Source organism: Streptomyces sp. NPDC004561 (assembly GCF_053602155.1).
This window is the reverse complement of the sequence record NZ_JBSGDB010000009.1, coordinates 1-48,451: the sequence shown is the minus strand read 5'-3', so window position 1 is coordinate 48,451 and position 48,451 is coordinate 1. Positions and strand designations below refer to the sequence as shown.

At 72.1% G+C, this 48,451-nt stretch carries 48 protein-coding genes, 1 tRNA gene and 1 pseudogene; 19 read left to right on the top strand and 31 right to left on the bottom strand.

All coding sequences use genetic code 11. From position 1 onward, the window contains the following. Positions 1-56: 56 nt before the first annotated feature. Genes ACWEN3_RS02495 through ACWEN3_RS02465 form a run of 7 tightly spaced genes read right to left on the bottom strand, consistent with a single transcriptional unit; the run spans position 57 to position 5,294 of the window. Positions 57-383, bottom strand: coding sequence for a TcmI family type II polyketide cyclase (locus tag ACWEN3_RS02495; protein WP_452964677.1), 327 nt, complete (start codon positions 381-383; stop codon positions 57-59). A gap of 44 nt (positions 384-427) precedes the next feature. Next, positions 428-907, bottom strand: coding sequence for an SRPBCC family protein (locus tag ACWEN3_RS02490; RefSeq protein ID WP_452964674.1), 480 nt, complete (start codon positions 905-907; stop codon positions 428-430). 1 nt (position 908) lies between these two features. Continuing rightward, positions 909-1,163: an acyl carrier protein gene (locus ACWEN3_RS02485; protein ID WP_452964671.1), complete on the bottom strand. Its 255-nt coding sequence runs from the start codon at positions 1,161-1,163 to the stop codon at positions 909-911. Between the two features lie 22 nt (positions 1,164-1,185). After that, positions 1,186-2,430: a ketosynthase chain-length factor gene (locus ACWEN3_RS02480; protein ID WP_452964668.1), complete on the bottom strand. Its 1,245-nt coding sequence runs from the start codon at positions 2,428-2,430 to the stop codon at positions 1,186-1,188. A gap of 7 nt (positions 2,431-2,437) precedes the next feature. Then, the gene (locus ACWEN3_RS02475; RefSeq protein WP_452964665.1) at positions 2,438-3,697 is read right to left on the bottom strand and encodes a beta-ketoacyl-[acyl-carrier-protein] synthase family protein; all 1,260 of its coding nucleotides are present in this window, start codon (positions 3,695-3,697) and stop codon (positions 2,438-2,440) included. Then, complete coding sequence (locus ACWEN3_RS02470; RefSeq protein ID WP_452964662.1) at positions 3,694-4,152, bottom strand: cupin domain-containing protein; 459 nt, start codon at positions 4,150-4,152, stop codon at positions 3,694-3,696. The genes ACWEN3_RS02475 and ACWEN3_RS02470 overlap by 4 nt, the downstream gene beginning before the upstream one ends. Positions 4,153-4,208: 56 nt before the next feature. Then, complete coding sequence (locus tag ACWEN3_RS02465; protein WP_452964659.1) at positions 4,209-5,294, bottom strand: SchA/CurD-like domain-containing protein; 1,086 nt, start codon at positions 5,292-5,294, stop codon at positions 4,209-4,211. A 210-nt stretch (positions 5,295-5,504) separates the two neighbouring features. Between ACWEN3_RS02465 and ACWEN3_RS02460 the strand changes: the two genes are divergently transcribed. Then, entirely contained in the window at positions 5,505-7,145 is a 1,641-nt protein-coding gene (locus ACWEN3_RS02460) for an FAD-dependent oxidoreductase (RefSeq protein WP_452964657.1), read from the top strand. Positions 7,146-7,198: 53 nt separating this feature from the next. On the opposite strand, the gene ACWEN3_RS02455 is transcribed toward ACWEN3_RS02460, so the two are convergent. Beyond that, positions 7,199-7,275 (bottom strand) — tRNA-Thr (locus tag ACWEN3_RS02455). A 218-nt stretch (positions 7,276-7,493) separates the two neighbouring features. On the opposite strand from ACWEN3_RS02455, the gene ACWEN3_RS02450 reads away from it, so the two are divergent. The 3 genes from ACWEN3_RS02450 to ACWEN3_RS02440 all read left to right on the top strand — a co-directional run bounded on the left by ACWEN3_RS02450 (position 7,494) and on the right by ACWEN3_RS02440 (position 10,094). Next, positions 7,494-8,630, top strand: coding sequence for an ABC transporter ATP-binding protein (locus ACWEN3_RS02450; protein ID WP_452964654.1), 1,137 nt, complete (start codon positions 7,494-7,496; stop codon positions 8,628-8,630). 194 nt (positions 8,631-8,824) lie between these two features. Continuing rightward, positions 8,825-9,283 (top strand): hypothetical protein, encoded by a 459-nt coding sequence (locus ACWEN3_RS02445; RefSeq protein WP_452964652.1) that lies wholly within the window; start codon positions 8,825-8,827, stop codon positions 9,281-9,283. A 79-nt stretch (positions 9,284-9,362) separates the two neighbouring features. Continuing rightward, on the top strand, positions 9,363-10,094 hold the full coding sequence (locus ACWEN3_RS02440; RefSeq protein ID WP_452964649.1) for a nucleotidyltransferase family protein: 732 nt from the start codon (positions 9,363-9,365) through the stop codon (positions 10,092-10,094). Between the two features lie 78 nt (positions 10,095-10,172). Here ACWEN3_RS02440 and ACWEN3_RS02435 read toward each other — a convergent pair whose 3' ends face one another. The 7 genes from ACWEN3_RS02435 to ACWEN3_RS02405 form a co-directional block, all read right to left on the bottom strand. Further along, positions 10,173-11,915, bottom strand: a complete 1,743-nt coding sequence (locus ACWEN3_RS02435; protein WP_452964647.1) for a DoxX family protein — start codon at positions 11,913-11,915, stop codon at positions 10,173-10,175. A 153-nt stretch (positions 11,916-12,068) separates the two neighbouring features. Continuing rightward, positions 12,069-13,010, bottom strand: coding sequence for a 23S rRNA (guanosine(2251)-2'-O)-methyltransferase RlmB (gene rlmB / locus ACWEN3_RS02430; RefSeq protein WP_452964644.1), 942 nt, complete (start codon positions 13,008-13,010; stop codon positions 12,069-12,071). A 90-nt stretch (positions 13,011-13,100) separates the two neighbouring features. Beyond that, the gene (gene cysS / locus ACWEN3_RS02425; protein WP_452964642.1) at positions 13,101-14,504 is read right to left on the bottom strand and encodes a cysteine--tRNA ligase; all 1,404 of its coding nucleotides are present in this window, start codon (positions 14,502-14,504) and stop codon (positions 13,101-13,103) included. A 60-nt stretch (positions 14,505-14,564) separates the two neighbouring features. Next, positions 14,565-14,969, bottom strand: a complete 405-nt coding sequence (locus ACWEN3_RS02420; RefSeq protein WP_452964639.1) for a PPOX class F420-dependent oxidoreductase — start codon at positions 14,967-14,969, stop codon at positions 14,565-14,567. Positions 14,970-15,019: 50 nt separating this feature from the next. Further along, entirely contained in the window at positions 15,020-15,517 is a 498-nt protein-coding gene (gene ispF / locus ACWEN3_RS02415; protein ID WP_452964636.1) for a 2-C-methyl-D-erythritol 2,4-cyclodiphosphate synthase, read from the bottom strand. After that, positions 15,507-16,259, bottom strand: a complete 753-nt coding sequence (gene ispD, locus ACWEN3_RS02410; RefSeq protein ID WP_452964633.1) for a 2-C-methyl-D-erythritol 4-phosphate cytidylyltransferase — start codon at positions 16,257-16,259, stop codon at positions 15,507-15,509. The genes ispF and ispD overlap by 11 nt, the downstream gene beginning before the upstream one ends. Before the next feature lie 279 nt (positions 16,260-16,538). Continuing rightward, positions 16,539-17,021, bottom strand: coding sequence for a CarD family transcriptional regulator (locus tag ACWEN3_RS02405; protein ID WP_003953493.1), 483 nt, complete (start codon positions 17,019-17,021; stop codon positions 16,539-16,541). A gap of 600 nt (positions 17,022-17,621) precedes the next feature. Between ACWEN3_RS02405 and ACWEN3_RS02400 the strand changes: the two genes are divergently transcribed. Next, complete coding sequence (locus tag ACWEN3_RS02400; RefSeq protein ID WP_452964631.1) at positions 17,622-18,320, top strand: DUF461 domain-containing protein; 699 nt, start codon at positions 17,622-17,624, stop codon at positions 18,318-18,320. Between the two features lie 105 nt (positions 18,321-18,425). Here ACWEN3_RS02400 and ACWEN3_RS02395 read toward each other — a convergent pair whose 3' ends face one another. Together ACWEN3_RS02395 and ACWEN3_RS02390 are read right to left on the bottom strand one after the other, a co-directional pair. Then, complete coding sequence (locus tag ACWEN3_RS02395) at positions 18,426-19,106, bottom strand: response regulator transcription factor (RefSeq protein WP_030342036.1); 681 nt, start codon at positions 19,104-19,106, stop codon at positions 18,426-18,428. Further along, the gene (locus ACWEN3_RS02390; RefSeq protein WP_452964628.1) at positions 19,103-20,362 is read right to left on the bottom strand and encodes a sensor histidine kinase; all 1,260 of its coding nucleotides are present in this window, start codon (positions 20,360-20,362) and stop codon (positions 19,103-19,105) included. The genes ACWEN3_RS02395 and ACWEN3_RS02390 overlap by 4 nt, the downstream gene beginning before the upstream one ends. 236 nt (positions 20,363-20,598) lie before the next feature. Here ACWEN3_RS02390 and phoU point away from each other — a divergent pair, with 236 nt between their 5' ends. Further along, positions 20,599-21,276 carry a phosphate signaling complex protein PhoU gene (gene phoU / locus ACWEN3_RS02385; protein ID WP_452964625.1) on the top strand — a complete coding sequence of 226 codons (678 nt, stop codon included), beginning with the start codon at positions 20,599-20,601 and terminating at the stop codon, positions 21,274-21,276. Positions 21,277-21,391: 115 nt separating this feature from the next. Next, on the top strand, positions 21,392-21,547 hold the full coding sequence (locus ACWEN3_RS02380) for a hypothetical protein (RefSeq protein ID WP_452964622.1): 156 nt from the start codon (positions 21,392-21,394) through the stop codon (positions 21,545-21,547). Positions 21,548-21,631: 84 nt separating this feature from the next. Here the strand turns inward: ACWEN3_RS02380 and ACWEN3_RS02375 are convergent, their stop codons facing one another. From ACWEN3_RS02375 to ACWEN3_RS02365, 3 genes are all read right to left on the bottom strand, one after another. Further along, positions 21,632-22,828 carry a GAF domain-containing protein gene (locus tag ACWEN3_RS02375; RefSeq protein ID WP_452964619.1) on the bottom strand — a complete coding sequence of 399 codons (1,197 nt, stop codon included), beginning with the start codon at positions 22,826-22,828 and terminating at the stop codon, positions 21,632-21,634. 162 nt (positions 22,829-22,990) lie between these two features. Continuing rightward, the gene (locus ACWEN3_RS02370; RefSeq protein ID WP_452964617.1) at positions 22,991-23,725 is read right to left on the bottom strand and encodes a GAF domain-containing protein; all 735 of its coding nucleotides are present in this window, start codon (positions 23,723-23,725) and stop codon (positions 22,991-22,993) included. Beyond that, the gene (locus tag ACWEN3_RS02365) at positions 23,725-24,636 is read right to left on the bottom strand and encodes a GAF domain-containing protein (RefSeq protein ID WP_452964614.1); all 912 of its coding nucleotides are present in this window, start codon (positions 24,634-24,636) and stop codon (positions 23,725-23,727) included. Before ACWEN3_RS02365 ends, ACWEN3_RS02370 begins: the two co-directional genes overlap by 1 nt. 296 nt (positions 24,637-24,932) lie before the next feature. Here ACWEN3_RS02365 and ACWEN3_RS02360 point away from each other — a divergent pair, with 296 nt between their 5' ends. Further along, positions 24,933-26,144 carry a globin domain-containing protein gene (locus ACWEN3_RS02360; protein ID WP_452964611.1) on the top strand — a complete coding sequence of 404 codons (1,212 nt, stop codon included), beginning with the start codon at positions 24,933-24,935 and terminating at the stop codon, positions 26,142-26,144. Between the two features lie 3 nt (positions 26,145-26,147). On the opposite strand, the gene ACWEN3_RS02355 is transcribed toward ACWEN3_RS02360, so the two are convergent. Next, a complete protein-coding gene (locus ACWEN3_RS02355; protein WP_452964609.1) occupies positions 26,148-26,669 on the bottom strand; it encodes a hypothetical protein in 522 nt (173 codons plus the stop codon). A gap of 246 nt (positions 26,670-26,915) precedes the next feature. Between ACWEN3_RS02355 and ACWEN3_RS02350 the strand changes: the two genes are divergently transcribed. Both ACWEN3_RS02350 and ACWEN3_RS02345 read left to right on the top strand, forming a co-directional pair. Further along, complete coding sequence (locus tag ACWEN3_RS02350) at positions 26,916-28,340, top strand: protein kinase domain-containing protein (RefSeq protein WP_452964606.1); 1,425 nt, start codon at positions 26,916-26,918, stop codon at positions 28,338-28,340. Between the two features lie 109 nt (positions 28,341-28,449). After that, a complete protein-coding gene (locus ACWEN3_RS02345) occupies positions 28,450-29,244 on the top strand; it encodes a maleylpyruvate isomerase family mycothiol-dependent enzyme (protein WP_452964603.1) in 795 nt (264 codons plus the stop codon). Positions 29,245-29,637: 393 nt separating this feature from the next. Here the strand turns inward: ACWEN3_RS02345 and ACWEN3_RS02340 are convergent, their stop codons facing one another. Beyond that, positions 29,638-29,859: a hypothetical protein gene (locus ACWEN3_RS02340; protein WP_067316111.1), complete on the bottom strand. Its 222-nt coding sequence runs from the start codon at positions 29,857-29,859 to the stop codon at positions 29,638-29,640. A gap of 295 nt (positions 29,860-30,154) precedes the next feature. Between ACWEN3_RS02340 and ACWEN3_RS02335 the strand changes: the two genes are divergently transcribed. Continuing rightward, the gene (locus ACWEN3_RS02335; protein ID WP_452964600.1) at positions 30,155-32,101 is read left to right on the top strand and encodes a hypothetical protein; all 1,947 of its coding nucleotides are present in this window, start codon (positions 30,155-30,157) and stop codon (positions 32,099-32,101) included. A gap of 213 nt (positions 32,102-32,314) precedes the next feature. After that, positions 32,315-32,530: a hypothetical protein gene (locus ACWEN3_RS02330; RefSeq protein ID WP_452964598.1), complete on the top strand. Its 216-nt coding sequence runs from the start codon at positions 32,315-32,317 to the stop codon at positions 32,528-32,530. A gap of 130 nt (positions 32,531-32,660) precedes the next feature. On the opposite strand, the gene ACWEN3_RS02325 is transcribed toward ACWEN3_RS02330, so the two are convergent. Further along, positions 32,661-33,422 (bottom strand): phosphoglyceromutase, encoded by a 762-nt coding sequence (locus ACWEN3_RS02325; RefSeq protein WP_452964595.1) that lies wholly within the window; start codon positions 33,420-33,422, stop codon positions 32,661-32,663. Positions 33,423-33,597: 175 nt separating this feature from the next. Between ACWEN3_RS02325 and ACWEN3_RS02320 the strand changes: the two genes are divergently transcribed. Further along, the gene (locus tag ACWEN3_RS02320) at positions 33,598-34,851 is read left to right on the top strand and encodes an MDR family MFS transporter (protein ID WP_452964592.1); all 1,254 of its coding nucleotides are present in this window, start codon (positions 33,598-33,600) and stop codon (positions 34,849-34,851) included. Positions 34,852-34,970: 119 nt separating this feature from the next. Then, on the top strand, positions 34,971-35,444 hold the full coding sequence (locus ACWEN3_RS02315; protein ID WP_452964589.1) for a carboxymuconolactone decarboxylase family protein: 474 nt from the start codon (positions 34,971-34,973) through the stop codon (positions 35,442-35,444). 27 nt (positions 35,445-35,471) lie between these two features. Here ACWEN3_RS02315 and ACWEN3_RS02310 read toward each other — a convergent pair whose 3' ends face one another. Then, entirely contained in the window at positions 35,472-35,963 is a 492-nt protein-coding gene (locus ACWEN3_RS02310) for a DUF2000 family protein (protein WP_452964587.1), read from the bottom strand. Here ACWEN3_RS02310 and ACWEN3_RS02305 point away from each other — a divergent pair. Beyond that, positions 35,962-36,759, top strand: coding sequence for an AraC family transcriptional regulator (locus ACWEN3_RS02305; protein ID WP_452964584.1), 798 nt, complete (start codon positions 35,962-35,964; stop codon positions 36,757-36,759). The genes ACWEN3_RS02310 and ACWEN3_RS02305 overlap by 2 nt on opposite strands. A 65-nt stretch (positions 36,760-36,824) precedes the next feature. Here ACWEN3_RS02305 and ACWEN3_RS02300 read toward each other — a convergent pair. From ACWEN3_RS02300 to mshA, 3 genes and pseudogenes are all read right to left on the bottom strand, one after another. Next, positions 36,825-37,889, bottom strand: a pseudogene (locus ACWEN3_RS02300) (glycosyl hydrolase family 28-related protein); the annotation flags it as partial. Positions 37,890-37,976: 87 nt separating this feature from the next. Continuing rightward, entirely contained in the window at positions 37,977-38,477 is a 501-nt protein-coding gene (locus tag ACWEN3_RS02295) for a YbjN domain-containing protein (RefSeq protein WP_452964582.1), read from the bottom strand. Continuing rightward, complete coding sequence (gene mshA / locus ACWEN3_RS02290; protein ID WP_452964579.1) at positions 38,470-39,807, bottom strand: D-inositol-3-phosphate glycosyltransferase; 1,338 nt, start codon at positions 39,805-39,807, stop codon at positions 38,470-38,472. Before mshA ends, ACWEN3_RS02295 begins: the two co-directional genes overlap by 8 nt. A gap of 250 nt (positions 39,808-40,057) precedes the next feature. Between mshA and ACWEN3_RS02285 the strand changes: the two genes are divergently transcribed. The 3 genes from ACWEN3_RS02285 to ACWEN3_RS02275 all read left to right on the top strand — a co-directional run bounded on the left by ACWEN3_RS02285 (position 40,058) and on the right by ACWEN3_RS02275 (position 43,692). Beyond that, a complete protein-coding gene (locus ACWEN3_RS02285; RefSeq protein ID WP_452964577.1) occupies positions 40,058-40,843 on the top strand; it encodes a class I SAM-dependent methyltransferase in 786 nt (261 codons plus the stop codon). 195 nt (positions 40,844-41,038) lie between these two features. Then, positions 41,039-42,118 (top strand): NlpC/P60 family protein, encoded by a 1,080-nt coding sequence (locus tag ACWEN3_RS02280; protein WP_452964574.1) that lies wholly within the window; start codon positions 41,039-41,041, stop codon positions 42,116-42,118. Positions 42,119-42,399: 281 nt separating this feature from the next. Then, entirely contained in the window at positions 42,400-43,692 is a 1,293-nt protein-coding gene (locus ACWEN3_RS02275; protein ID WP_452964571.1) for a PP2C family protein-serine/threonine phosphatase, read from the top strand. A 25-nt stretch (positions 43,693-43,717) separates the two neighbouring features. Here ACWEN3_RS02275 and ACWEN3_RS02270 read toward each other — a convergent pair whose 3' ends face one another. From ACWEN3_RS02270 to ACWEN3_RS02260, 3 genes are all read right to left on the bottom strand, one after another. Next, positions 43,718-44,068: a DUF2516 family protein gene (locus ACWEN3_RS02270; protein WP_452964568.1), complete on the bottom strand. Its 351-nt coding sequence runs from the start codon at positions 44,066-44,068 to the stop codon at positions 43,718-43,720. Between the two features lie 135 nt (positions 44,069-44,203). Beyond that, a complete protein-coding gene (locus ACWEN3_RS02265) occupies positions 44,204-44,791 on the bottom strand; it encodes a hypothetical protein (RefSeq protein WP_452964566.1) in 588 nt (195 codons plus the stop codon). Positions 44,792-44,867: 76 nt separating this feature from the next. Then, entirely contained in the window at positions 44,868-45,353 is a 486-nt protein-coding gene (locus ACWEN3_RS02260; RefSeq protein ID WP_452964563.1) for a helix-turn-helix domain-containing protein, read from the bottom strand. A gap of 150 nt (positions 45,354-45,503) precedes the next feature. Between ACWEN3_RS02260 and ACWEN3_RS02255 the strand changes: the two genes are divergently transcribed. Then, positions 45,504-47,873 (top strand): ATP-binding cassette domain-containing protein, encoded by a 2,370-nt coding sequence (locus ACWEN3_RS02255; protein WP_452964560.1) that lies wholly within the window; start codon positions 45,504-45,506, stop codon positions 47,871-47,873. 24 nt (positions 47,874-47,897) lie between these two features. Here ACWEN3_RS02255 and ACWEN3_RS02250 read toward each other — a convergent pair whose 3' ends face one another. After that, positions 47,898-48,377 (bottom strand): HAD domain-containing protein, encoded by a 480-nt coding sequence (locus ACWEN3_RS02250; protein ID WP_452964679.1) that lies wholly within the window; start codon positions 48,375-48,377, stop codon positions 47,898-47,900. Positions 48,378-48,451: the final 74 nt, after the last annotated feature.

Below are 48,451 nucleotides of genomic sequence, written 5' to 3'. Positions count from 1 at the left end.
CGGGCCCGCGACGCTGCGGGCCCGGCGACCGATGACCGTCTGGGGAGCCGGTCGGCTCAGGGGCGCTCCCAGACGTAGAAGCGCTGCGCCATCGCGTCCTTGGGAGAGCGCCAGGTCGCCGGGTCGTACGCGCTGACGTACGCCGTCAGCTTCTCGCTGACGTCCTTGAACTCGGGGTGGGCCGTGACCTTGGCGATGGCCGGGCCGGGGTCGCGCTCGGACTCGATGAGGTGCATGTACACATCGCCGAACTGGAACAGGCTGCGCCGTACGACGCCCACGAGGCGGGGCAGTTCACCGCGGTCGGACTCCTCGAAGACCTTGGCGATGTCGGGGGCGGAGCCCGGTGCCATCCGGGCGACGATCAGGGCCTGGTGCGTCACGTGTCGTCCTCTCGTCCCTCTTCTCGGTCCCTCTCGGGTCCCGCTCAGTCGGCGAGCGCCGGCGCGGGCCGGTGCCCGGCGGCGGCCTTCTCGATCTTGTCGCGGATCAGGGCCATCTGGATCTTGGAGTTCTTGTTGATGTTGTCGGTCATCCAGTCGTCGTCGACCGGGGCGTCCGGCTTCATCGCGAAGTCCTGCGTCCACACCATCCGGGTGCCGGCCGGGACCTCCTCGTAGCGCCAGTGGATGTTCATGTGGTCGAAGGGCCCGGTCTCCACCCGGCGTGCCCGGACGGTGAGGCTCTCGCGGTCCGGCTCGCGCTCGGAGACCCAGCTCCAGACGGTGCCGTTGTCGTCCGGGTGCATGGTCAGCCGGAACGTCGTCCTCCTGCCGTCCCGCTCGAGCACGTCCACGGAGGCGTACTCGCTGAACAGCTGCGGCCAGCGCTCCAGGTCGTTGGTCATCTCCCAGACCAGGTCCAGCGGGGCGGCGATGGTGATCTCGTTCTGGGTGTGTCCTGCCATGTCAGGCTCCTGCCATCAGAGTGCTGTTGACGAGGTTGAGGAACTGCTGGGGCGTCTTGCAGCGCTCCGCGTCGACCGGCATCGGAGTGCCGTGGGCGTTCTCCAGCTCGCCGACGATGCCGAGCAGGCCCAGCGAGTCGACACCGAGGACGTCGAAGCCGGTGTCCGGCCTCTCCTCGAGCTGCTGCGGGCTGACGGTGACCCCGGCGGCCTTCTTCATGAGCGTCGCGAGTTCCTCGACGGTGATCTTGGACATGTGCCTTCCTCCTTTGCTGTGCTCACTGCACGGCGCCGTGCCGCAGCACCAGCGCCGAGTTCGACCCCATGAGGCCGCGGCTCAGGACCAGTGCCGTCCGCAACTCGGCGGCCCGGGCGCGGCCGGTCACGAGGTCGAGGTCGTGGCAGACGTCGACGACGTTCGGCGTCGGTGGGATCAGGCCGTGCTCCATCGCGAGCACGGCCGCCGTGGTGTCCAGCACGGGGGCCGCGCAGTACCCCCGGCCGGTCCCGGTCTTCGGCGCGGTGACCGGGACCCGGGTGCCGTGCCCGCCGAGGGCGTCGGCGATCGCCAGCGCCTCGGCCCGGTCCGCCGCCGGCACCCCGAGGGCGTCGGCGAAGACGACGTCGACCTCCTCGGGGGCGCAGCCGGCGTCCGCGAGGGCCTGCCGGATCGCCTGGGCGAGGCCCTCGCGGGACTCCGCCCAGCGGGAGGCGCCGGTGAAGGTGGCCGCGTGCCCCGCGACGACGGCCCGGATGTCGGCGCCGCGCTCCTGGGCCGCGCCCGCCGCCTCCACGACGAGCATCGCGCCGCCCTCGGCGGGCACGAACCCGCACGCCTGGTCGGTGAACGGCCGGTACGCCCGGGCCGGGTCCTCCACCCGGCTCAGTTCCTCGTAACCGAGCTGGCAGACCACCGAGTACGGCGCGAGCGGCGCCTCGGTGGAGCCGGCCACGATCACGTCGGTGCCGCGCCGCACCGCCCGCGCCGCGTGCGCGAGGGCGTCCAGACCGCCGGCCTCGTCGGAGGCGACGACCGAGCAGGGGCCCTTGAAGCCGCGGCGGATGGAGACCTGGCCGGTGCTCGCGGCGTAGAACCAGGCGATGGACTGGTACGGCCCGACGAACCGGCTGCCCTTGCCCCACAGCCGCTGCAGCTCGCGCTGGCCGAACTCGCCGCCGCCGGAGCCCGCGGCGGTGACCACGCCGATGGAGTACGGCGAGTCGGCGGTGTCGCCCGGCCCGAGCCGGGCGTCCGTCAGCGCGAAGTCGGCCGCGGCCATGGCGTAGTGCGTGAACCGGTCGGTCTGGACGAGGAAGCGCTCCTCGATCGTGGCCGCCGGGTCGAAGGCGCGGACCTCACCGGCCACCTTCAGCGGAAGGTCCTCACAGCCCTCGCGGGTGACCCGGCCAAGGACGCTGAGGCCCTCCTGGGTCGCCTTCCAGAACGTGTCGGTGCTGGTGCCGTTGGGCGCGACCACACCGATGCCGGTGACGGCCGCACGCCGGTCCTTCGGTTCGCTCATCGTGTCCTCACTCCCTCGGCCGGGTCAGGATCACCGCGGACTGGAAGCCGCCGAACCCGCTGCCCACGGACAGCACGCTGGAAAGCCTTCGTTCGCGGGCGACACGGGGGACGTAGTCCAGGTCGCACTCGGGGTCGGGAATCTCGTAGTTCGCGGTCGGCGGTACGACCTGCTTGGCCAGGGCCAGCACGCAGGCGACCAGCTCGATGGCACCGATCGCCCCGAGGGAGTGCCCCACCATGGACTTGATGGAGCTCATCGGGGTGTCGTAGGCGTGCTCGCCGAGCGCCCGCTTCACGGCCGCGGTCTCGTGACGGTCGTTCTGCCGGGTGCCGGAGCCGTGGGCGTTGACGTAGTCGATCGCCGTCGGGTCCAGCCGGGCCTGGTCCAGGGCGGTGGATATGGCCCGTGCCATCTCCAGGCCCTCCTTGGTCAGGCCGGTCATGTGGTAGGCGTTGCCGAAGGTGGCGTAGCCGCCGAACTCGCAGTACACGTGCGCGCCGCGGGCCCGCGCGTGTTCCAGCTCCTCCAGGACGAGCACCGCGCCGCCCTCGCCCATGACGAATCCGTCACGGTTGTTGTCGAAGGGCCGGGAGGCGTGGGCGGGGTCGTCGTTGTTGGGCGACGTCGCCTTGATCGCGTCGAAGCAGGCCATGGTGATCGGGGAGATCGGCGAGTCCGACGCGCCGGCTATGCAGATGTCGGCCCGTCCCTCCTGGACGGTGTGGAAGGCGTACCCGACCGCGTCCAGTCCGGAGGTGCAGCCGGTGGACACGGTCTGCACCGGACCCTGGGCGCCGAAACGTTCCGCCACCGCGGAGGCCACGGTGCTCGGCGAGAACGCCCGGTGCAGCTGCGGCTCCGCCTCGGCGTGGTCCACGTCCCAGCGCTGCCCGCGATGGCTGACCAGGACGTAGTCGTGCTCCAGCCGGGTCGTGCCGCCTACCGCGGTGCCCACCGACACCGCGACCCGCCACGGATCCTCCCGGGCCATGTCCAGACCCGAGTCCCGGACCGCCTCCTGCCCGGCGGCCAGGGCGAACTGGATGTACCGGTCCGCGCGTTCGACCTGCTCCGGGTCCAGGCCGTGCGCCGCCGGATCGAAGTCGCACTCCGCCGCTATCCGTGACCGCAGCCCCGCGGGGTCGAAGAAGGTGATGCCCCGCGTCGCGGTCCGGCCTTGGGCAAGCAGGTCCCAGAACGCGGGTACGCCGATGCCACCCGGAGCCACGATGCCTATGCCAGTGACCGCCACGCGCCGGGTCATGACCGGACCTGTCCCCGGTCGGCACCCGCCCCGGCGGGTTCGGTGACCACGGCGGCCGCACCGATGACCGACGTCTCCTCGGTGTCGACGTGCCCGAGCTGCGGCCTCGGCGCCAGCGGGCCGAGGTGGAAGACGATGCGCGCCTCCACGTTGCCGACGTTGCGGAACCGGTGCCGCATGTCGATCGGGATCATCAGTCCCTGCTCCGGCCGCAGCACATGCGTCTCACCGTCCAGGTCGACCTCCAGCTGGCCGCAGACGACGTAGACGAACTCCTCGGAGTAGGGGTGGTAGTGCTCAGCGATGCGGTCGCCGGGCTGCACGATGGCCACACCCATGAAGCCGCTGGTCGAGCCGACCGTGGCCGGGGTGAGCATGGCGCGCAGATCGCCGCCGCGCCGCGTGTTGGGCTCGACCTCGCTGAGGTCCACGATTCTCGGACGGGGTTTGATCACGACATTCCTCCGATGGGTGTGATCGGGCTTCCAGAAGGGCTCGGGCGTCCGGGCGCTCAGGCCTCGGGCGAACGGCGGTCGGTGACCAGGTCCATACGGGCGGCCTCGCCCTGCATCAGCGCGCGCAGCTCGGCGGCCTGCCCGGCGTCCCGCGGCAGCGGCTCGGCCTCCCGCTCCTCGCGCAGGTCCACCAGCCGCACCACGACGTCCTCGCGCTCGAAGACGGTGCTGCGCAGCACCGGACCGTCCGGGTCGTCCGTGGCCGCCGAGTCCTGCCGGGCGAGCAGCTCGGCCAGCTTCATCCCGCACCCGGGCCGCGCCTGGTAGTACAGGGCCTGCCGGGACCGCTCCGGCCGGTCGTCCACCAGCACGTGGTGCACCGCCGGCAGCGCCGCCCGGGTGAAGAACAGCCGCGCCGACTCCTGGTCGTCGAGGTCCCGGTCCTGCTCCAGGTACGGGTTGATGGCCTCCTCCACGGCCAGCACCTCCGGCTGCCGCGACACATGGCGCAGGGCCGCCAGCAGGTCACCGCGCACCTCGATGGCCCGCACCACCCGGTTGCCGTGCATGAACAGCGTGGTCCGGCACAGCCGCGTGGTGTCGTCGACCCGGGCCTCGGGCGACTGGTAGTCCGCGAGCAGCTTGGCGACCTTCTTCTCCGTGCCCGGCTTGACCGTGAAGGTCAGCGCGTGCCGGATGACACCGTCGCCGATGCGCACCTCCGTCTGCAGCCGGCCCCGGGACGGCGCCGTGGTCTCGAAGGCGCTGCCCGTCTCACGGACGATGTGGAAGCGCAGCGACCGGGTGTTGCGCACGCAGGAGTGGAGCGGCTCCACCATCCGCACGTGCTCCTCGCTGTTCACCCAGGTGAGGAACGGCGGCGCGCTCTCCCACTCGCTGGTGATGAGCCATTGGGATGGATTCTCGATGGACTGGCAGAGTTGGTCGCTGACATGGCCGGGAACGGACGCAACCTGGTTGCACAGCTGCTCGTAGGCCTCCAGGAACTGCTGCTGCGCGCCGTCGAAGACGTCGACCAGCAGCACCACGCGGAGCCGGGAGCCGTCGAACACGGACTGGGAGACACGCTTCGACACCTCGCGGGCCGACGCTTCTGACAGGCGTTCAGAGATTGTGGTCATCCTGCGGACATCTCCTTGGCGGGGGATCTCGGGGTGCGCCGGTCACCGCCGTGACGCGACGTCAGCGCTCCTTGATCCTGTGCCGGTGGCCGAAAGCCCGCGACTCGTAGGAACCACGCGGGTGATCTGGCGCGCAAATGGGCCCAAATAAGCCGACACCGGGCATGAAACTCACAGGCGCCCCAACGCACCCTGCCTCTGGAGGCCTCGATGCATCACAATGCCGACCACCGGGTTCCCGTCCTCATCGTGGGCGGCTCTCTGGTGGGCCTGTCCACATCCCTGTTCCTGGGCCGCCTCGGCGTGCGCCACCTGCTCGTCGAGCGGCATTCCGGGACCTCGATCCACCCCCGCGGACGCGGCAACAACGTCCGGACGATGGAACTCTTCCGGGTGGCCGGCATCGAGCCGGACATCAAGGCGGCGGCCTCACTGCTCGCGGACAACCACGGCATCCTGCAGACCCCGACGCTCGTCGGCGACGCCGGGGAATGGCTGTTCAAGGAGATCGACCCCGGCGGCGGCCTCAAGAGGTTCAGCCCCACCTCCTGGTGCCTGTGCAGCCAGAACGACCTGGAGCCCGTACTCCTCGACAACGCCCGCGAACTCGGCGGCGACCTGCGCTACCACCACGAGATGGAGTCCTTCGAACAGGACGCCGAGGGAGTGACCGCCGTCGTCCGCGACCGCGGCACCGGCGAGCGCTACACGGTCCGCGCGGACTACCTCGTCGCCGCCGACGGCCCCCGCAGCCCCGTCCGCCGCGCCCTCGGCATCGGCCAGACCGGCCCCGGCGACCTCTTCGCCAACGTCAGCGTCACCTTCCGCTCCGCCCAGCTCGCCGAGGTCGTCGGCGACCGCCGCTTCATCTGCTGCTACCTCACCCACCCCGACGCCGACGGCGCCCTGCTGCCCGTCGATAACAAGGAGCGCTGGGTCTTCCACGCCCCCTGGCACCCCGAACAGGGCGAAGCCCTGGACGAGTTCACCGAGGAGCGCCTCCAGCGGCACATCGCGCTGGCCGTCGGCGTCCCGGACCTCGACGTGGAGGTCACCGGAATGGCCTCCTGGCGCGCGGCCGAACGGGTGGCGGACCGCTACGGCGCCGGCCGGGTCTTCCTCACCGGCGACTCCGCGCACGAGATGTCCCCCACCGGCGCCTTCGGCTCCAACACCGGTATCCAGGACGCCCACAACCTCGCCTGGAAACTCGCCGCCGTCCTGGACGGCTGGGCCGCCCCCGCCCTCCTGGAGACCTACGACGCCGAACGCCGCCCGGTCGCCCTCGCCACCAGCGCCCGCGCCTCCGCCCGCTCCGTCGAGCACAGCCACCCCGGCTTCGCCCCCGCCCCCGGCGTCGGCGGCGCCAAGCGCGGCGGCATCCTCAACGTCGTCCTCGGCTACCACTACGCCCACGGCGCGGTCCTCGACGGCGACCCCGAGGCACCGATCGTCCCCGACAGCCTCGCCCTCGGCGGCCGGCCCGGCACCCGCGCCCCCCATCTGTGGCTGCGCCAGGCCGGCCGCCGCCTGTCCACCCTCGACCTGTACGAGCGCTCCCTCGTCCTGCTCGCCGACGCCCCGGACGACGCGGGCTGGCACGCCGCCGCCCGGCGTGTCGCCGCCACGGAGCGCGTACGCCTCGACGCCTACCGGATCGGCCCCGGCGGCGACGCCGACCTGACGTACGACACCGAGGGCACCGACTGGGCCCAGGTGCACGGCGTCACCGCCGACGGCGCGGTGCTGGTACGCCCGGACGGCTTCGTCGCATGGCGCACCACCACCGCCGCACCCGACCCGGAAGGGGTGCTCAGGAAGGTGCTGAGGACCCTGCTCCGCAGAGGCTGACCTGCGAGAACGACAAAGGCCACCCACGCCTCGGCGCGGGTGGCCCTGTCCTGTGGAGCCCCCTGTCGGATTCGAACCGACGACCTTCGCTTTACAAGAGCGGCGCTCTGACCAGCTGAGCTAAGGAGGCCTGCACGCGCGTGGCGCGACCGTGCCTGTGCAGTGTACCCAGGTCCCGCCACGGCCCTCTCGAAAGTTTCCGCGAAGTTCACAGTGGTCCAGGTACTGACAGACCGAGTGGACGCCAGGTACGGTCCTGAGCCAGTTCACTCACGTGGACTACACCAACCACCTTCCTACAACGGATCGTCCGGCACGTTCCTGCCGGTAGAAGGGGGCCCATTCACCATGGCCACTGTCACGTTCGACAAGGCGACCCGGATCTACCCGGGTTCCACCAAGCCCGCCGTCGACGGTCTCGACATCGCGATCGAGGACGGCGAGTTCCTCGTTCTGGTCGGCCCGTCCGGCTGCGGAAAGTCCACCTCCCTGCGGATGCTCGCGGGCCTGGAGGACGTCAACGCCGGCGCCATCCGCATCGGCGACCGCGACGTCACCCACCTGCCGCCCAAGGACCGGGACATCGCCATGGTGTTCCAGAACTACGCCCTCTACCCGCACATGTCGGTCGCCGACAACATGGGCTTCGCGCTCAAGATCGCGGGTGTCAACAAGGCGGAGATCCGGCAGAAGGTCGAGGAGGCCGCGAAGATCCTCGACCTCACCGAGTACCTGGACCGCAAGCCGAAGGCGCTCTCCGGCGGTCAGCGCCAGCGTGTCGCCATGGGCCGCGCGATCGTCCGCGAGCCGCAGGTCTTCCTCATGGACGAGCCGCTGTCCAACCTGGACGCCAAGCTCCGCGTCTCCACCCGTACGCAGATCGCGTCGCTGCAGCGCCGTCTCGGCATCACCACCGTCTACGTCACCCACGACCAGGTCGAGGCCATGACGATGGGCGACCGCGTGGCGGTCCTCAAGGACGGTCTGCTCCAGCAGGTCGACTCGCCGCGGAACATGTACGACAAGCCCGCGAACCTCTTCGTCGCCGGCTTCATCGGCTCCCCGGCCATGAACCTGGTCGAGGTCCCGATCACCGACGGCGGGGTGAAGTTCGGCAACAGCGTCGTCCCCGTCAACCGCGAGGCCCTGAAGGCCGCCACCGACAAGGGTGACCGCACGGTGACCGTGGGCGTCCGCCCCGAGCACTTCGACGTGGTCGAGCTGGGCGGCGGCGCCGCCACCGCCCTGGCCAAGGACTCCAGCGACGCCCCGGCCGGTCTCGCGGTCTCCGTGAACGTCGTCGAGGAGCTGGGCGCCGACGGCTACGTCTACGGCAGCGCCGAGGTCGGCGGCGAGACGAAGGACCTGGTGGTCCGGGTCAACGGCCGCCAGGTGCCGGAGAAGGGCTCCACGCTGCACGTGGTGCCGCGCCCGGGCGAGACCCACGTGTTCTCCACGTCCACGGGTGAGCGGCTCTCCGACTGATCCGCCCGGCACGCTTCACGAAGAGGGCCCCGCGAGCCGTCGCGGGGCCCTCTTCGGTGTCCGCGGAAAACCCCGGCGGAGCGATCATTTCGAGCGAAAGGCGTCAACCCCCTACCCAGAAAGGGGCGCGTTCTCATCCCCCATAAGGGTGACTGAATGTCTCCAAATCATTACCGGGCGCTACCCTCACACGCGTGAAGCACTCCACCACCACTCAGACGCGACGCAGCCACCGGGGCCCTGCCCGCCGGATCGGCCGCACCCTCGCCCTCGTCCTGCCCGTCGTCCTGGTGCTCTCCGGGACCCTGGCGGTCACCCGGGTCAACTGGACGGGAAGCTCCTCCAGCTCGGTGCTCACCGCCTCGGACGTCTCCTCGGCGGAGGCCCCCACCAGGTCGGTCGCCCACGCCCCGCAGGACGTGCTGCGCGACCGGCTGATGGGCGAGCTGCAGGACAGGAACCCGGGCGTGGTCCTCACCCATCTCCAGCAGGCCGTCAACGGCCACCCGTCGCTGGCCCGGCACTGCTCCTCCATCGCCCGCGCCCTCGGCAGGGCCGCCGTGCGCATCTACGGCGCCTCACGCGCCCAGTCGTACGCCCGCCCGGTGTGCGACACCGCCTTCGCCTCCGGCGTGCTGGCCGCGCACAGCTGAACCCGGCACCCGGCGACGGCTCCGCACGGAGCCCGTCGCGGCCGGCGTGCCCGGACGGGGCGCCACGTACAGTGCGGTCATGACCGATCCGAACGCCGCGTCGCGCCCCACTCAAGCCGTGATCCTGGCCGGTGGCCAGGGTTCACGGCTGCGTCCGTACACCGACGACCGGCCCAAGCCGATGGTCGAGATCCCCGGCACGGGCACTCCGATCATCGGCCACCAGCTGACCTGGCTCGCCGAGGAGGGCGTGACGGACGTGGTGGTCTCGTGCGGCCACCTCGCCGAGGTCCTGCAGAAGTGGCTGGACTCGGCCGACCTGCCGGTCTCCGTCCGCACCGTCGTGGAGACCGAGCCCCTCGGCCGTGGCGGCGGCCTGAAGTTCGCCGCCGCGCACCTCCCCCGCCCGGACAGCCCCTGGTACGCCACCAACGGCGACATCTGGACCCGCTTCTCGCTGCGGGACATGGCCGACTTCCACACCGAGCGGGACGCCGCCGCGACCCTGGCGCTGGCCCGGCCGCGTATCCCCTGGGGTGCGGTGAAGACCGACGGGTTCGGGCACATCACCGACTTCATCGAGGCGCCGCCGTCCACCTTCGAGATCAACGCCGGTGTGTACGTCTTCTCGCCCGAGTTCGCCGGGATGCTTCCCGAGCGCGGGGACCACGAGCGGACCACCTTCCCCGGGCTGGCCCGGGAGCGCAGGCTCGCGGGCTTCCCCCTTCCGCAGGGGGCGTACTGGCGGGCCATCGACACCGCGAAGGACCTGACCGAGGCGGCCAAGGAGCTGGCGGCGCTCGGTCGCTGACGGCTCCGGCAGCCCCCACGCACACCGGAAGAGGGCCCTAAGGTCCGGTGCGGGGCCCTCTTCCGTTTGCCGGTTCGGCTAGCCGAGCAGGCCGCCCACCAGGCCCGGCTGGCCCGTGGACGAGCTGCCGCCGGAGCTGGTGGCGCCGCCGGTCGACGAACCGCCGCCGGCGCCGCTGCCGCCCGTGCTGGTCGGGCCGGCCGTCGTGCTGGGGACGCCGCCCGTCGGGGCGGACTGGCGGGTCGGGATCCGGCCCGTGGTGCCCTGGGTCTGGCTCGGGGTGGTGGTCGTACCGCCCGTGGTGCGGGCCGCGCCCGGGGTGGTGGCCGCGCCGGAGGGGCTCGCGCCGGCCGTGGCGCCGCCGGAGGGCGAGGTGGAGGCCGCCGGGGTCCTCTTGTGCCGGGTACCGGGCTGCTGCGGCAGCGGGGCGCCGGGGAGGTTGTTGCGGGGGGCGTCGCCGGGGCCGGGGACGACCACCCGGCTGGAGTCGCGGACCGCGCCGCCGAGCAGGGAGCCGACGAGCAGGGTGAGGCCGACGGTGACCGCGGTGATGAGGGCGCCCCGGCGCAGGACGTAGCGGCGCAGTTCCCAGATGTCGGAGCGGGGGCCGAGGCGCCGCCAGGCGCCGCCCGCGAGGCGGCCGTCGACGGAGTAGACGGGGGCGCCGGCGATGACCAGCGGGGACCAGGCGGCCATGTAGACGATGTCGGGGGCGTCGTACGCCGGGACCGTCTTCCAGCTGACGGTGACGATCAGCGCGGCGGACAGCAGGGCGCCGACGGCGGCGGCCACACGCTGCCAGCAGCCGAGGATCGTGAGGACGCCGACCACGACCTGCAGGAAGGCGATGACGAGGCCGGAGCCGACCGGGTGGTGCAGGGCGAACTGGCGCAGCGGTTCGGCGACGTCCCAGGGGTGCAGGGTGTCGAGCCACTTGACCATGGAGCCGCGCTTGCCGCCGTCGAAGTAGACGGGGTCGCACAGCTTGCCCATGCCGGCGTAGATGGAGATGAAGCCCAGGAAGACGCGCAGCGGGAGGAGGACGACGCCGAGGTTCATCCGGCGGCCCGGGTAGTACGCGTGCCGGGCCGGGTCGTCGCCGTGCCGCCTGCTCCGGCGCGGGGCGTCGGGGTCGGGGTACGCGGAGTCCGCGTAACCGTCGCGGTCGCCGTAGGTGTCGCGGTCGTCGTACGTGCCGCGGTCGTCGTACGTGTCGCGGTCGTCGTAGTCGTAGTGGTAGCCGTCGTGGGGCCCGAAGCCGGTGTCCGCGTAGGCCGGTTCGTCGTAGGCGCCGCCGACGGTGCGCATGTGCGGCAGGAGGCGGGTGCCCTCGGCGTCGGCGGCGGTGCGCTGGTGGCCGACGACGGGGGTCTCGACGGTCTGGTCGAATCCGTCGTGGGCGCCGCCGTAACCGGTGGTCCCGACGCGCGGGATGACCTGGGTGGCGCCGGCCTCGGTCTCGTCGACGTGGCGGACGCTGCTGCCCCGTACGGCCTGGAGGAGGCGGTGGGCGCCGGTGTCGTCGGGGGCGGACCTGCCGCTCCACACGAGGGGGCGGCGGCGCCCGGCGGCGCCCGCCCGGCCCGCCGTGCCCACGCCGGGCATCCGGGCGGTGTCCTGGGCGGCGCTCAGATGCCGTGCGATCCGCGGGGACTGGCTACGCCTCGCCGACATGCCCAACTGCACGCGGAAGCTGGCGTGATTGACGATGACCTGCGCCGGATCGCTCGGCACCTTCACCATGCTCAGCGCGGGAGCGTCGTCGAATCCCGACGAACGGTCCCCCGTGGGTGTGCGGGGTGTTCTGGTGTCCACACTCATCTAACCGAGTGACGTGGAGTTAGGACACTGCTTTGACCGGGCGGATGTGTCCGGACCGCGTCAAAGCAGCCCGGAACACCGCACGGACGCCAGAATTACCCCTTACGGGTGAGATTCCGGACGGGTGTTCAGTCCCGTCGGCGTGGCATCTCGTCAGCCGCGCCTGCGGGCCGCCTCGTACAGCACGATGCCCGCGGCCACGCCGGCGTTGAGGGACTCCGCGCCGCCCGGCATCGGGATGCGCACCCGGAAGTCGCAGGTCTCGCCGACCAGCCGGGACAGGCCCTTGCCCTCGCTGCCGACCACGATGGCGACCGGGCCGCCCAGCACCTCGAGGTCGCCGAGCTCGGCCTCGCCGTCCGCCGCCAGGCCGACGACCGTGACGCCGGCCTTCTTGTAGGCCTCCAGGGTCCGGGTGAGGTTGGTGGCGCGGGCGACCGGCGTGCGGGCCGCCGTACCGGCCGAGGTCTTCCAGGCGCCTGCCGTCATGCCCGCCGAGCGGCGCTCGGGCACGACGACCCCGTGGCCGCCGAAGGCCGAGACGGAGCGGACGACGGCGCCGAGGTTGCGCGGGTCGGTGACCCCGTCGAGGGCGACGATCAGCGGGTCCTCGCCCTCGTCGGCCGCGGCGTCGAGCAGGTCCTCGGGGTGCGCGTACTCGTACGGCGGGACCTGGAGGACCAGGCCCTGGTGGTTGAGGCCGTTCGTCATGCGGTCCAGCTCGGGACGCGGCGCCTCCATGAGGTTGATGCCGCCGCGCTCGCCCGCGAGCTGGAGGGCCTCGCGCACGCGCTCGTCGTTGTCGACGAACTGCTGGACGTAGAGCGTCGAGGCCGGGACGCCCTCACGGAGCGCCTCGACCACCGGGTTGCGGCCGACGACCAGCTCGGAGGTGGACCTGCCACCACCCCGGCGCTGCTGCGGGCGGCCCTGTGCGCGGCGGACCTTGGCCGCGGCGGCGCGCTGCTTGGCGTGACCCTTGCGCATCTCGGCGGGCGGCGTCGGGCCCTTGCCCTCCAGGCCCCGGCGCCGCTGGCCGCCGCTGCCGACCTGCGCGCCCTTCTTGCCGGACATGCGGCGGTTGTTCGCGGCCATGACCTACCTGTTCTCTACGGAAAAGTGTGCGTACGTCTATGCAGTGTGCCGCCCGGGGGCCCGGGCGGCACAATCGATCAAGGGCCGGGGCTACCGGGACCCGAGGATCCAGCGCGGACCCTGCGGGCTGTCCTCGATGACCAGACCCGACTGGCCCAGCTGGTCCCGGATGGCGTCGGCGGTGGCCCAGTCCTTGCGGGCTCGGGCGGACTCGCGCTGGTCGAGGACGAGCCGTACCAGGCTGTCGACGACGCCGTGCAGGTCCTCGCCGCGGCCGGCCTCCTCGCCGGCCCACCGCGCGTCGAGCGGGTCCAGGCCGAGGACGCCGAGCATGGCCCGCACCTCGGCGAGCCGGGCGACCGCGGCCTCCTTGTCGTCGGCGGCCAGCGCGCTGTTGCCCTGCCGGACGGTGGTGTGCACCACGGCCATGGCCTGCGGGACGCCCAGGTCGTCGTCCATCGCCTCGGCGAAGGCGGGCGGGACCTCGGCGGCTGGCTCGACCGCGCCCCCGGCCTTCTCCACCACGCGCTGCATGAAGCCCTCGATCCGGGCGAACGCGGACTCGGCCTCGCGCAGCGCGTCCTCGCTGTACTCGATGGTCGAGCGGTAGTGCGGGGTGCCCAGGTAGTAGCGCAGCACGATCGGGCGCCACTGCTTGACCATCTCCGACACCAGCACCGAGTTGCCGAGCGACTTCGACATCTTCTCGCCGCTCATGGTGACCCAGGCGTTGTGCACCCAGTACCGGGCGAAGTCGTCGCCGTAGGCCTTGGCCTGGGCGATCTCGTTCTCGTGGTGCGGGAAGATCAGGTCCAGGCCGCCGCCGTGGATGTCGAAGGCGGAGCCCAGGTACTTGTGGGCCATCGCGGAGCACTCCAGGTGCCAGCCGGGGCGGCCGCGTCCCCACGGCGTCTCCCAGTCGGGCTCACCCGGCTTGGCGGCCTTCCACATGGCGAAGTCGCGCGGGTCGCGCTTGCCGCTGATGCCCTCCTCGGCCGGCTGGCGCATCTCGTCCAGGTCCTGCCTGGACAGCTCCAGGTAGGACGGCCAGGAGCGCACGTCGAAGTAGACGCTGCCGTCGGCCTCGTAGGCGTGCCCGCGCTCGATCAGGACGCGCATCATCTCGACCATCTCGGTCACGTGGCCGGTGGCCCGCGGCTCGTAGGTCGGCGGGAGGCAGCCCAGCGCGTCGTAGCCGTCGTTGAACGCGCGCTCGTTCTCGTACCCGATCGACCACCAGGGGCGGCCCTGCTGGTCCGCCTTGGAGATGATCTTGTCGTCGATGTCGGTGACGTTGCGGATGAACGTCACGTCGTAGCCGCGGTAGGCGAACCAGCGGCGCATGATGTCGAAGTTCAGGTAGGAGCGGACGTGCCCGATGTGGGGTGCCGCCTGCACGGTGGCGCCACACAGGTAGATCGAGACACAACCCGGCTTGAGCGGGGTGAAGTCACGGATCTGCCGGGCGCTGGTGTCGTACAGGCGAATAGTCACCACTCCAGGGTAGTGGGCGCGGGGCAGTGCCTCATGCCCCTTCCCCACAATCCCGGCGCCTCAGAGCACCCCGACGACCTTCCGCGGGGTGATCCGCACGACCACCCGCTGGGCGTCCTGTCCCGAGGCCGGATTGAATTCCGCGTACTTCTTGCCGGTGTACTTGAGGCTCAGTTCGTCGATGAGTTCCGGGCCGCCCTCCGTGGTCATGCCGGCGGTGCCGCGGATCTCGGCGTACTCGTAGGGCTGTTCGGGATTCATGACGACGACCGTCACCCGCGGGTCGCGGTCCAGGTTCTTCTTCTTGCGGCGGTCGACCGTCGTGGAGAAGAGGAGGTCGTCGCCGTCGCGCTTCACCCAGACCGGGGACATCTGGGGACCGCCGTCGGGCTGGAGGGTGCCGACGACGATGAACACCTTGCCGTCGAGCAGGGACTTGAGCCGGTCGGACAGGGCGGCGGACATGGATACCTCCGGAAAGTCAGCGGTGACTCTCCGGGTACCCTCGCACGCTCTCAGCTCACCCGCACCACGAGTGCCGTCGCCACGGCCATCAGCCCCTCGTCGCGGCCCGGGAAGCCGAGCCCGTCGGTGGTGGCGCCGGAGACGGACACGGGCGCGCCGGCCGCCTCCGAGAGGATCTTCTGGGCCTCGTCGCGGCGCTTGCCGATCTTCGGGCGGGGGCCGATCACCTGGACGGCGACGTTGCCGACGGTGAAGCCCGCCGCGCGGACGATCCGGGCGGCCTCGGCGAGCAGGGTGGCGCCGGAGGCGCCGGACCACTCGGGCCGGCCGGTGCCGAAGTGCTGTCCCAGGTCACCGAGCCCGGCCGCGGAGAAGAGGGCGTTGCACGCGGCGTGCGCGACGACGTCGGCGTCGGAGTGGCCGGCCAGGCCCGGTCCCTCGCCCTCCCACCTCAGGCCGGCGCACCACAGCTCCCGGCCCTCCTCGAAGGCGTGGATGTCGGTGCCGATGCCGACCTGGGGCAGCGGCGGCCGCTGGTCAGAAGCCATCGTTGAGCCTCCTGCGGGCCAGGACCGCCTCGGCGAGCACCAGGTCGATGGGGCGGGTGACCTTGAAGGCCTCCTCGTGACCGGGGACGGTCACGACCCCGAGGCCGAGCTGCTCCACCATGCTCGCGTCGTCCGTGACGTCCTCGGTGACGCTCTCGTGGGCGCGCAGCAGGGTGGCGCGGTCGAAGCCCTGGGGCGTCTGGACGGCGCGCAGCCGGGCCCGCTCGGGGGTGGCGACGACCGGCTCGGGCGCGCCGGGTTCGGCCGCGGGCTCGACCTCCTTGACGGTGTCGGCCAGCGGCAGCGCGGGGACGACGGCGGGGGCGCCGTCGCGCACGGCCTCGATGACGGCGTCGACGGTGTCGACGGGGACGAGCGGGCGGGCCGCGTCATGGACGAGGACCACGCCGTACTCGGGGGGCAGGGCGTCCAGGCCGAGCCGGACCGATTCCTGGCGGCTGTCCCCGCCGGGGACGACCAGGAAGTCGGTGCGCTCGGGCAGCGCGTGGGCGTCGAGCAGGGACTTGACCTCGGCGGCGCCGTCCGGCGGGGCGACGACGATCACGAGGGTGACGTGGCGGGACGCGGCGAGGGCACGGACCGCGTGGATGAGCATGGGCGTGCCGTTCAGCGCGCGTAGCGCCTTGGGGGCGCCCGGACCGAGGCGTACGCCCCGGCCGGCGGCGGGAATCACGGCGGCGACGGGGGTCTGCGCGGGTGAGGGGCGCGATTCGTCAGACATCGGTTCCTGTCAGGTTTGTGTGCTCGACCTAGGTGGGTATGGCCTGAGGAGTGCCGCGCGCGACGCCTTGACCGGACCCTTTCCGTGACCCTGGTCGAGCCATCCGCCCGGGCCCGGCACATCAAGTATCGGGGGGTTTGCTCCACGGGCTTCCCGACGTACCGGCTTGCGGGGACGAACATGCCGCAGCGCCCGGCGACAGGGTCAGTGTCATCGGGCACCGCGGCATTGTTACTGTGCTGAGCGTGCTGGGAGCGAGGTATCGCTGCCCATGGCGTGTCAGGAGGCGAGCACCTCGTCGAGCAGGGCCTCGGCCTTGTCCTCGTTCGTGTTCTCCGCGAGAGCCAGCTCGCTCACCAGAATCTGGCGGGCCTTGGCGAGCATGCGCTTCTCACCGGCGGACAGTCCGCGCTCCCGCTCGCGACGCCACAGGTCACGCACGACTTCCGCGACCTTGATGACATCGCCGGAGGCGAGTTTCTCCAGGTTTGCCTTGTAGCGACGGGACCAGTTCGTGGGCTCCTCGGCGTACGGTGCGCGCAGCACCTCGAAGACCCGGTCCAGCCCGTCCTGACCGACCACATCACGCACGCCGACGAACTCCGCATTGTCCGCTGGCACACGTACCGTCAGGTCACCCTGGGCGACCTTCAGCACCAAGTAGGTCTTGTCCACGCCTTTGATCTGGCGAGTTTCGATGGCCTCGATCAGCGCGGCCCCGTGATGGGGATAGACCACGGTGTCGCCAACCTTGAACGTCATGTGACAGGTACCCCTTCCGTGGCTATCCAGGGTAACACGGAAACCGGCGGTTCTGAATGGCGTTTTCGCAGGTCAGGGCATATCTCGGGGCTTGACAACAGCAACCGGAACGTGCTGCGAGGGGCTACCGGAACCGGGTATTCGCAGGTCGGAGGGGCTCTCCGGGCGAGGTGAAACGCGTACGCTACAGGCCCCGAGCCCCCTCTCCAAGTGGGCGAACATCCCGATTTGTCCGGTTCCAAGGGTGCGACTTCCGCTACTCCGTTCGGTGGCCGGAGGCCGATGTGAGCCGAATCCGGAATTGATCAACGGCTGCCGAAGGGGTGGCCGGCGATCAATATCGGGGCGGTCGCGCATTCCTTCACGGAAATTTTGCGCACGGTTATGTGAATGACGTACGAGCCCCCGGGCAATGTGACTGAAGGGTCACTTGTGACTGGAGCGACCAGTGGGTCGGTACCCCCACCCGGTGGGAAGCCGGGGCTCGGAGGAGGGTCGGGTGCGGACGCTCGGGAACGGCTCGGTAGCCTAAGGCCGCTGACAGACACTTAGGGCGGCTTTATCAGGAGCCGCCCCTGCGTTCAAGGAGTTGCCGCCGCCGTGAGCAGCAGCCTTCGACGCGGCGCCCTCGCCGCTTCCGCCATCGTCTTCTCGATCGCCTCGCTCGCCGCGTGCGCGGCCGGAAACAGCTCCCAGACCCTGGAGGTCAAGCCGGACACCGCGGCGACCAGCGTCGGCGACATCAAGGTCCAGAACGCCACGATCATCACCCAGCCCGACCTGAAGTCGACGGGCCCGGCCGTGGTCTCCGCGACCCTGTTCAACATGGGCAGCACCGACCAGACCCTGCAGTCGATCAGCATCGCGGGCTCCAGCGAGGCCGTGAAGCTGAGCCCGGCCAAGGGCCAGAGCAGCCTGACCGTCCCGGCGCACGGCTCGCTGGCCCTCGGCGGCCAGGGCAACGCCTCCGCCGAGATCCCGAGCGGCCGCAGCGCGGTCCAGGACGGCAACGCCCAGCAGGTCACCTTCACCCTCGACAAGACCGGTGCGGTGAGCCTGAGCGCCCTCGTGGTCCCGGCCACCGGCTACTTCGACAAGTGGGGCCCGAGCCAGATCCCGTCCGGCCCGGCCACCGCCTCCCCGGCGCCGGGCGCCACCGCCTCCGGCAGCGCCAAGCCGCGGAAGCACGGCAAGGCCACCGCGTCGCCGTCCGCGGGCGGCACCGCGACCACGGGCACGGGTACGGGCATGGCCGCGACCCCGAGCGACTCCGCCTCGCAGTCGGCCGCCGGCCACTGAGGCGGCCGTAGGCGCCGAGCCGCCGTACACACTGAGCGGCCGTACGCACGAAGGGCGGCACCCCGGCCGGGGTGCCGCCCTTCGTCGTGTTCCGAACGGGCCGGTCTACGGCTCGAACTTGTAGCCGAGGCCGCGCACGGTCACCAGGTAGCGCGGCGCCCCCGGGTCCGGCTCGATCTTGGCGCGCAGGCGCTTGACGTGGACGTCGAGGGTCTTGGTGTCGCCCACGTAGTCGGCGCCCCAGACCCGGTCGATCAGCTGCATGCGGGTCAGCACCCGGCCCGCGTTGCGCAGGAGCATCTCCAGCAGGTCGAACTCCTTCAGCGGGAGGTCGACCTTGGAGCCCGCGACCGTCACCACGTGCCGGTCGACGTCCATGCGGACCGGGCCGGCCTCCAGCGCGGCCGGGGTGACCTCCTCCGGCTCGCCGCGGCGGCGCAGCACCGCGCGGATGCGGGCGACCAGCTCGCGCGAGGAGAACGGCTTGGTGACGTAGTCGTCGGCTCCTATCTCGAGACCGACGACCTTGTCGATCTCGCTGTCCTTCGCGGTCACCATGATCACGGGGACGTTGGAGCGGCCGCGCAGCTGGCGGCACACCTCGGTGCCGGGCAACCCCGGCAGCATGAGGTCGAGGAGGACGAGGTCGGCGCCGTTGCGCTCGAACTCGTCGAGGCCGTCGGGGCCGGTCGCCGCCACGGCGACCTCGAAGCCCTCCTTGCGGAGCATGTACGACAGGGCGTCGGAGAAGGACTCCTCGTCCTCGACGACGAGCACACGGGTCACGGAAGGACCTCCGGGGCGGGAAGCGGTTCGTACGGGGATGACTCGGTGGGGCCGCCGGCCTCGTCGTCGAGGTCGGGGTCGGGGTGCTGCTGTGCGCGGTCGCGGGCCGATCCCGCCTCCGGCAGCCTCAGGGTGAAGGTGGAGCCCTGGCCTTCGGCGCTCCAGACCGTGACCTCCCCGCCGTGCGAGGCGACCACGTGCTTGACGATCGCGAGACCCAGGCCGGTGCCGCCGGTGGCCCGGGAGCGGGCCGGGTCGACGCGGTAGAAGCGCTCGAAGATGCGCTCCTTGTCCTTGTCGGAGATGCCGATGCCCTGGTCCGTGACGGCGAGCTCGATCATCTCGCCGCCGGGGGCGTTGACCCGGCGCGCGGCTATGCCCACGCGGGTGCGGGCCGGGGAGTAGTTGACGGCGTTCTCGACCAGGTTGCCGAGGGCGGCGGCGAGCTGGCCGCGGTTGCCCCAGACGTGCAGGTCGGCCGTGCCGCCGGCGGCCATGGTGATCTGCTTGGTCCCCGCCTGGTGCCGGCAGCGGTCGACGGCCTCGGCGACCAGTTCGTCCACCCGGATGGGCTCGGCGTCCTCGAGCGGGTCGTCGTTCTGCACCCGCGAGAGGTCGATCAGCTCCTGGACCAGGTTGGTCAGCCGGGTCGCCTCGATCTGCATGCGGCCCGCGAAGCGCTGGACGGCCTCGGGGTCGTCCGACGCGTCCATGACGGCCTCGGAGAGCAGGGAGAGCGCGCCGACCGGAGTCTTCAGCTCGTGGCTCACGTTCGCGACGAAGTCGCGTCGCACCGCCTCGATCCGGCGGGCCTCGGTCAGGTCCTCGACCAGCAGCAGGACCAGCCGGGAGCCGAGCGGGGCCACACGCGCGGAGACGGCGAGGGCCTCGCCGCGTCCGGTGCCGCGCCGGGGCAGGTCCAGCTCGACCTGGCGTATCTCGCCGTCGCGTCTGGTGTCCCGGGCCATCTGGAGCATCGGTTCGACGGCGAGCTTGCCGCCGCGGACCAGTCCGAGGGCGTAGGCGGCGGAGCTGGCCTTGACCACGGCGTCGCCCTCGTCGAGGACCACGGCCGAGGAGCGCAGCACCGAGAGCACGGTGTCCACGCCGGGCGGGAGTACGGGATCGGTGTGCAAGGAAGTCCTGGTCGGTCGCTTCTGGTCGCGTTCGCTCCAGCGGAACGCCAGCATGGCGATGACACCGGTGAGCACCCCGGCGATCGCTGCCGCTGCGGCGACCGCCGCGTTCACGTCCATGCGTCAAGGTTAGGCATGGCGTACGACATGGCCACAGCCGTGAGAGTGCGACCTCGAACACTCGTCGCCCAGAGTTCACCTGGGAGCCAGTATTGGTTCATTTGGGGTGGCGGAAACGGACGCGTACGGCGCAGAACGTGGGAGCGTGGGGTTCGCACCGCCGGTTTCGCCAGGGGCGCGCGCGTGATGTGACGGCCCCCGGAACCCCCGAAACACACGTATGAGAGGGAACCCTGATGCGGGACGCGTACCACGAGGAACTGGACTCGATCGGCGACGGTCTGGTGGAGATGGCCCGGCTGGTCGGCTCCGCGATCGGACGCGCCACGACCGCCATCCTCGACGCCGATCTCAAGCTGGCCGAGAGCGTGATCGAGGCGGACCAGAAGGTCGACGAGCTCCAGCACGACCTGGAGGCCCGGGCGATAGCCCTGCTGGCCCGGCAGCAGCCGGTGGCGACCGACCTCCGTATCGTCGTCACCAGCCTGCGCATGTCGGCCGACCTGGAGCGCTCCGGCGACCTCGCCCAGCACGTGGCGAAGCTGGCGCGGCTGCGCTTCCCCGAGCGGGCGGTCCCGCAGGACCTGCACGCGACCATCCTGGAGATGGGCCAGCTCGCCCAGCGCCTGATGGCGAAGGCCGCCGAGGTCATCGTCACCAAGGACGTCGACCTCGCCCTCCAGCTGGAGCAGGACGACGACGAGATGGACCTGCTGCACCGCACCCTCTTCCAGCACCTGATCGACGAGCGCTGGAAGCACGGCATCGAGACGGCCGTGGACGTCACCCTGCTCGGCCGCTACTACGAGCGGTACGCCGACCACGCCGTGGCCGTCGCCAAGCGCGTCGTCTTCCTGGTCACGGGCGAGCACGCCAGCGACCTCCAGTCGGCGACCGGGGTCGAGGGCGCGTAAACCCGCGGGGCCGGGCCGCCCGGGCGCGGGGGCGCCTCCGTGCGCCGTTGATGCGCCGGGCGGAACGGGCATGAAATGGACGAGGGCACCCTGCCCCAGCGTCTAGGAGGGACCCATGGCCGATTCCCCCAGCACCACGCCCGACCCCACGCAGGAACACGAGACCGAGCAGCCCGCCGAGATCAGGAGCCTGCCGCTGGTCGCCGCCTGCGGCTGCGGCTCCGGGTGCGGCTGCGGCTGCCAGTCGGGCGGCCCCTGCCAGTGCGGCTGACGGACGGTACGACGTCTCGGGGCCGGTGTGAACCTGTTCACACCGGCCCTTCCCGTGCACCCGGGTCCTGCCCCCGTCGGCCGGTCACGGCCCCTGGGCGCGCCGGTGCAACTCCTCCAGCGCGTCCTGGAGCGTGGTCGTCCGGTACCAGTCCAGCCACACCCCCGCCTCCCGGGCGACGGTGTCCAGCGCGCCCAGTTCGGCCCCGGTGTAGGCGTGCCCCGGCCGCTCGTGATGGGTGGAGAGCATGCCCTGCGGCCGTCCGGCCGACCCCGGGATGGGGGTGCTCTGCACGGAACGGCTGTGCGCGGCGAGCATCATGGCCCGGGAGGGCTCGTCGAAGAACGGGGTCGTGACGACGTCGTCGACGACGACCCGCTCGCTCTTGCGGGCGGCCTCCCCGCAGCAGGTGCAGGTGTCGTCGATGACCGCGAAGAAGCGCACGAACTCGGCGGGCAGACCGCAGGTGGACTCCAGCCACAACGTGTTGTCGCTGGGGTCGATGAGCTGGACGCTGGCCATGTGCGAGTGGGTGATCGTGCAGACGGTGTCCCGCAGCGCGTCGAGGAACACCGGCAGCGGCAGCGGCCCGTCGGGCGACGCGGGGAGGAAGGCGACCGCGGGCGGGGCGGCCCGCCCCCGAAGGGGGAACCACGGGTCGCCGTTCCGCGGCGGCGGGGTCTGCGCGAGGGCCGCCGCCAGCCGCACGGGTTCGATGCCGTGCTCCCGGCCGACGGCGCGGAGCAGCGTGTCGGCGGCCTCGGCGCCCGGCAGGCCGTAGCGCTCCATGAGCATGCCGTGCGCGCGGGCGACGAGGGCCCGGCCGAGCAGCGCGTGACGCAGTTCCACGGCGTGCCGGCGCAGTTCCACGGCCTGCGGGCGCAGCAGCGGGCCGACCGGTACCGAGCCGGTGGCGGCCGAGGCGAGGACGGCGCCGAAGGCTTCGGACACTGTCGGGAACAGCTCGGGCCCCTCGGCGTCCGGCGGCCGTACCCGCGCGAGGACGGCCTCGACGCAGGCGGGGCAGGCGGCCAGGAACAGCCTGCGGCCGTGCGTGGCGGCGACGCCGGTGAACCGGTACAGAGTCGCGGCGGCGGCCGGGGACAGCCGGCGCAGACCACCGAGGTCGAGGACGAGTTGGGCGGGTCCCGGCGCGCAGAGCGCGGTGTCCAGAGCGACGCTCGTGTCGGCGTCGCCGTACAGCGCCAGGACCGTCAGCCGGCCCGTCACCAGCCCGGGTACGGCCAGATCCGCCACGGTCCGGCAGGTGAAGTGCTCCATCGCGGGCCCCCTGCATGCGCGCGCCACGGGATCCCACGGGTCCCCTGGCTTGGCCCTGCTCCCAGCGTAGTCGCGCCGGGGTGCCCCGTCAGCCTCGTACGACGTCGTATACGGGAGCGGGTCCGCCACGCCGCCCGGCGCCGGGAGTCATGGGCTTCGGGGTCACGTCCGTCCGGCGGCGAGCACGTCCTGCGGGCGCAGGGCGCGGCCGACCACGGCGTGCGCGGTGTCGACCAGGCGCCGGTGGTGGCGCAGCGCGTACGCGCGCAGGGCGGCGCGGGCCGCGGGCAGGTCGAGATCGCCGGACTCGGCGAGCATCCCGGTGGCCATGTCGACGGCCGCCTTCGCGGAGAGGGCGGCCTGGACCCGGCTGATGACGTCGGTCGGCCGCAGTGGCTCGGGGCTCCAGTTGACCAGGGCGACGGCCGTGACGTCGGCGAGCGCCTGGGCCAGCTCCACGTCCAGCGGGGGCAGGCCGCCCGGCCGGCGCAGCAGGAGGTTCACGGCGCCGACGGTCTGCCGGTGCACCCGCAGCGGCAGCGCGTGCAGGGAGCGGTAGCCGCGCCCCAGCGCGAACGGCGCCACCGCGGGCCAGTGGTCCGTGCCGCCCGACAGATCGGGCACGTCGATCCGGCGGCCCTCCCGGAAGCTGTCCAGGCAGGGGCCCTCGTCGGCCTGGAGCTGGAAGAACTCCACGAGCGCGGCGTCGTCCTCGGTGACGGCCAGCGGGCGCAGGTCGCCGCGGGCGGAAACCACGAGGACGCCGACCCCGTCGGCGCCGGTGATGCGGACACAGTGCTGGGCCAGGCGCTCGACGAGCACCACCGGGTCGATGTCGTCGGCGAGGGAGTCGGCCAGGCCGACGAGCGCCTCCGCGAGCTGCTGTTCACGGCCCATCACCGTTCACCGTCCCTTCCCTCGTCATCGCGGTCATGTCCGTCCTCGCCCACGTCGGCCCCGCCCTGCCCCGGGGGACGTCCCCGCCGACCGCCGTCGCCACCGCCGCCACCGGCGTCCGGCCGTGGCTCCGGCTCGAAGCGGAGCTTGCGGGCCAGGACGTCCCGGGCCACCTGGCTGACCGTGCGGCCGTCGGCGTACGCGCGGGCCCGCAACCGGTCCAGGGCCTGCTCGGGGTCCGCCTCAAGCTGCACCATCACCATGCCGACCGCCTGGTAGACCTCGGTGTGGTCGGACTCCGAGGCCGCCATCCAGGACGCTACATCGTCGTCGTCCCTGTCATCCGTGGCATCGGCGTGCTCGGCGGTCTGGAGGCTCATCAGCGCGTAGGTGACCGCGTCCCGCACCCACAGCGCGGTCCGCAGATCCGGCTCCGCGAGCCCTCCGGCGCCGTCGCTGTACAGGTCGAGGGTGCCGATCGCGGCGCCGTTGACGCCGAGGGGCAGGGAGAAGACCGCGCGGACGCCGAGTCCCACCGCCTCGGTCGCGAAGATCGGCCAGCGGCGGGCGTCGCGGCCCTGGGTGAGGTCGGCCGCGATGACGGGGGCGCCCTGGTCGAGGGCGGTCTGGCAGGGCCCGTCCCCCACCGTGTACTGCAGCTCCGCGAGCCGGGCGGCGACCCGGTCGCTGGCGCACCAGGTGATGCGCACGCCCTTCCCGCCGGAGATCGACACCGAGGCTCCATCGACCGGCAGCAGCCGTACGCACGCCTCGCACAGCGCGGTCGGGACCCGCTGCGGGTCCTCGGCGCCCCGCGCGGCCGCGGCCAGCGTCTCACTCACCCGCAGACGCGCCTGCCCGTCGGACGGCACGCCACCGCCGTCCGGCGGCCGGGGCTCCTCCGGCGGCATGGTCATCACCCCCGTCGAGCCGCGCGATCAACAGACATGATCCACCAAGTATCCCGTCCGGCCCCGTCCGCTTTCGGAAGAACCGATCCGTGCGTCGAGTTCCCCGCCGGGGAAAAGCAATCGCGCGCGATTGCGCGGAGCGAACCCGCGTCCCGCCCGGAGGACGAGTCCGCACGCGGGAACCGTGGGAGCGCTCTCCCGCCGGCCACCGGAGCCGCCTGTGTCGTGCGGCCCGCGAGGGGTACCGAAAAGGGACGAACGGGGGTCGCTGCCGCTCCCATCCGGAGGGAAGACTCGTGCTCTCGGACAAGTCGCGTCCCGTCATCACAGCGACGCTGCCGACCGTCGGCGAACACATCGGCGAGATCGCCCAGCGCTTCTACCGGCGCCTGTTCTCCGAGCATCCCGAGCTCATGGACGGCGTCTTCAACCGGGGCAACCAGGTGCACGGCCACCAGCAGCAGGCGCTGGCCGGCTCGGTGGCCGCCTTCGCCACGACCCTGGTGGAGACACCGGCGCGGGTGCCGGAACAGCTGCTCCGGCGGATCGCGCACAAGCACGCCTCGCTCGGCATACGCCCCGACCAGTACCAGGTCGTCCACGACGACCTGATGTGGGCGATCGTCGACGTCCTGGGCGACGCGGTCACCCCGGAGGTCACCGCGGCCTGGGACGAGGTCTACTGGCTGATGGCCAACGCACTGATCAACCAGGAGCGCGGCCTGTACAGCGCCCGAGGGGTCCGGCCGGAGACGGTCTGGCGGGACTGGCAGGTGGTGCGGAAGATCCAGGAGACCGACGACGTGGTGACCTTCGTGGTCCGGCGCATCGACGACCGCCTGGTGAAGACCTCGCTGCCCGGCCAGTACGTCACCGTGCGGATGCGGATGTCCGACGGCACGCTCCAGCCCCGCCAGTACAGCCTGACCCGGGCCGACGACGGCGAGCACCGCCAGTTCTCGGTCAAGCGGGTGCGCGGCGAGGGCGGCGACCCCGACGGCGAGATGTCGGCGCTGCTGCACGACTCGGTGGGCCTGGGCGACGTGCTGACGCTGTCCCTGCCGTACGGCGACGTCGTGCTCGACGACTCGGGGCGCCCGGTGGTGTTCGCCAGCGCGGGCATCGGCGTCTCCCCCATGGCCGGGATGATCTCCCACCTGGCGGCGGCCGAGTCCGGGCTGTCGATCACCGTGCTGCACGCCGATCTCGACGAGGCGTCCTTCCCGCTGCGCCGGCAGGTGGTCAACGACGTGCTGGCGCTGGAGAACGCCCGGATGTACCTCTGGTACGAGAAGGGCGCGCAGAGCCTGGAGCCGGTGGACGGGGTCTTCGAGGGGCTGATGGACCCCACCGCCGCCGGCCTGGCCGACGACGCCCTGTACTACCTGTGCGGCCCGCTGCCGTTCATGCAGGCGGTGCGCAGCCGGCTGATCGACCACGGCGTGGCCCCGCACGACATCCAGTACGAGGTCTTCGGCCCGGACCTGTGGCAGGCCGACCTGGACTGACCGTCATCGGTAGTCCTCCGGGTGCCCCTGCATCCAGCGGTTGATCCCGTCCCGTGTCCCGGTGAGCAGGGCCTGGTGCTTCTTCAGGTTCCCGAAGGAGCGGTCACCGCCCAGTTCGGTCCGCAGGCCCGCGATCCGGGCGAGGGGCTCCCTGAAGTGCGCCGGGCCCCGCGGGTCCGCCTTCATCGCCCGGTCGAGGCTGTTCAGCTCGTCGAGCACCCGTCCCAGGAAGTACCGGCAGTTCCCCGTGGTCGTACAGCCGTCGTTGTAGGTGGCCTGCAGCCGGGCGAACACGTCGCGGACCCTCTCGGCTCCCGGCGCCGGTTCCGTCGTGCCCGCGGCGGACGGCTCCCCGGCTGCGGACGCCGACGCCGATGCCGGTGCCGCCGTGCGGACCTCGCGGGCGGGTGACGTCCCGTCGCCCGAAGTCGTGCCCGTGCCGCCGGAGCAGGAGAGCGACAGGGACGCCAGGACCACGACGAGCGTGGAGCCGCCGAGAGACCGCCGTGCACGCGTTTTGATCATGCCGCGTACGACTCTCCGGGGGGCCCACTGGTTGTGCTCGCCCGGGACCGAGTTGACGGCTTCTCACCCGGCCCGCGCGGACTCGGTCGTGGGCCTTGCCCAGCGGGGCGTCGAGGGGGCTCGGAGTGACCGCGCCGGGCGCCCCGTGGGCCCGGATGTCATCAAGGCGCCGAGTTCGTCCGGGTACCTGACACTGCCTCGGGGTACCCGCTTCGCAGCACGGTCCATGACCGAGTCCGGTACGCGGTGACAGCAACGGAGAACCAGATGAAGGTCCGCCGATCAGCAGCCCTGCCGACCGCGCCGATCCCGGCGGATCCGCAGTCCGCCCAAGTCCTGTCGGGCCGCTACCGGTTGGGAGCGAGGATCGGATCGGGAGGCATGGCCGACGTCTACGAGGGCGTCGACACGCGCCTTCGGCGCCCCGTGGCCGTCAAGGTCTTCCGGCCGGGCCACGACCCGCAGAGCGAGGACCGTCTCACCTCGGAGGCCGTCCTCCTCGCCCGCCTGCACCACCCCGGACTGGTCACCGTCTACGACGCCGGCCGTCACGACGACCGCACCTACCTGGTCATGGAACTGGTCAACGGCCCGACCCTGCGCGGCCTCCTGGCCTGCGGAGCGCTGCCTCAGCGGCGCGCGGCGGAGATGGGCGCCGGCCTCGCGCGAGCGCTCGCCCACGTCCACCGGGCCGGCATCGTGCACCGGGACGTCAAACCGTCGAACGTCCTGCTCGACACGGCCGGCGACCCCCACCTCGCCGATTTCGGCATCGCGCTCCTGGCGAACGCCACCCGCCACACGGCGCCGGACGTGCTGACGGGCACCGCTGCCTATCTGGCGCCCGAGCAGGTCGAGGGCAGGCGCGTCGGACCGGCCACGGACGTCTACGCGCTCGGCCTGGTCCTGCTGGAGTGCCTGAAGGGCGAACTGGAGTACCAGGGGTCCCCGTTGGAGGCGGCGATAGCCCGCCTCCACCGCCCGCCCTCGGTCCCCACCTGGTTCTCCTCGGACCTGGCGGCCCTGCTGCGGGCCATGACCGCGCAGGACCCCGAGGCGCGCCCGGACGCCCACCAGTGCGAGAAGGCCCTCGCCACCCTGACCATTGGCAACCGCCCGTACCCGCTGCCGCTCTCGGGACCTCCCGTGAACGGCCTCCCGGCGCCTCGTGCCGCCCGCCCGGACGCGGACGAGCCCGTCCGGACCGAAAGGGTGGCGGCCGCCCGGGGCGGCCTTCCGGACGGCGCCCGGCACAACCGCCGCCTGACGGTGGGCACCGCCCTGGCCGCGCTCTCCGTGGCCCTGGGGACGGCCCTCGCCGTCGCCCCGGGCATCGGCGGAAACAGCGACGACCACACCGAGGCGGCCTCGACCGCCTCGACCCCCGCGCACCCGCCCTCCAGCACGCCCGCGCCCGAAAGCAGTCCGAGTGCCGCCCCGTCGACCGGATCTCGCACCGAGCCCGTCTCCAGGCTGCTCGGCGCCTCCGACCGGACGGCCCCGACGGACAAGGGGCCGGCCCGACGTCATGGCACCGGAGCCCACAAATCGGGTCCGCACCACTCCGGAGGCGCGGACCACCACGGGCGCCACGCACCGCACGGCACCCCGGACTCCCCCGGAAAGGCCCACAAGCCCACGCCCGGCCCGACGGGGCAGGAAGACGGCTGAGGGAACCGAGGGAGCAGGACACCCGAGGGCCCGCAGCCCTCGCCGTGACCGCCGCGGCGGCCGTGAAAATCGCGCGCCGGCCGGCGGAGCACGGTGATGGACAACCCGCGTGGAGAAGACTCCGGAGTTCCCCGTTCTGCTGCGGATGATCGACGAACGGGCCGGCGCGTTCCGGGCCACGGTCATCTCCGCGCCCGACCTCGACGTGCGGGTGCCGACCTGCCCCGAGTGGACGCTGCTGGATCTGGTGCGGCACCTGGGTGGGGTGCACCGCTTCTGGGCCGCGGCCGTCGGCGCCGGCCCGGCTGCCGCGCCACCGGCCGAGTCCGCGTCCGCGCACGCCGAGGCCGCGCCTCGGGAACGCGAGGCCCTGCTGGCGTGGTCGGCCGCGTCGACGCGGCGGCTGCTGGACGCGCTGCGCGAGGCCGGCCCGGATCGCGGTTGCTGGACGTGGTGGGGTCGGTCGGAGTCGCCCCGGACCTCCGGCGCCGTCGCCCGGCACCAGCTCCAGGAGGTCGCGGTGCACACCTACGACGCCCGGATCGCCCTGGGCGCCCCGCAGCCGCTGCCGCAGGAGGCGGCACTCGACGGCGTCGAGGAGTTCCTGTCCACCTGCTGCGCGTGGGCGAGCCCCTGGCCGCACAAGCCCGCGGCCGTCGACTTCCACGCCACCGAGGGCCGCTCCTGGCGCCTCTCGCTCTCCGCCGACGGCGCACGGACCACGCGTCTCTCCGCGCCCGGCACCGCTGCCGGCGAGGCCCCGGACGCGGCCGGCGCCTCCGCCCGGGGCACGGCCGGTGAACTGGTCCTCGCCCTGTACGGCCGTATTCCGGTCGACTCACTGGACCTCGACGGCGACCGGCACCTTTTCGACCTGCTCCAGGCCTGGGAGCCGGAGGGGTAGGCAAGCCGGTCGTTCCCGCGGCCGGCACACGGTCTCGTCCGAACGACGGTGAACGGGGCCGAGCCGGAGGAAAACCGAGTCGGCCGCACTTCTCACCGCGGCACGGGGGACGGGCCGCGGCCGGTCGCCGTCGTTCGTGGAGCTAGGCCGCCTCGGGCCGCGCCGCGCGTATGTCCGGGACGGGCTCCTGCGCGTCCTCGAGCGGGAAGGTCTCGTCTTCCCCGAAGTCGGGGGCCTGGAAGGGGTTGGTCGCCGGGGGCGGCGATACCGCCGTGGAGCGGCGGGGTTGCCCTTCCAGGGCGGAGAACAGCGACGTCGTGTCGATGGGAGGCTCTCTTTCGTGGCAGGTCCCCGAAGGGGGGCCTGGATGTGCCGTGACCCGGCACAACGGTCCTACAGCTTGGTCATCTTGGCGTACGGGCTCAAGATCCGCATCTGCGCCGAGCCGAAATCCACGAGGGCCGCGATTCCGTCCTCGATGCCGATCACCCGGCCGAGGCCGTACACGTCGTGGGTGACCTGGTCGCCCACGGCGAAGTGCTTGGGAGCCGGTGTGACCGGGGCCTTGAAGGGGCTGGTGGGGAGGTGACGCTTCGGCGCAGCAGGCTTTGTCATGGTTCAGTATGCGCCCCCGCGCATCCCGTTCGCTGTGGCCGTCGGCACAGATCACATCGGCTGCCCCCGCCTCATGCCACTGACCTGGGGCTTCGTGGGTGCCTGGGATTTCCGGATTCCTCGGCCGGGCAACCCTGATCAAGGATTTACCCGTTCCGCGTTGTTCGTGGTAGGCGGTGTGGCTAGCGTTCCTGAGCCCCCCATGCGCGGATCTCGCATCGGCATCGATCGGCAGCATCCGACTGTCATGCGCAGACCACTCGGTCCCCATCGCCACCACAAGAAGGGCCTTTCCTTGCTCTCAAGGAGACGTCGGGCGGCGTCCACCGCCGCCCTGCTGTCCACCACGGCACTCATATCGACCGGATGGCTCACGGCCACCGCGTCCGCCGCACCGTCGGCCACCGGGGCGCCCCACGTCAGACACCTGTGCTCCCACGCCGTCACGCCGGGCCACGTGGCGTGCCTCGCCGAGGCACGCACCGACGTCGTCCAGCACCTGACCGTCAGCCCGGACACCACACCGTCCGGCTACGGCCCCTCGGACCTGCAGAGCGCCTACAACCTGCCGTCCACCACCGCCGGTTCGGGCCGCACCGTCGCGATCGTCGACGCCATGGACGACCCCGCCGCGGAGTCCGACCTCGCCGCCTACCGGTCCCAGTACAACCTTCCCGCCTGCACCACGGCGAACGGCTGTTTCCGCAAGGTCAACCAGAGCGGCGGCACCACCTACCCGACCGCGGACCCCGGCTGGGCCGGCGAGATCTCTCTCGACCTCGACATGGTCAGCGCCGCCTGCCCGCAGTGCCACATCATGCTCGTCGAGGCCTCCTCCGCGAACACGGCCGACATCGGCACGGCCGAGAACGAGGCGGTCGCCCTCGGGGCGAAGTACGTCTCCAACTCCTTCGGCGGCACCGAGGACCCGACCGAGACCACCGCCGACGTCCAGTACTTCAACCACCCCGGCGTCGCCATCACCGTCAGCGCGGGGGACAGCGGCTACGGCGTCCAGTACCCGGCCTCCTCGCCCTACGTCACCGCGGTCGGCGGCACCTCCCTCAGCCGCGCGGGCAACACCCGTGGCTGGAGCGAGTCGGTCTGGTCCAGTGACAGCACCGACGGCACCGGATCCGGCTGCTCCGCCGACGAGGCGAAGCCCACCTGGCAGTCCGACACCGGCTGCGCCAAGCGCACCGTCGCCGACGTCTCCGCGGTCGCCGACCCGGCCACCGGCGTCGCCGTCTACGACACCTACGGCGCCTCCGGCTGGGACGTCTACGGCGGCACCAGCGCCTCCGCGCCCCTCATCGCGGCCACCTACGCGCTCGCCGGCACCCCGACCGCGAGCAGCTACCCGTCCTCGTACCCCTACGGCCACGCGTCGGCGCTGAACGACGTCACCTCGGGCAGCGACGGCACCTGCCCGACGAGCTACCTGTGCACCGCCGGCACCGGCTACGACGGCCCGACCGGCCTCGGCACCCCCAACGGCACCACCGCCTTCGCCGACGGCGCCAACACCGTCAACTCGCTGCAGCCCGGCCGGAAGCTCACCTCCGGCCACCGTCTGAGCAGCGCGAACATCACGCTCACGATGGGCAGCGACGGCAACCTGGTCGCCTACCTCAAGACGAACGGCACGAGCAGCGGCGGCCCGGCGATCTGGTCCAGCCACACCTCCGGCCACGCCGGTGCCTACGCCTCCATGCAGACCGACGGCAACCTCGTCGTCTACTCGAGCACCGGCAGCGCGCTCTGGTCCACCCACACCAACGGCCACTCCGGTGCCTACTTCATGGTGCAGGACGACGGCAACATGGTCGTCTACGCCCCCGGCACCGGGGGCGCGCTGTGGTCGGACGGCACCTATGCGCGCTCGACGAAGATCGGCTCGGGCCAGAAGCTCCAGGGCGGCTGGTGGGCCCAGACGCAGTACACGCGCCTTGTGATGCAGCCGGACGGCAACTTCGTGATCTACCGCAAGCACGACGGCAAGGCGATCTGGTCCGCCGGCACCTCCGGCCACGCCGGCGCCTACGCCTTCATGCAGACCGACGGCAACCTCGTCGTCTACCCGAGCACCGGCAGCGCGCTCTGGTCCACCCACACCAGCGGCCACAGCGGCGCGTACGCCCTGCTGCAGAGCGACGGCAACTTCGTCGTCTACACAAGCACCGGCGGCCCCGGCAAGGGCGGCGCACTGTGGGCCGCCAACACACGGTCGTACGTCCCCTGAGCCGTCCGTTCTCCTGAAATGGACGATGCCCCGGGGCGACCCCGGTGCATCGACAAGCCCCCTGCCGGCGGAGAAACCGCAGGCAGGGGGCTTGATCGACACCCGTACCCGACAGCGCCTTCACCCGAATGGCGCAACATGACGTGCCACCCACATGGGCGAAGATCAAGCTGACTAGTGCCCCACCGAGGCAATCCGTGAAAGGGGAACCAAATGCGCATTCGACGAATCCTCGCCGCCGTCATCGCCACGACAGCCCTCGCCGGACTCGGCCTCACAGGCGCCGCCACCGCCACCGCCGCCACCGCACAGGGTGCCCCGTCCTACGTCACCCCTTCTCAGTGCAGGGCGGGAGGCGGAGTGCCCGCGATCAATGAGCCGGGCAACCTCTGCAAGGGCGGTACGCACGACGGGGAGAAGGTCGACTGAACGCCACGAGGCGCCCCGCCGCCACGCGCCGCGGGGCGCTCCCGCGCGAGCGTGGCCGGGAGCGGGCCCGGGCCATGAAAATGCCCCCGAGTCGCGCCGTCTGCGCAGCTCAGGGGCATGATCGCAATACCTACTTCTTCTTGCCCTGGTTCTTGACCGCCTCGATCGCCGCCGCGGCCGCCTCCGGGTCGAGGTAGCGGCCGCCGGGGGTGGTCGGCTTGAAGTCGGCGTCCAGCTCGTAGTAGAGCGGGATGCCCGTCGGGATGTTCAGGCCCGCGATGTCGGCGTCGGAGATGCCGTCGAGGTGCTTGACGAGGGCGCGGAGCGAGTTGCCGTGGGCCGCGATCAGGACCGTGCGGCCGGTCAGCAGGTCGGGGACGATGGCGTCGTACCAGTACGGCAGCATGCGCAGGACGACGTCCTTCAGGCACTCCGTCCTCGGGCGCAGCTCCGGCGGCAGCGTGGCGTAGCGCGCGTCGTCGAACTGGGAGAACTCGGAGTCGTCCGCGAGCGGGGGCGGCGGGGTGTCGTAGGAGCGGCGCCAGAGCATGAACTGCTCCTCGCCGAACTCGGCGAGCGTGGCCGCCTTGTCCTTGCCCTGGAGGGCGCCGTAGTGGCGCTCGTTCAGGCGCCAGCTGCGGTGGACCGGGATCCAGTGGCGGTCGGCGGCCTCGAGGGCCAGCTGCGCGGTGCGGATCGCGCGCTTCTGGAGGGACGTGTGGACCACGTCGGGCAGCAGGCCGGCGTCCTCGAGCAGCTCACCGCCGCGGACCGCCTCCTTCTCGCCCTTCTCGTTGAGGTTGACGTCCACCCAGCCGGTGAACAGGTTCTTCGCGTTCCACTCGCTCTCGCCGTGGCGGAGGAGGATCAGCTTGTACGGTGCGTCGGCCATGCCTCAGAGCGTAATCCACGCGTTCGGGGCATCGCCCGGGCCGACCGGTGGGTGGACCGCTGACGGCGTCTGTTAATCCAGTGGCCGCTGTCAGACCCCCTCTGTAAGTTGTGCTTACCGCTTGAGCTGCTTACAGCGCCTGTATCGAGGCGCCCGTCACCGTGGGGGTCCTGTCATGTCCGCCGCTCGTCTCCGACGTGCTGCCCGGGAAACCGTCTCCGGGCTCCCCCGCGAGTTCTGGTGGCTGTGGACCAGCACCCTCGTCAACCGGCTCGGCGCGTTCGTGGCCACCTTCATGGCCCTCTACCTCACGCTCGACCGCGGCTACTCGGCCTCGTACGCCGGTCTCGTCGCCTCGCTGCACGGGCTCGGCGGGGTCGTCTCCTCGCTGGGCGGCGGGGTGATGGCCGACCGGCTGGGGCGGCGGCCGACCCTGCTCGTCGCCCAGTCGGCCACCGCCGCCGCCGTGGCGCTGCTCGGGTTCATGACCGATCCGGTCGCCATCGCCGGTGTCGCCTTCCTCGTCGGCATGGCCTCCAACGCCTCCCGGCCCGCGGTGCAGGCGATGATGGCGGACATCGTCCGGCCCGAGGACCGGGTGCGGGCCTTCTCGCTCAACTACTGGGCCATCAACCTCGGGTTCGCGGTGTCCTCCGCGGCCGCCGGGTTCATCGCCGAGAACAGCTATCTCGCCGGGTTCCTGATCGAGGCCGGGATGACGGCCGTGTGCGCGGTCGTCGTGTTCCTCAAGCTGCCCGAGTCGCGGCCCACGGCCTCGGCCAGGCAGGCGGACGGCGACGTCGGCCTCGGCACGGTGCTGCGCGACGGGCGGTACATGGCCGTCGTCGGGCTCTCCTTCCTCGTCGCCCTGGTCTTCCAGCAGGGCTCGGTGGGGCTGCCGGTGGCCATGGGGCGGGCCGGGTTCTCGCCCGCCGACTACGGCATGGCCGTCGCCGTCAACGGCGTCCTGATCGTCGCCCTGCAGATCCCCGTCACCCGGTTCATCGAGCACCGCGACCCGCGCACCCTGCTGGTCGTCTCCTCGGTCCTCGCGGGGTACGGCTTCGGGCTCACCGCCTTCGCCGGGTCGGTCGGCGTCTTCATGCTCACCGTGTGCGTGTGGACCCTCGCCGAGATCGTCAACGCGCCGACCCAGACCGGGCTGGTCGTGCGGCTCTCGCCGGTGCACGGGCGCGGGCGCTACCAGGGCGTGTACACCCTGTCGTGGTCCGTCGCCGCGCTGGTCGCGCCCCTGATGTCGGGCGCGGTCATCGACCGGTTCGGCGCCGGGTGGCTGTGGGCGCTGTGCGCGGTGGTGGGGACGGTCGCGGGGCTCGGGTACGCGGTGCTCATGCGCCGCCTCCCGCAGGAGGGCATGGTGCCGGCCGCGGTGCGGGCGGAGGCCGGTGCGGAGGTCGGTACGGCCTGACACCAGCCCGTACGGCCCGGCCCGGAAGGCGTGGCGCACGTCACATCCGGCCGTGTCACAGTCCTCGGGAGCGTCCCGTCGTAGAGGTGTAAGCAGCGGCAACCACACAGGAGCAGACCATGGACGCTCGGCTGAACCTCCACACCAACCCCGTCGTCGGCAAGATGCTCAAGCACTTCAACGCGGCGGGCAAGGTGATCGCGGACTCCACGCTGCCCGCCGCCACGCAGGAGCTGGTGAAGATCCGTGCCAGCCAGATCAACGGGTGCGCGTTCTGCACCGACATGCACACCAAGGACGCCACGGCCGCCGGTGAGACGGCCACCCGGCTGAACCTGGTCGCCACCTGGAGGGAGGCCACGGTGTTCACGGACGCCGAGCGGGCCGCCCTGGAGCTGGCCGAGCAGGGCACCCGGATCGCGGACGCGGCGGGCGGGGTGACGGACGAGGCGTGGGCGAACGCCGCCAAGCACTACGACGAGGACCAGCTCGCCGCCCTGGTGGCCATCATCGCCCTGATCAACGCCTACAACCGGGCGAACGTGATCGTCCAGCAGCCCGCCGGCGACTACGTGGCCGGCATGTTCGGCTGACGCGCGGCGAGACCCGGGGGGCGGCGGTCACGGGTGCATCCGCGCGCCCTTCAGCACCTTGTCCACCGCGTTCCGCGGGCCGTACACCGCCAGCCCGACCAGGTCCAGCTCCGCCGTGGACACGGCGCGGACGGCCGCGCGGTTGTCGCGGTCGTTGCCCGTGGCGAACAGGTCGGCGGTGAAGACGGCGCGGGGCAGGGACCGGCCCAGGGCCCTGCCGTGCGCCGTCTTCAGGACCTCCTTCGTGCCCTCGAAGACCAGCACCGGCTGCCGGAACATCGGCAGGTACGCCACCTCGTCGGCGTCCTCGTACGGCTCCCCGATCACCTCGGGCACCGTCACGCCCAGGCCGCTGACCAGGAACGCGGTGACGTTCAGCCGCTGCCAGGGCTCCAGGTCCCCGCGGAGCAGCACGGCGATCCTGGTGTCGAAGCGGACGGGTTCACGGCGGATGGGTTCAGTGCTCATGGAGCGAGACTGCCGTCCGCCGTACGGGGCCGTCTTGTACGTTCTTTGCATGGCCGCCCGGCAGGAAGTCAGCGCGTGGCGTCCGCGGGTTCCGGGCGTCACCGAGGTGTTCCACGCCCACTTCACCGAGTACGCCTACCCGATGCACGTCCACGACGCCTGGACGCTGCTCATCGTGGACGACGGGGCCGTGCGCTACGACCTGGAGCGGCACGAGCACGGCACCCCGCTCGACACGGTCACCCTGCTCCCGCCGCACGTGCCGCACAACGGCTCCCCGGCCGGCCCGGACGGCTTCCGCAAGCGGGTGGTGTACCTCGACAGCAGCCGGCTCGGCGAGGAGCTGATCGGGGCCGCCGTGGACGGGCCGGATCTGCGCGATCCGGTGCTGCGGCGGCGCGTCGGGCAGCTTCACTCCGCCCTGGCCCGGCCCGGCGACGAGCTGGAGGCGGAGAGCAGGCTGACCCTGGTCGGGGAGCGACTGCGGGACCATCTGCGGCACAGGGGCGAGGCGCCGCGGGCGCTCCGGGATCCGCGGCTCGCCCGCGAGCTGCGGGAGTTGCTCGACGCCCGGGTCGTGGCGGGGGTCCCGCTGGAGGAGGCCGCGCGGCTGCTGCACGCCCATCCCGCCCATCTGGTGCGGGCGTTCAGCGCCGCGTACGGCATCGCCCCGCACCGGTACCTGATGTCGCGCCGGGTCGGCCGGGCCCGCCGGCTGCTGCTGGACGGGCTGCCGCCGGGCGAGGTGGCGCCGGTGGCCGGGTTCTACGACCAGGCCCATCTCACCCGGCACTTCAGGAAGCTGGTCGGGGTGACACCGGGGCGCTATCGGGGCAGTGCGCGCTGAGCCTCGTACAGGTTCCGCGGGCGCACGGCGTCCGTGGTGCCGTACAGCTCCAGGCGGGAGTGCAGGTCGCCGGCGAAGTCGGGGACGTCGGTGTTGTAGCCCTTGTCGAGGAGGTGGGGCGACTGCGGGGTCGGCACGGCCTGAAGGGTCAGGCCCTCGACTCCCGAGCCGGTCAGTTCGGGCACGTGCGTGGTCAGCCGGGGGTCCCATTCGGGCCGTACGTCGAGCGGGAGCGGGCGTTCGAGGGTGACGCGGCGGCCGTGGACGCCGATGACGCGGACCGGCCACTCGTAGGGGACGTACGACAGCAGCTTGGTCTTGTCGTCCCAGGAGTACGCGGCCGGGCCCGGGCCGCCGCCCGCCATGTGCTGCAGGAGCGTGTGGGCGCCGTCGTCGGCGAGGCGCAGCAGGACGAGCCAGCCGGGGCGCAGTCCCGTGGGGTCGGTGACGGCCAGTGTGCGGTCGCCGCGGCGGGCGGGTTCGACGGTGGTGAGGGTCGTCCACTCGTCGCGCCGGTTGCCGGTCCAGCCCTCGAAGGGCCAGTCGCGGGACCGGACGGCGGCCACCAGGGAGTCCCAACGGGCCCGTGGGGCGAGCCAGATGAGGCCGCCCGCCCAGGACCAGGCGGACTTGTCGCCGCCGTAGCGGGAGCCGTAGGGGCCGACCAGTTCGGTGAGGTTCCGCGTCGCGTACAGGGTCGTACGGCCGCTGCCGGCGCCGCGCAGGACGACGTTCGGGTCGCCGATGCGGATCAGGCCGTCGATGCGGTAGGTGCCGGGCGGGATGGTGACCGTGCCGCCGCCGGCCCTTCCGGCGGCGGCGACGGCACGGTTGATCGCGGGGGCGCAGTCGGTGCCGCCGCCGGGGACGGCGCCGTGGTCGGTGACGTCGTTGACGACGCGGGGGCGGGGTAAGCGGGCGGCTCCGCCCCGGAATCCCGCCCGGCCGATGTACGGGATCTGCGGGTGGGTGAAGGGGCTCTGCCGGAACTCCCGCCAGAGCGAGGGGACTTCGGCGGCCTGGGCCCGGCCGGTCGCGGCGGTGAGCGCCACTGCCGTGGCGCCGGCGAGGAGAGTCCGTCGCGTGAGGGGTGCGCTGCTCTTGTCCACTCGCCCTCCAGATTCATACATATGAATTGAGTTCAGAAGTGCGTCGAGCGTGAGCATGCCAGTGCGCCCCGCGTGCGGGGAAGGGGTCGTACGACAGGAAAGTGGCCGTCAGTCCGCCGGGCGGTCGATCAGATGCATGAACGCCTCCAGGTTCCGCACGGACTCCCCCCGGGACACGCGCCAGGCGTACTCCTTGCGGATCGAGGAGGCGAAGCCCAGCTCCAGCAGGGTGTTGAAGGCGCCGTCGGCGGCTTCCAGGACCTGGCCGAGGAGGCGGTCGATCTCGTCCGGGGTGACGGCCGCCAGCGGCAGGCGCGCGGTGACGTAGACGTCGCCGAGGCGGTCGACGGCGTAACTCACCCCGTACAGCTTGAGGTTGCGCTCCAGCAGCCAGCGGTGGACGCCCGCCTCGTTCTCGTCGGGGTGGCGGACGACGAAGGCGTTGAGGGAGAGGGAGTGGCGGCCGACGAGGAAGGAGACCGTCGTGGAGAGCTTGCGGGTCCCGGGGAGCCCGACCACGTACTTCCCCGGCTCCGGGCTCTCCCACTCCAGCTCGGCGTCCCTGAAGACGTCCTCCAGGACCTGCCCGGCCTTCTCGACATCAGCCATGGTGGGAGCGTACGCGACGGCGGTGCGACTGGGTCGCGGCCGCGTAGGCGTCGGCGGTCGCCGCGGCCGCAGCGTCCCAGCCGAAGGACCGGGCGTGCCGGGCGGCGGCGTCGCCCATGCGCGTGGCCAGGGACGGCTCGTCGGCGAACCGGCGCAGCACGCGCGCGTAGTCGGCGGGGTCGTGGCCGTCGACGAGGAAGCCGGTGCCGCCGTCGCGCACGGCCACCGGCAGACCGCCGACGGAGGCGGCGAGCACCGGCGTCCCGGCCGCCTGCGCCTCTATCGCGACCAGCCCGAAGGACTCGCTGTACGACGGCATGACGAGCACGGAGGCGGCCCGGAACCAGTCCGCCAACTGCTCCTGGCCGACGGGCGGGCGGAACCGTACGACGTCCGCGATGCCCAGCCGGGCGGCGAGCTTCTGCAGGCCCTCGGGCTTGGCGAGGCCGCTGCCGCTGGGGCCGCCGACGACGGGGACGAGGATCCGGGAGCGCAGTTCGGGGCGTTCGTCGAGCAGGACGGCCACCGCCCGCAGGAGCACGTCCGGGGCCTTCAGGGGCTGTATGCGGCCCGCGAAGAGGGGGATCAGGGCGTCCTGCGGGAGGTCGAGGCGGGCGCGGGCGGCGGCCCGGCCGTCGGCGGGGCGGAAGCGGTCCAGGTTCACACCGGGGTGCACGACGGCGACCTTGGCGTGGTCGGCCGCGTAGTGCCGGACGAGTTCGCCGGCCTCCTCGGCGGTGTTGGCGATCAGGCGGTCGGCGGCGGCGACGATCTGGGTCTCGCCGATGACGCGGGCGGCGGGCTCCGGGGTGTCGCCGTCGGCCAGGCTGGCGTTCTTGACCTTGGCCATGGTGTGCATCGCGTGCACCAGGGGGACGCCCCAGCGCTGGGCGGCGAGCCAGCCGACATGGCCGGAGAGCCAGTAGTGCGAGTGGACGAGGTCGTAGTAGCCGGGGCGGTGACCGGCCCACGCCTGCATCACGCCGTGCGTGAAGGCGCAGAGCTGGGCCGGGAGTTCCTCCTTGGCCAGGCCCTCGTAGGGGCCGGCGTCGACGTGCCGGACGAGGACGCCGGGCGCGAACTGGACCGTCGGCGGCAGATCGCCTGCCGTCGCCCGGGTGAAGATCTCCACCTCGATGTTGATCGCGGCGAGCCGCTGGGCCAGCTCCACGATGTAGACGTTCATGCCGCCGGCGTCACCGGTGCCCGGCTGGTGCAGCGGGGAGGTGTGCACGGAGAGCATGGCGACCCGGCGGGGCCTGCGGTGCAGCCGGAGCCGGGACGCGGCGGACGGGGAGCGTCGCCCGAGCCTGCTGCCGTACTGGCTCACGTGGCGTTCCTCCTTGCTGCGGGCATGCCGGACGGAGGACCTGCCGCGCCCTCCGAGGAAGTCCAACAGCGCGCGGGTGCCCAGCCATTTCCGGCCGACGCCGCTTTGCCGAATCATTACCCTCTATCGATCAACCGTTCGATGACGGTGTGCGTGGGCGGTCCGGGACGCCCCTACCCTCGTAGGCATGGCAGCCCGCGCAGTGACCCTCCCCCGCTCTCGGCGTCGCCCGAGCACGGGGACCCCCGTCGTGGGGAACGTGACGCGCGGCACCACCAACCCCAACCGGCTGCGCCGCATGGACCGCTGGATCGCGGCGACGCACGGCGCCGAGCTGCGGCGCGCCGAGGAGCCGGTGGCGGTCGACCTCGGCTACGGCGCCGCGCCCTGGACCGCCGTGGAACTGCTCGGCCGGCTGCGGACCGTCGCCCCACGGGCGCGCGTGGTCGGCATCGAGATCGAACCGGAGCGGGTGGCGGCGGCCGGTCCGTACGAGCGCGACGGGCTGGCCTTCCGGCACGGCGGCTTCGAGGTCCCCGTCACCGGGCGCCCGGCGCTCATCCGCGCCGCCAACGTGCTGCGGCAGTACGACGAGGCCGAGGTCGCCGCCGTGTGGCGGCGGCTGTGCGCGCGGCTCGCCCCGGCGGGCGACGGCTCGCGGGGTGGGCTGTTGGTCGAGGGGACGTGCGACGAGATCGGGCGGCGGCACGTGTGGGTCGCCCTCGGCCCGGAGGGGCCGCGGACCGTCACCTTCGCCACCCGGCTGGGTTCGCTGGAGCAGCCGTCCGACCTCGCCGAGCGGCTGCCGAAGGCACTGATCCACCGGAACGTCCCCGGCGAGCCGGTGCACGCCTTCCTGCGCGACTTCGACCGCGCCTGGGCCGCCGCCGCGCCGTACGCCTCCTACGGCGCCCGTCAGCGCTGGCTGCGCACGGTCCGCGACCTGGCGGCCGACTGGCCGGTGACGGACGCCCCGGCCCGCTGGCGCCAGGGCGAAGTGACGGTTGCGTGGCAGGCGTTGGCACCCACCGGCTGACATCACCCGTTCGAGGGCGCCCGGCACGGAACGATCTCCGCGCGTCGTTCGTCACATCGGCGGGGAGATCGTCGTACGGGCGGGCCTAGGGGGAAATACGACTTCCGGCGACCTCTGTCGCTTTGCGCGCGGCCGTGGCACGATCCCCCAGGCGACCGTAAGTTACTGACGGTAAATCAGTTTGGGGGAAGAGGTATGGGTACGGGAAAGCGTGGTCTGCTCACGGCCGCCCTGACGGTCGTGTGCGCGGTGACCGTGCTCACGGCGCCCGGTACGGCGTTCGCGGCCCCCGCGCCGACACCCACGCCGACGACGGGCGGCTCGCCGACTCCCCCGCCCGGCAAGGACCTTGAACAGGTCCGCGACAAGCTCGACAAGCTCTACCACGACGCGGCCGTCGCCACCGACGCCTACAACGCGGCCGAGGAGAAGGCGAAGCAGCAGTCCGCCCAGATCGTCGCGCTGGCCAAGAAGATCGTCGAGGGGCAGCAGAAGCTGGCGCGGCTGAAGGACCAGGCCGGCGCCACCGCCCGGGCCCAGTACCGCAACGGCGGACTGCCGCCCACCGCCCAGTTCCTGCTCAGCGACGACCCGGGCCAGTTCCTGGACGGCGCCGGGCTGGCCCTCCAGGGGCAGCAGGCGGCCAAGCAGCTGATCGGCGAACTGAGCAGCACCCAGAAGGAGTTGCAGGACTACGCCGACGACGCGGCCGCGCAGTGGAAGAACCTGGACGCGGACCGCAAGGACAAGGCCGCGGCCAAGAAGCGGATCCAGCAGCAGATCGACGCCGCCGAGAAGCTGGAGTCGAAGCTGGAGAAGAAGGACAAGGAGCGGCTCGCCCAGCTGGAGGCGCAGGCCGCCCTGAAGGCGCAGACCGCCTGGCTGGACACCGGCATCCTCAAGAAGATCCACGGCAAGGCCTCCGCGGAGGGCGAGAAGGCCGTCGCGTTCGCCACCGCCCAGCTCGGCAAGCCCTATGTGTGGGGCGCCGAGGGGCCGCAGTCCTTCGACTGCTCGGGCCTGACCTCCCAGGCCTGGGCCGCGGCCGGCCACCCTATCCCACGCACCTCGCAGGAGCAGTGGAAGCAGCTCAAACACGTCGACGTCAAGGACATGCGCCCCGGCGACCTCGTCCTCTACTTCGACGACGCCAGCCATGTCGCCATCTACGTGGGCGACGGCGCGATCATCCAGGCCCCTCGCCCGGGACGCACGATCACGGTCGCGGGCGCCGGTTCCATGCCGATCCTGGGGATCGTGCGCCCGGACGCGTGAGCCAGGTCATGTCCGGACATGTCCCCGTGATGTGCGCCATGTGACCCAGTCCACCACCAACCCCCGCCCAAACCCGGGCCGGACGTGAGCTTCGTCATTCGCGCTCCTCAGGCGGCCTGTCCAACTGCGGTATAGAACGCGGCATATGACAAAGGCCTGCACGGGAGCGACGCGGCTCACACCATTCCATCGGGGTGGGAGCACCCGCTATGGTCACCCGTCGGTGGGTCGAGACTCCTCGACGCCGCCGTGCCCTCGGGGGGAGGGAAGGAACCAAGACGATGCCCGTACCCGTACCGCGGCAGAGAGCGATCCCGGCCGTGGAGAGTGGTCAGGCTGAGGCCGCCTCCGCAGTCGGCGGCCCCCTCAAGGAAGAGGCCCACCGCGACGCCACGCCCACCGGCGCCACTCTCACCCTGCTGCTCATAGAGGACGACCCGGCCGGCTCGCCGATCGTGCCCGACCTGCTGGACCCGGCCGGCAAGCCGATCCGGGTCCGCACCGCGCGCAACCTCACCGAGGCCGGGCGGCTGCTGACCGACGACGTCCACTGCATCCTGCTGGACCTGGCGCTGCCGGCGCCGGGCGGCAGCGCCACGGACGACGAGCTGGCCGTGCTCCGGCACGTGCTCCAGCTCGCGCCCCGGCACGCCGTGCTCGCGCTGACCGCCTCCGGAGACGCCGAGCGCGGCGCCGAGGCCGTGCGCGTGGGCGCCCAGGACTACCTGTTCCGGGACGAGCTGGACGGCCGGCTGCTCAGCCGCGCCATCCGGTACGCGGTGGAGCGGAAACGATCCGACACCGCCGAGCGGCGGCTGGCCGAGGGCAGGCTGCGCGCGCAGGAGAACCGCCGCCTGGAGCGCGGTCTGCTGCCCACCCCGCTGCTGGACGGCTCCTCGCTGCGCTTCGCCGCCCGCTACCGTCCGGGCCGCTCCCGGGCACTGCTCGGCGGCGACTTCTACGACGCCGTCCGCACCCCCGACGGCACCGTGCACGCCATGATCGGCGACGTCTGCGGCCACGGCCCGGACGAGGCCGCGCTCGGCGTGGAGCTGCGCATCGCCTGGCGGGCGCTGACCCTGGCCGGGCTGTGCGGGGACGAGCTGCTGGGCACCCTCCAGGAGGTGCTGGAGCACGAGCGCGCCAACGAGGAGATCTTCGCGACGCTGTGCACGGTGGACATCGCCCCCGACGGCCGCAGCGCGGGCATGTGCCTGGCCGGCCATCCGGCGCCGCTGCTCGCCCGGCCCGGCCGGACCGCCCGGCTGCTGCCGTACGACAACAACGGCCCCGCCCTCGGCCTGCTGCCCGGCGCCCGCTGGCCGCGCATGCAGGTGGAGCTGGGCGCCGAGTGGAGCCTGATGCTCTACACCGACGGCCTGATCGAGGGCCGGGTCGGCACGGACGGCGAACGGCTCGGCCAGGACGGCATGGTCGACATGATCCGCCGCCAGCTCGGCGAGGGACTGCGGGGCGAGGAGCTGCTGCGCGCCGCGGTGAGCGAGGTCCGCGACCTCAACGGGGGCGAGCTGACGGACGACGTGGCGGTGGTCCTGCTGGACCGGACCGGCTGAGACCGCGCCCCGTGAGGGCGCGCGCTCAGCGGCCGCCGTTCCAGGGGCCGTACGGGCCGTCGCTGCTGCTTCCGCCGCGGCGGCGGCCCCAGCCGCTGCCGCCGCCGGAGACCTGCTTGACCGCGGGGCGGACGTCCACGATGTAGACGATGCTCGCGACCACACCGGCGATCGGCAGGATGGACAGGATCGAGAACAGGTAGCTGACCACGAGCGCGATGGCCAGGATGATCAGCCAGAAGACCTTGTTCTGCTTGTCGGCCGCGCGGAAGGCGTCCTCACGCCGGAACGCGGCGTCGATGAGTCCGAACGCGGCGAGAGCCATGAGGATGATCTTCAACATCCCCAGCAACCCCGCGAAGCCCAACATCAGCATGCTGCCCACCGTCCATGCCTCCCGGTCCGTGTCCTGATCAGTGCGCGTATCAGGGTCCGTACGCCGCCACCGTACCCATAGAACGGGCCGGACACCCCATAGGTGCCCGGCCCGTGTGCGCATCGTTCCGCACGGTCACTTGGCCGGCGGGACCGTCTTCTTCGCCGGGGTGGCCTTGCGGGCCGCCGGGGCCTTCTTGGCGACGGGCTTCTTGTCCGCGGCGCCGGGCCCGCCCTCGGCGCCCTCCGCGCCGATCTCGTCCGACTCGGGCTTGCCCTCGACGGCGATGGCCAGGTCCTCGATCTCCTCGGCGGCCTCGCCCCGCCAGGTCTTCACGGTCTGCTCGCCGTGCTCGGCGACCTTCTCGTAGGTCTCCCGGGCCTTGACGGCGTACTCGGCGGCGACGCCCACCCCGCGCAGGGCGAGGTCCTGCGCCTGCTCGCCGAGCTTCTTCAGGTCGACGTCGAGGGTGCCGATCAGCTCGTTGATCTTGACCTGGAGGTTCTCCTGCGCCTCCTTGGCCCGGGCCGTGGCCTTCTCCTGCACCTCCTTCGGGTCGGTGTTGCGCACCTTCTCGATGCGGGCCGGCGCCTCGGCGCGCAGCTGCTCGACCAGGGCGGGCACCTTCTTGGCCTGCTGGAGGGCCAGGTCGGCGGTGCCGGCGGCGAAGTAGAGCGGAGTCGGGTCGCTGAGGGTCTTGCGCAGGTCGTCGGTGATGGCCATGGTGATGGTCCTCCCGGATTCGCGTTCGGCTGAGGTTGTGTGGTCCGCGGTGGGCGTCCGGAGCCCTGGTCCGGCGTTATCCGGCCGTCCGCCGCGGGCCGGCATCACCGGTGTCGGCCGTGCGCGTGCCGCGCACGACGGCGTCGCCGGTCCCCTCGTCCGTGAGCCCTGCGCCGTTCTCGTCGCCCTCGGCCGCGGCGGGTTCGCCGACCCCGAATCCGTTCTCCTTGCGGAAGGACTCGTAGATCTGGAGCAGCACCTGCTTCTGCCGCTCGTTGAGCGAGGGATCGGCGAGGATGACGGCGCGCGTCTCCACTTCATCCCGGTCCCGTTCGGCGTCGAGGATCCCGGCGCGGACGTACAGCGTCTCGGCGGAGATGCGCAGGGCCTTGGCGACCTGCTGGAGCACCTCCGCGCTGGGCTTGCGCAGCCCGCGCTCGATCTGGCTCAGGTACGGATTGGACACCCCGGCGGCATCGGCGAGCTGCCGCAGCGACAGCTGGGCGTTTCGCCGCTGCTCGCGCAGGTACTCACCGAGATTGCCGACGTTCAGTGATGCCATGACTCCACCTTGCCCCACTCCCGCTAACAATTGCAAGCACCCTGCTTGCAAGAGTGTGTCAGGCCGATTCGTCCCGGCCGGCGGCCCGGGCCGGGAAAAGGGCAGGAATCGAGAAGCGGCCGTCGTGCGGGCGCGGCTACCGTGACCGGCATGGACGACGCCACCGCACCGCACGCCGCCGACAGCTACGACCTGATCCGGGTGCACGGAGCACGCGAGAACAACCTCAAGGACGTCACTGTCGAGATCCCCAAGCGCCGGCTGACCGTGTTCACCGGCGTCTCCGGATCGGGCAAGAGCTCGCTGGTCTTCGACACGATCGCCGCGGAGTCGCAGCGGCTGATCAACGAGACCTACAGCGCCTTCGTGCAGGGCTTCATGCCCACGCTGGGCCGTCCCGAGGTGGACGTGCTCGACGGGCTGACCACCGCGATCATCGTCGACCAGCAGCGGATGGGGGCCGACCCGCGCTCCACGGTCGGCACCGCCACCGACGCCAACGCCATGCTGCGCATCCTCTTCAGCCGGCTCGGGAAGCCGCACATCGGCTCGCCCAAGGCGTTCTCCTTCAACGTCGCCTCGATCAGCGGGGCGGGCGCGGTCACCGTGGAGCGCGGCGGCAAGGCCGTGAAGGAACGGCGCAGCTTCAGCATCACCGGCGGCATGTGCCCGCGCTGCGAGGGCCGGGGCACCGTCACCGACCTCGACCTCACCCAGCTCTACGACGACTCCAGGTCGCTGAACGAGGGCGCGCTCACCGTCCCCGGCTACAAGTCGGGCGGCTGGAACTACCGGCTCTACACCGAGTCCGGCCTCGTCGACCCGGACAAGCCGATCCGCAGGTACACCAAGAAGGAGCTGCACGACTTCCTGCACCGCGAGCCGACCCGGATGAAGATCGCGGGCATCAACATGACCTACGAGGGTCTGATCCCGCGCATCCAGAAGTCGATGCTCGCCAAGGACCGGGAGGGGATGCAGCCCCACATCAGGGAGTTCGTGGACCGGGCGGTCACCTTCACCACCTGCCCCGACTGCGAAGGCACCCGGCTGACCGAGGCGGCCCGCTCCTCGAAGATCGACGGGCTCGGCATCGCCGACGCCTGCGCGATGCAGATCAGCGACCTGGCCGACTGGGTCCGCGGCCTCGCCGAGCCGTCGGTGGCGCCGCTGCTCGCGTCGCTGCGGCACACCCTCGACTCGTTCGTGGAGATCGGCCTCGGCTATCTCTCGCTCGACCGGCCCTCGGGCACGCTGTCGGGCGGCGAGGCGCAGCGCGTGAAGATGATCCGCCACCTCGGCTCCTCGCTCACCGATGTCACCTACGTCTTCGACGAGCCCTCGATCGGCCTGCACCCGCACGACATCCAGCGGATGAACGACCTGCTGCGGCGGCTGCGGGACAAGGGCAACACGGTGCTCGTGGTGGAGCACAAGCCGGAGGTGATCGCGATCGCCGACCACGTCGTCGACCTCGGCCCCGGCGCGGGCACGGCGGGCGGCACCGTGTGCTTCGAGGGCACCGTCGAGGGCCTGCGGGCCGGCGGCACCCTCACCGGCCGCCATCTGGACGACCGGGCCCGCCTCAAGGAGTCGGTGCGCAAGCCCACCGGGGCGCTGGAGATCCGCGGCGCCACGACGCACAACCTGCGGGGCGTGGACGTCGACGTCCCGCTCGGGGTGCTGACCGTCGTCACCGGCGTCGCCGGATCCGGCAAGAGCTCGCTCGTGCACGGGTCGATCCCCGCCGACTCGGGGGTGGTGTCGGTCGACCAGACCCCGATCCGCGGCTCCCGGCGCAGCAACCCGGCGACGTACACCGGGCTGCTCGAACCGATCCGCAAGGCGTTCGCCAAGGCCAACGGCGTGAAGCCGGCGCTGTTCAGCGCCAACTCCGAGGGCGCCTGCCCCACCTGCAACGGCGCGGGCGTCATCTACACCGACCTGGCCATGATGGCCGGGGTCGCCACCACCTGCGAGGAGTGCGAGGGCAAGCGGTTCGACGCGTCGGTGCTGGAGTACCACCTCGGCGGCCGGGACATCAGCGAGGTGCTGACGATGCCGGTGACCGAGGCCGAGGAGTTCTTCGGGTCCGGGGAGGCGCACACCCCGGCGGCCCACCGGATCCTCGGGCGGATGGCCGACGTGGGCCTCGGCTACCTCACCCTGGGCCAGCCGCTGACGACGCTCTCCGGCGGCGAGCGGCAGCGGCTCAAGCTGGCGACCCACATGGCGGACAAGGGCGGCGTCTACGTCCTCGACGAGCCGACCACCGGACTGCACCTGGCCGACGTGGAACAGCTCCTCGGCCTCCTCGACCGGCTCGTCGACTCGGGCAAGTCGGTCGTCGTCATCGAGCACCACCAGGCGGTGATGGCGCACGCCGACTGGATCATCGACCTCGGCCCCGGCGCCGGCCACGACGGCGGCCGCATCGTCTTCGAGGGCACCCCCGCCGACCTCGTCGCCGCCCGCTCCACCCTCACCGGCGAGCACCTGGCGGCCTACGTGGGCGCGTGAGCCCCGCGGGCGCCCGCCCAACTGTCATCCGGGCCGGCCGAGCCACTCCCCCAGGATCTTGAAGTCGGTCTCCGTGAGGCCGTAGCGGTGGTCGACCCGGTGGAGGAGGGCGGGGCCGGGGTGGTGGACGGCGGCCCAGGCGCGGTCGGCCTCGGTGATCTCGTCGTCCACCCAGACGAAGGGCCGGCCCGCCGCCCAGGCGACCAGCGGCCGGGTCTTCCAGTGCAGCAGCTCCGGCGGCTCGTCCTCGTCGGGCCATTCCACGACCGGCAGCGGGGGCAGGCCGAGCCAGGGCGCGAGGCAGCTGTTGGCGTCGTCCATCCACGTCGTGGCCCACACCAGCTCGCAGCCCAGCGCCGCGAGCCGGGGACCGAGCGCCGGGTCGACGCGGGCCAGCAGGGGGTGATCGGGGGCGGGCGCCGACGGGCCGTCGTACACCGGGTACGCGTGGTCCGCCGCCCCGAAGGGGATGAGCGGGCCGTCGACGTCGAGGAAGAGCAGCATCACCGTCCCAGGATCGGCCCACGCGGCCCGCGCGGCCAGGATCTCGCCGGTGCGGCCGGTCCGGGGTGCGGTGC

Excerpts from the sequence above, each read along its gene's own strand:
- ACWEN3_RS02490 (WP_452964674.1), bottom strand. The coding sequence starts at position 907 with ATGGCAGGACACACCCAGAACGAGATCACCATCGCCGCCCCGCTGGAC.
- ACWEN3_RS02485 (WP_452964671.1), bottom strand. The coding sequence starts at position 1,163 with ATGTCCAAGATCACCGTCGAGGAACTCGCGACGCTCATGAAGAAGGCC.
- ACWEN3_RS02480 (WP_452964668.1), bottom strand. The coding sequence starts at position 2,430 with ATGAGCGAACCGAAGGACCGGCGTGCGGCCGTCACCGGCATCGGTGTG.
- ACWEN3_RS02475 (WP_452964665.1), bottom strand. The coding sequence starts at position 3,697 with ATGACCCGGCGCGTGGCGGTCACTGGCATAGGCATCGTGGCTCCGGGT.
- ACWEN3_RS02465 (WP_452964659.1), bottom strand. The coding sequence starts at position 5,294 with ATGACCACAATCTCTGAACGCCTGTCAGAAGCGTCGGCCCGCGAGGTG.
- ACWEN3_RS02460 (WP_452964657.1), top strand. The coding sequence starts at position 5,505 with ATGCATCACAATGCCGACCACCGGGTTCCCGTCCTCATCGTGGGCGGC.
- ACWEN3_RS02450 (WP_452964654.1), top strand. The coding sequence starts at position 7,494 with ATGGCCACTGTCACGTTCGACAAGGCGACCCGGATCTACCCGGGTTCC.
- ACWEN3_RS02440 (WP_452964649.1), top strand. The coding sequence starts at position 9,363 with ATGACCGATCCGAACGCCGCGTCGCGCCCCACTCAAGCCGTGATCCTG.
- ACWEN3_RS02435 (WP_452964647.1), bottom strand. The coding sequence starts at position 11,915 with ATGAGTGTGGACACCAGAACACCCCGCACACCCACGGGGGACCGTTCG.
- rlmB (WP_452964644.1), bottom strand. The coding sequence starts at position 13,010 with ATGGCCGCGAACAACCGCCGCATGTCCGGCAAGAAGGGCGCGCAGGTC.
- ACWEN3_RS02420 (WP_452964639.1), bottom strand. The coding sequence starts at position 14,969 with ATGTCCGCCGCCCTGTCCGACCGGCTCAAGTCCCTGCTCGACGGCAAG.
- ispF (WP_452964636.1), bottom strand. The coding sequence starts at position 15,517 with ATGGCTTCTGACCAGCGGCCGCCGCTGCCCCAGGTCGGCATCGGCACC.
- ispD (WP_452964633.1), bottom strand. The coding sequence starts at position 16,259 with ATGTCTGACGAATCGCGCCCCTCACCCGCGCAGACCCCCGTCGCCGCC.
- ACWEN3_RS02405 (WP_003953493.1), bottom strand. The coding sequence starts at position 17,021 with ATGACGTTCAAGGTTGGCGACACCGTGGTCTATCCCCATCACGGGGCC.
- ACWEN3_RS02390 (WP_452964628.1), bottom strand. The coding sequence starts at position 20,362 with ATGGACGTGAACGCGGCGGTCGCCGCAGCGGCAGCGATCGCCGGGGTG.
- phoU (WP_452964625.1), top strand. The coding sequence starts at position 20,599 with ATGCGGGACGCGTACCACGAGGAACTGGACTCGATCGGCGACGGTCTG.
- ACWEN3_RS02380 (WP_452964622.1), top strand. The coding sequence starts at position 21,392 with ATGGCCGATTCCCCCAGCACCACGCCCGACCCCACGCAGGAACACGAG.
- ACWEN3_RS02375 (WP_452964619.1), bottom strand. The coding sequence starts at position 22,828 with ATGGAGCACTTCACCTGCCGGACCGTGGCGGATCTGGCCGTACCCGGG.
- ACWEN3_RS02370 (WP_452964617.1), bottom strand. The coding sequence starts at position 23,725 with ATGGGCCGTGAACAGCAGCTCGCGGAGGCGCTCGTCGGCCTGGCCGAC.
- ACWEN3_RS02365 (WP_452964614.1), bottom strand. The coding sequence starts at position 24,636 with ATGCCGCCGGAGGAGCCCCGGCCGCCGGACGGCGGTGGCGTGCCGTCC.
- ACWEN3_RS02355 (WP_452964609.1), bottom strand. The coding sequence starts at position 26,669 with ATGATCAAAACGCGTGCACGGCGGTCTCTCGGCGGCTCCACGCTCGTC.
- ACWEN3_RS02340 (WP_067316111.1), bottom strand. The coding sequence starts at position 29,859 with ATGACAAAGCCTGCTGCGCCGAAGCGTCACCTCCCCACCAGCCCCTTC.
- ACWEN3_RS02330 (WP_452964598.1), top strand. The coding sequence starts at position 32,315 with ATGCGCATTCGACGAATCCTCGCCGCCGTCATCGCCACGACAGCCCTC.
- ACWEN3_RS02325 (WP_452964595.1), bottom strand. The coding sequence starts at position 33,422 with ATGGCCGACGCACCGTACAAGCTGATCCTCCTCCGCCACGGCGAGAGC.
- ACWEN3_RS02320 (WP_452964592.1), top strand. The coding sequence starts at position 33,598 with ATGTCCGCCGCTCGTCTCCGACGTGCTGCCCGGGAAACCGTCTCCGGG.
- ACWEN3_RS02315 (WP_452964589.1), top strand. The coding sequence starts at position 34,971 with ATGGACGCTCGGCTGAACCTCCACACCAACCCCGTCGTCGGCAAGATG.
- ACWEN3_RS02305 (WP_452964584.1), top strand. The coding sequence starts at position 35,962 with ATGGCCGCCCGGCAGGAAGTCAGCGCGTGGCGTCCGCGGGTTCCGGGC.
- ACWEN3_RS02310 (WP_452964587.1), bottom strand. The coding sequence starts at position 35,963 with ATGCAAAGAACGTACAAGACGGCCCCGTACGGCGGACGGCAGTCTCGC.
- ACWEN3_RS02295 (WP_452964582.1), bottom strand. The coding sequence starts at position 38,477 with ATGGCTGATGTCGAGAAGGCCGGGCAGGTCCTGGAGGACGTCTTCAGG.
- ACWEN3_RS02280 (WP_452964574.1), top strand. The coding sequence starts at position 41,039 with ATGGGTACGGGAAAGCGTGGTCTGCTCACGGCCGCCCTGACGGTCGTG.
- ACWEN3_RS02275 (WP_452964571.1), top strand. The coding sequence starts at position 42,400 with ATGCCCGTACCCGTACCGCGGCAGAGAGCGATCCCGGCCGTGGAGAGT.
- ACWEN3_RS02270 (WP_452964568.1), bottom strand. The coding sequence starts at position 44,068 with ATGCTGATGTTGGGCTTCGCGGGGTTGCTGGGGATGTTGAAGATCATC.
- ACWEN3_RS02265 (WP_452964566.1), bottom strand. The coding sequence starts at position 44,791 with ATGGCCATCACCGACGACCTGCGCAAGACCCTCAGCGACCCGACTCCG.
- ACWEN3_RS02260 (WP_452964563.1), bottom strand. The coding sequence starts at position 45,353 with ATGGCATCACTGAACGTCGGCAATCTCGGTGAGTACCTGCGCGAGCAG.
- ACWEN3_RS02255 (WP_452964560.1), top strand. The coding sequence starts at position 45,504 with ATGGACGACGCCACCGCACCGCACGCCGCCGACAGCTACGACCTGATC.
- ACWEN3_RS02250 (WP_452964679.1), bottom strand. The coding sequence starts at position 48,377 with ATGCTGCTCTTCCTCGACGTCGACGGCCCGCTCATCCCCTTCGGGGCG.